Source organism: Pseudomonas putida (genome assembly GCA_029953615.1).
Taxonomy (GTDB): domain Bacteria; phylum Pseudomonadota; class Gammaproteobacteria; order Pseudomonadales; family Pseudomonadaceae; genus Aquipseudomonas.
The window spans coordinates 5095305-5151323 of the sequence record CP124529.1 but is presented as its reverse complement, the minus strand read 5'-3'; the positions used below and the strand labels follow the sequence as shown (position 1 = coordinate 5151323).

Here is a 56019-nt window from a genome sequence, read left to right as displayed (position 1 = left end):
CAGGGCGAAAGACAGCAGCACCATCAATACGCCCACCAGCATGCCGACGGTGGTGACGCCACCGCTGAGGGACTGGCCGAGGGTGCTGGGGGAGAACGCCACCAGCAGGACGAAGCCGTAGTAGATCACCAGCATGGCCAGGGTCAGGCTGCCGTTGAGGCGGCGTTTGCGCTGCACCAGGTGCTGGAAGTCGGGGTGGTTGGCGATGCTTTCGATGCGTTCGGGTGTCATGGGTTGCGATCTCTGGGTGTTGTAATTGTTTTGTTGAGGTCACGCGGGTGTTGCGGTGTTGCTCAGGGCCTCTTCGCGGGTATGCCCGCTCCCACAGGTGCGGCGGTGTGCCTGAGGCTTGTGCTATTCCTGTGGGAGCGGGCGCGCCCGCGAAAAAGGCGACGCGGTTTCAGAGTTGGTCGAAATCGAGGACCACCTTGTCGCTCACCGGGTAGCTCTGGCACGACAGCACATACCCGGCCGCTACTTCGTAGTCCTCCAGGGCATGGTTGCTGTCCATTTCCACTTCGCCCTCGATAACCCGGCACTTGCAGGTCGAGCACACGCCGGCTTTGCACGAATAAGGCAGTTCGGCGCCGATGGCGTTGCCGGCGTCCAGCACGTTCCGGGTGTTGCGTGGCAGGTCGAAGGTGAGGGCGCGGCCGTCGCTGATCACGGTGATGTGGCTGAGCGCCGAGTCCACCTGGCGCGCGGCCTCGCGGGCTTCACGACGGGCTTCATTACCGGCGGCGGCAAACAGCTCGAAATGGATGCGTTCCTTGGCCAGGCCATTGGCACGCAGGCTGTCGCGTACGGTCTCGGTCATTGCCTGCGGGCCGCAGATGAACGCTGCATCCAGGCTGGCAACGTCCAGCCAGCGCGAGAACAACTGCCCGCACTTGTCGGCATCGATGCGACCGTTGTACAGGTCAACATCCTGTTGTTCGCGGCTGAACACGAAAATCAGGTTCAGGCGGTCGAGGTAACGGTTTTTCAGGTCTTCCAGCTTGTCGCGGAACAGTGCGCCGGAGCTGGAGCGGTTGCCGTACAGCAAGGTGAAGCGGCTGTGTGGTTCACTGGCCAGCGTCGTGGCGATGATCGACAAAATCGGGGTAATGCCGCTGCCGGCAGCCACGCCGAGGTAGTTGCCCCGGCGGGCCGGATCGAGCGGCACGAAGAAGCTGCCCGACGGCGGCATCACGTCCAGCTGCTGGCCGGCCTTGAGCAGGTCATTGGCAAATGCCGAGAAACGCCCGCCAGGCACGCGCTTTACCGCCACACGCAGCTCGCCGTCCTGCACGGCGCTGCAAATGGAATAGGAACGGCGGACTTCTTCGTTGTCCAGTTGGGTACGCATGACCAGGTACTGGCCCTGGGTGAAACGGAACTGTGCCTTCAGGTGCTCGGGTACGTCGAAGGCAATCGACACCGCATCGCGGGTCTCGTTACGCACTTGCTTGATGGTAAGGCTGTGAAACTGGCTCATGGCATTCTCCACGGCTCAAATGCATTTGAAATAGTCGAACGGCTCCAGGCACTCGCGGCAGCGGTACAGCGCCTTGCAGGCCGTGGAGCCGAACTGGCTGAGCAATTCGGTATGGGCGCTGCCGCACTGCGGGCAGCACACCTGCGGCGCCTCGCCGAGCAGGCTGCGCTTGCTGGCGCTGCCCTGTGGCGGGGCGATGCCGTAGGCGCGCAGGCGCTCGCGGCCCAGTTCGCTGATCCAGTCGGTGCTCCAGGCCGGGGTCAGCCGGCGCTCAAGAACCGGCGCGGGAAAACCGGCCTGCTCCAGCGCCTGGCGGATATCGCCCTCGATCACCTCGGTGGCCGGGCAACCGGAGTAGGTCGGCGTGACGACCAGGTGCAGGTGGCCGCCGTGCCAGCCGAGGTCGCGCACGATCCCCAGATCGACCACGCTGACCACGGGCACTTCCGGGTCCATGACCTGGGCCAGTACCGCCCAGGCTCGGGCCAGGTCGTCGCCGCGTGGCGCGCGGGCGCCACGGTCGCCGGCAATCAGCTCACCAGGTTGCATCGGGGTACGCCCTCGGCAGGAACTGCATCTCGGCCAGCAGCAGGCCCAGGTGCTCGGTGTGCAGGCCTTTGCGACCGTCCAGGTAAAAGTGGCTGGCGGCCTTGGGCAGCGGCAGCTCGACCGAAGCGAAGGTCTCGCCAACCTGCTTGAGCCAGGCCGCGCCGACGGCGGCGGGGTCGGCAGCGACACCTGCTTGCGCCAGGAGCACTTCATTGTCGCTACCGGCGGCCAGTTCGACAGTGAAACGCCACAGCGCCGGAATGGCCGCGAGCATGCGTTGGCGGCTTTCTTCGGTGCCCCCGCCCAGCCGTTGTACCCACTCGCTGGAGCGGCGCAGGTGGTAGGTGACTTCCTTCAGGGCCTTGCCGGCGATACCGGCGATACGCTCGTCGTTCGAGCCGACCAGGCCCTGAAGCACGGCGAAATGCCAGGCGTCATAAAAGAACTGCTTGGTCATGGTCACGGCGAAATCGCCGTTGGGCTGTTCGACCAGCAGCAGGTTGCGATAGGCCCGCTCGTCACGGCGGAAGGCCAGGGCGTCGGCGTCACGGCCGTCATCGAGCAGCTCGGCGGCATAGTCCAGCCAGTTGCGCGCCTGGCCGACCAGGTCGAGACCGACGTTCATCAGGGCCAGTTCTTCTTCGATGGCCGGTGCGCGGCCGCACCATTCGCAAAGGCGCTGGCCCTGCACCAAGGCACTATCGCCGAGCAGCAGCAGGTAGGGGACAAGAGCTTCGTTGTGCATGGCCAACCTCACATGTGTCCGACTTCGTCGGGCAGTTCGTAGAAGCTGGCATGGCGGTAGACCTTGTCGTCTGCCGGGGCGAACAGCGGGTCTTTCTCGTCCGGGGAAGAGGCGGTGATCAGTACCGAAGGCACCACCCACAGGCTCACGCCTTCGCTGCGGCGGGTGTACAGCTCACGGGCGTTTTCGATGGCCATGGCGGCATCGGCGGCGTGCACGCTGCCGACATGCTTGTGGTTAAGTCCGTGCTTGCTGCGCACGAACACTTCGTAGAGGGTCCAGACAGACATTTTCGATCTCCGCATCAATCGCCGCTCAGGCGGCGTTCTTGTTCTGTTGCTTGCGCGCGTAGGCCACGGCGGCCTCGCGTACCCAGGCACCGTCCTCAATGGCCTTGCGCCGGGTGGCGACACGTTCCTGGTTGCATGGGCCATTGCCCTTGATCACTTCGTAGAACTCGTCCCACTGGATTTCGCCGAAGTCGTAGTGGCCGCGCTCGGCATTCCACTTCAGCTCGGGGTCGGGGGCGGTGCAGCCGAGCAGCTCGAGCTGCGGCACGGTCTGGTCGATGAAGCGCTGGCGCAGTTCATCGTTGGTCTGGCGCTTGATTTTCCAGGCCATGGACTGGGCGCTGTTGGGGGAATGCTCGTCGCTGGGGCCGAACATCATCAGGGCCGGCCACCACAGTCGGTTTATCGCGTCCTGGACCATGTCCCGCTGGGCTTGGGTGCCGTGGCGCATCATGGTCAGGAGGATTTCGTAGCCCTGGCGCTGGTGGAAGCTCTCTTCCTTGCAGATGCGGATCATGGCGCGCGAGTACGGGCCGTAGGAGGTGCGCTGCAGCACCACCTGGTTGACGATGGCGGCGCCATCCACCAGCCAGCCCACGGCGCCCATGTCGGCCCAGCTAAGGGTGGGGTAGTTGAAAATGCTCGAGTACTTGGCCTTGCCGCTGTGCAGCTTGGCGATTTCTTCGTCACGGTCGGCGCCCAGGGTTTCCATGGCGCTGTACAGGTACAGGCCGTGGCCGGCTTCGTCCTGGATCTTGGCCATCAGCTGCAGCTTGCGCTTGAGGCTGGGGGCGCGGGTGACCCAGTTGCCTTCGGGGAGCATGCCGACGATTTCCGAGTGGGCGTGCTGGGAGATCTGCCGGATCAAGGTCTGGCGATAGGCCTCGGGCATCCAGTTCTTGGCTTCGATCTTGATTTCGGCGTCGATCTTTTCCTGGAAGTTGCGCTCTTCGGGCGACATCTCTTCCAGTGACTTGACGCGCTTGACTCCGGTTTCCACTAGCTGTGCGTACATGTGCTGCGACTCCTGCTAAGGCATGAGTCATTTGTAAGCGATACAAAACATAACGTCAAACAGTTTTATGTGTATCAAATAAGATTTGTGTATCACATTCGGCCTCTTCGCGGACCTGCCCGCTCCCACAGAGACCGCGCGGGCCTAGGCTTCACTTCATTTCCTGTGGGAGCGGGCGAGCCCGCGAAGAGGCCAGCCGAAAAAACGCAAAAAAAAGCCCCGGACAATGCCGGGGCCGAAGAGGCAGCCGAATGAATCAGCTGGCCAACCGTTTGTCGAACACGTGGCAGGCCTTGCCCTCGGAACGCTTGAGCGCGCCGCAGGGCTGCAGGTGCACTTGGGTGCTGATGCCAATGTAGGTCTTGATCTGTTTGCTCAGTTCGCCAACCACAAGCTTGCGCTGGGCTTCATCGAGGTGCTGGCACTCGGCACGCAGTTCCACATGCACCTCGACACTGTCCAGGTTGCCATTGCGATACAAGTGAATCTCATAGAGTTCTGAAAGCTGTTTTATTTTCAGGACCTGTTCCTCGATCTGTGTCGGGAACACGTTGACCCCGCGAATGATCAGCATGTCATCGCTGCGGCCGGTGATCTTGCCGATCCGGCGCATCGGCCGTGCGGTGCCGGGTAGCAGGCGAGTGAGGTCACGCGTGCGGTAGCGCACCATTGGCAACGCTTCCTTGGTCAGCGAGGTGAACACCAGTTCGCCCAGTTGGCCGTCCGGCAGCACCGCGCCGGTAACTGGGTCGATGATCTCGGGGTAGAAGTGATCTTCCCAGATGGTCGGGCCATCCTTGGTTTCGATGCACTCCATCGCCACCCCAGGCCCCATGATTTCCGAAAGGCCATAAATGTCGAGGGCATCGATACCCAGCCGTTGCTCGATAGAACGGCGCAGCTCGTCGGTCCATGGCTCGGCACCGAATATACCCAGGCGCAGCTTGAGGTCTTGCGGGTCGATGCCCTGGCGCTCTATCTCGTCGGCAAGGTTGAGCATGTAGGAGGGGGTGACCATGATGATGTCGGGCTGGAAGTCGCGAATCAGCTGCACCTGCTTCTCGGTCTGGCCACCGGACATGGGGATTACCGTACAGCCCAGGCGCTCGGCCCCGTAATGCGCGCCAAGCCCGCCGGTGAACAGGCCGTAGCCGTAGGAAACATGCACCTTGTCACCCTTGCGCCCACCTGCGGCGCGGATCGAACGAGCGACCACATTGGCCCAGGTGTCGATGTCGTTCTGGGTGTAGCCGACCACGGTCGGCTTGCCGGTGGTGCCGCTGGAGGCGTGCAGGCGCACCACCTCCTGCTGGGGTACGGCGAACATCCCGTAGGGGTAGTTGTCGCGCAGGTCGTTCTTTCCGGTGAAGGGAAACTTCGCCAGGTCCTCGAGGCACTTTAGGTCGTCGGGGTGGGCGCCGCACTCGGCAAAGCGCTGGCGATACAGCGGCACGTTGTCATAGGCGTGCTTCAGGCTCCAGCGCAAGCGCTCCAGCTGGTGCTGGCGCAAGGCGTCGACACTGGCGGTTTCCATCGGGTCCAACAGGGCACGATCGGCATCATGGTACATGTTCATGGCTTCACTCGAATTGTTCTTGTACGCCGCGCGGTACCGGTTACGGGTCGCGTGGTGAGTGTCATGGAAGCAGCATATACGGCTGCGTTCGGTTCGGTAACACGCCGATGGTCCGAGCCGCTCAGAGGCGCTCGATGACCATCGCGATGCCTTGGCCGACGCCGATGCACATGGTGCACAGGGCGTAGCGTCCGGCAGTTTCTTCCAGCTCGTGCAACGCGGTGGTGACCAGGCGTGCGCCGCTCATGCCCAACGGATGGCCCAGGGCGATGGCACCGCCGTTGCGGTTGACCCGCTCGTCGTCGTCGGCCAGGCCTAGCTCGCGCAGTACCGCCAGGCCCTGGGCGGCAAATGCCTCGTTGAGTTCGATGACGTCCATGTTGGCCAGCGTCAGCCCGGTAAGCGCCAGCACCTTGCGGGTTGCCGGCACCGGGCCGATACCCATCAACCTGGGTTCGACCCCGGCCACGGCCATGCCGACGATGCGGCCGCGGGCCTTCAGGCCATGGCGGCGAGCGGCGGCGCTGCTGGCCAGCAGCAGGGCGCAGGCACCGTCGTTTACCCCGGAGGCATTGCCGGCGGTGACGCTGCCGCCTTCGCGGAATGGGGTGCCAAGCCTGGCCAACTGCTCCAGGGTGGTGTCCCCGCGGGGATGTTCGTCGTGCTCGACCACTTTGGCCGGGCCTTTGCGCTGCGCGATCTCGACCGGCACGATTTCCCGCGCCAGGCGGCCGCGTGCCTGGGCGGCGGCGGCCTTGTGCTGGCTGCGCAGGGCAAAGGCGTCCTGGTCGGCGCGGGAAATACCGAACTGTTGCGCAACGTTCTCGGCCGTTTCCGGCATCGAATCGGTGCCGAAGGCTTCCTTCATGCGTGGGTTGACGAAACGCCAGCCGATGGTGGTGTCAAACAGTTCGGCTGCGCGGCCGAACGCCTGCTCGGACTTGCCCATGACGAACGGCGCGCGCGACATCGACTCCACGCCGCCGGCCAGCATCAGCCCGGCTTCGCCGCAGCGCAGGGCGCGGGCCGCATTGCCGATGGCGTCCAGGCCGGAACCACACAGGCGGTTGATGGTGGTGCCCGGCACTTCGATCGGCAGCCCGGCCAGCAAGCTGGCCATGTGCGCGACGTTGCGGTTGTCCTCGCCAGCCTGGTTGGCACAGCCAAGGATGACGTCGTCGATGGCTTTCCAGTCCAGTTCAGGGTGGCGCTGGATCAGGGCCTTGAGCGGAATGGCGGCCAGGTCATCGGTGCGCACGCCGCTCAATGCGCCGGCATATCGACCAATGGGGGTGCGCACGGCGTCGATGATCAGGGCATCGGCCAGGGTGTGTTCAGTCATCTTGCGTCTCCTGCGCCAGCACGGTGCCGCGCACTTTGTAGGACTTGCCATGGAACATCGCCACCAGCTCGCCGCGCTGGTTCTCGATGCGGACGTGGTACAGGCCGGTGCGGCCCTTGCGGCTGACCTCGCTGGCGCGGGCGGTAAGCACGTCATCGCGCAGCGCCGGTGCCAGGTAGTCGATGCTGCAGCCCAGGGCGACGGTGGCCTGGTCGTAACTGTTGCAGGCGAAGGCAAACGCCGAGTCGGCCAGGGCGAACAGGAAGCCGCCATGGCAGGTGCCATGCCCCTGGATCATCTCGGCGCGTACCGGCATGCGCAGGCATGCCTGGCCCGGGCCGGCTTCCAGCAGGCGGATGCCCAGGCCCTGGGTGGCCTGGTCGCGGGCGTACATGGCCTCGGCACAGGCTTGTGCCAGTTCGACTTCAGTCATGCAAGGTGCCTCCTTTGGCTTCGCAGCGGCGTAACAGCAGGGAAGGGCGGTAGCGGCTCTCGCCGTAGCTGCGCTGCAGGTTGTCGAGCACACGCAGGGTGTGGGAGATGCCGATGCTCGCGGCCCAGGCCAGCGGGCCGCGGGGGTAATTGACACCGGCACGCATGGCCAGGTCGATGTCGGCGGCGCTGCCGACCCCTTGCAGCACGGCGTCGGCGGCCTCGTTGGCGAGCATCGCCACGGTACGCAGCACCACCAGCCCGGGCAGGTCAGCGACCGCCGTTACCTTCAGGCCGGCGCGCTGCAGCAGCGCAACCGCCTGGTTGCGGGCATTGTCGCTGGTGTCGGCCGACCAGCTGATGGCGAGGCGGGTGGCGGTGGCGTAGTCGAGGGCCAGGTCAAGCAGCACCAGGTTGCGCACGCCGTCTTCGCGGGCGCGCTGGCTGGCCAGGCGGCCATCGGACAGTGCCAGGGTGGCATCGCCCACCTGGATCAGGCCGCAGCCGGCGCGCCGGGTCACGGCGACGCCATTCTGGCGCAGGCGCTCCACCAGCGGCTGCATCACCCCCAGGTCGCCTTCGACGACGCACGCTTCGGCCACGGCGCAGCTTTGCAGTTCAGCTGGCTGTGGGCGTTCGGATCCTTCGGTATAGCTATAGAAGCCTTGGCCGGTCTTGCGCCCGAGCCGGCCCGCATCCACCAGCTCTTTTTGCAGCAGCGAAGGCTGGAAGCGGAAGTCACCATAGAACGCATCGAAAACCGAGCAGGTCACCGCGTAATTGACATCGTGGCCGATCAGGTCGGTAAGTTCGAACGCCCCCATGCGAAAACCGCCGGCATCACGCAGCAGCGCATCGAGGCTGGCGCAATCGGCTGCGCCTTCCTGCAGCAGGCGCAGGCTTTCGGCGTAGAACGGCCGTGCCACGCGGTTGACGATGAAGCCCGGCGTGGAGCGCGCGTGCACCGGCTGCTTGCCCCAGGCCTGGGCGGTGGCATGAATGCACGCGGCAACGGCCGGGGCAGTGGCCAGGCCTGAAACCACTTCGACCAGGGCCATCAGCGGCGCCGGGTTGAAGAAGTGCATGCCGACCACCTGGTGCGGGCGTTGCAGCCCGGCAGCCAGACCAGTGATGGACAGTGACGAGGTGTTGCTGGCGAGGATGCAGTCAGTGGCGCACAGGGCTTCAAGCTGGCTGAACAGCGCCTGTTTGACCTGTAGGTTCTCGACGATGGCCTCGATCACAAGCCCGGCATCGGCCAGGGCTTCGAGGGCGTCCACCGGGCACAGGCGGGCGCTGATCGCCTCTCGCTCGGCAGCCTGCAACTTGCCTTTTTCCACCAGGCGGGCCAGTTGCCGGTCAATACCGGCCACCGCCAGGGCAGCAGCGCCGGGACGGTTGTCGTAGAGCTTTACCGGGTGGCCAGCCTGCGCCGCGACCTGGGCGATGCCAGCGCCCATGGCGCCCGCACCGATCACCGCCACCTGCGCATTGCTTGTGAGTGCGCTCATGATCAACGCCCCTTGAATGCCGGTATGCGCTTGTTCATGAAGGCACTCACGCCTTCGCGGTAGTCCTCGCTGCGCCCGGCCAGGCGCTGCAGGTCGCGCTCCAGCTCCAGCTGCTGATCGAAACCGTTGTCGAAACTGGCGTTGAGGGCGCGCTTGATCAGGGCCAGGCCGTAGGTAGGCTGGGCGGCGAGCTGGCGGGCGAGGGTGAGGGCCTCGTCGCGCAGTGCGGCATCGTCCACTACACGGTGGATCAACCCCCATTGCTGGGCCTGTTCGGCGCCCAGGCGCTCGCCGAGCATGGCCAGGGCCTTGGCCCGCGCCATGCCGACCAGGCGTGGCAGCAGCCAGGTGCCGCCGGAGTCGGGTACCAGGCCGATCTTGCAGAAGGCCTGGATGAAGCTGGCCGAGCGGGCGGCCAGCACCAGGTCGCAGGCGAGCGGGATGTTGGCACCGGCGCCGGCAGCCACACCGTTGACCGCACAGACCACCGGCAGCGGCAGGTCGCGCAGAGTGCGTACCAGCGGGTTGTAGAACTTGTCGATCGATTCGCCCAGGTCCGGCATTTCGGCGCCCGGGGCGACGTTGCGATCGGACAGATCCTGGCCGGCGCAGAAACCACGGCCTTCGGCAGTCAGCAACAACACCCGCGCTTCGCCGCTCTGGCGCACGTGCTTGAGCGCCTCACGCACTTCCAGGTGCATGGCGGTATTGAAGCTGTTCAGCTGTTCGGGGCGATTCAACGAGAGGAGGGCGACGCCGTCCTCGATGGAAAAAAGAATGTGCTGGAAAGGCATGACAGACTCGCTCCGTCAGTCGAGGGAAAGATGATCAGCAGCCCTGGAAGCGGGCCTGGCGTTTTTCCTGGAAGGCACGGATGCCTTCGTCGCGGTCGGCGGTGCCGGCCAGCAAGGTGAATGCGTGGCGTTCGAAGCGCAGGCCGCTGGCCAGGTCGGTATCGCCGGCCTTGAGCAGTGCTTCCTTGGCCAGGCGCACCGCCAGCGGGGCCTTTGCGGCGATACTACGGGCGATGTGCAGGGCACGCTCTACGGTGAGTTCCGGCTGGGTGATTTCGCTGACCAGGCCCGCCTGCAAGGCGTGCCGGGCGGTGATGGCCTCGCCGGTCAGCACCATTTGCATGGCCAGCGGCTTGCCTACGGCCCGCACCAGACGCTGGGTGCCACCGGCGCCGGGAATGATGCCGAGGTTGATTTCCGGCTGGCCGAAACGGGCGTCGCTGCCGGCGATGACGATATCCGCGCACATCACCAGTTCGCAGCCGCCACCCAGGGCGTAGCCGTTGACCGCGGCGATCAGCGGCTTGGCGAAGGCGGCAATGCTTTGCCAGTGGGCCACACGAGGGTCGTTGAGGATGCCGACCAGGTCGCGCTCGGCCATCTCGCGGATGTCGGCGCCGGCGGCGAACGCCTTGCGGCTGCCGGTGATAACCACCGCGCAAGTCTGTTCGTCTTGCCCGGCCGCATACAGTGCAGCGGCCAGCTCTGCCAGTAACTCGGTACACAGGGCGTTGAGAGCCTCGGGCCGTTGCAGGGTAATGAGCTGGACGCCGTGTTCGGGCGCCTGCACATCGAGATATCGCGGCATGTCGGGTTCCTCTGGCTGCACGCACGGCACCTCGTGGGGCCGGCTTTTCTTGGAATTGTTTGCAGGGGCGCGATGCAGAAGCACGCCTAGGTGGAACCAGTATATGCGCAATACGATACACATATGCAACGACAAAAATTGGAAGGTGTATCTCATTCAGTGCCATTGGCGGTCTACGCCTAATGGAAACTATTGCTGTTGAAACGTTTCATCTATGATATTTGTCGAAATATACCGCAATTTAGGCGAAAGGATTCGCGTCATCAAAAGCGATACAAGCGCCTGGCGATTGACGATCAAATAATTTGTGATACAAGTTCTCCGTGCATTTCAAATCATTTCAGGAGCTTTGCCATGCCTTGCTACCGACTGGACGGCCTGACGCCCGTGGTCCACCCGACAGCCTATGTACACCCCAGCGCCGTGCTGATCGGTGATGTCATCGTCGGCCCTCGTTGCTACGTCGGCCCACTGGCATCGCTACGGGGGGACTTCGGCCGTATCGTGCTGGAGGAGGGCGCCAACCTGCAGGACACATGCGTGATGCATGGTTTCCCGGGGGGTGACACGGTTGTCGAACGCAACGGGCATATCGGGCATGGTGCCGTGCTGCATGGCTGCCGGGTGGGCGCTGACGCCTTGATCGGCATGAACGCGGTGGTGATGGATGGTGCTCATGTGGCGCCACGCTGCATCGTTGCCGCCACGGCATTCGTCAAGGCGGGCTTCGAATGCGCCGCGCAAAGCCTGGTGATGGGGTCGCCAGCCCAGGTCAAGCGCCCGCTGACCGAACACGAACTGGCCTGGAAGCAGCGCGGCACGGTGGAGTACCAGCACCTGGCGCGACGCTGCATGAACAGCATGGTTGAATGCCCGCCATTGGCCGAGGTCGAGCCCGAGCGCCCGCGCATGGAAGACACCGGCGTCAGGCCCAAAGGGCAGACATCGGCATGAGCCTGGCTGCGTCACGCAATGGCCAGGCGGCCCGCCGCGCAGGTATAGTCGGTGCTTTATCCCCGCACAGTTCGCCCATGAGCAATCTCGCCCCACTGAACAACCTGATCACCCGCTTCCAGGAACAGACGCCGATCCGCGCCAGCTCCCTGATCATCACTTTGTACGGTGACGCCATCGAACCTCACGGCGGAACCGTCTGGCTGGGTAGCCTGATCAACCTGCTGGAGCCGATCGGCATCAACGAGCGCCTGATCCGCACGTCGATCTTCCGCCTTACCAAGGAAGGCTGGCTCACCGCGGAAAAGGTTGGCCGTCGCAGCTACTACAGCCTGACCGGTACGGGCCGGCGGCGGTTCGAGAAAGCCTTCAAACGGGTCTATAGCCCCAGCCAGCCAGCGTGGGACGGTGCCTGGACGCTGGTGTTGCTCTCGCAACTGGAGGCCGGCAAGCGCAAGGTGTTGCGTGAGGAGCTGGAGTGGCAGGGGTTTGGCGCCATGGCACCGAACTTGTTGGGTTGCCCGCGGGCAGACCGCGCTGACCTGGCCGCCACCTTGCGGGACCTGGAGGCAAGTGACGACAGCATCGTCTTCGAAACCCATACCCAGGAGGTACTCGCCTCCAAGGCCATGCGCGCCCAGGTGCGGGAAAGCTGGCGTATCGACGAACTGGGGCAACAGTACAGCGAGTTCATCCAGTTGTTCAGGCCGCTATGGCAAGGTTTGAAAGAGCAGCCACAGCTCGATGCCCAGGACTGCTTCCTGGCGCGCACGCTGCTGATTCACGAATACCGCCGGCTACTGCTGCGCGACCCGCAACTACCAGACGAGCTGTTGCCTGGGGATTGGGAGGGAAGGGCTGCGCGGCAGTTGTGCCGCAACCTCTATCGCCTTGTGTTTGCCAAGGCGGAAGAATGGCTGAATGCCGCGCTGGAGACGGCTGATGGGCCTTTGCCGGATGTAAATGAGGGTTTCTATAGGCGTTTTGGCGGGCTTGTTTAAGGGTAGGGCGCAGAAACGGTCAGAGTGTTACGTGATGTTACCCATTACCCCAGTTCAGTTGCGACCTTCTGGCTGTAAAGCGCCTGGTTGAGGCAAGAAGGCAGGGCATGGTGTTTGCATTGCTCAGGGCTCGAACCTCAGCTGGTATAGACCATGAGCTCACCACTGCACTGCTGCACCCGCTCGCCAGTCGCGGGCAACCTCGGCGTCCTGTCGGCTGCTGCCAGTGGTCTGGAGGGTTTCGTCACAAGTGTCGGAGGCGACATTGACCTGATACTGGGGCGCGCCGGGGTCGATCCCGAGATTCTGCGACAACCCACGCTCAGCCTGCCGCTCACCAATTACTGCCAGGTGCTGGAAGAGGCGGCCCGCCAGTCACACTGCGACAACTTCGGTTTGCACTACGGTCTGCAGTTTCAGCCCCAGGCCCTTGGGCTACTGGGTTATGTGGGGTTGTTTTCCAACAGGCTGGAGGAGGCCCTGCGCAATTTCGCGGCGGCGTTTCCTTACCACCAGCACGATACCTTGATACGGCTGGTCGATTGCGGCAAGTGCTATCGCTTCGATTACCAGGTTCGGCACAGCGCCATTCTGGAGCGTCGACAGGATGCCGAACTGACCATGGGCATGGTGCTCAACCTGATACGCCACGTGCTGGGCAAGGACTGGGCACCGTTCGCGGTCAGTTTCGAGCATGCTCGCCCACACGACTGGCAGGTGCATCAGCAGGCGTTCGGCGCGCCTGTCTATTTTGGCCGCGGTTGCAACTCGATGCTCGTCCCCAAGGCTGATCTCAAAGACCAGTGGATGCCAGAGCGCGATGCCAATTTGCTGTTTCTGGTCCAGAACGTGCTCCAGCGCCTGGGCGCGCCCGATCAGCGGCGCAGCCTGCTGGATGAGGCTGACGCTCAGGTGCGCCTTGCCCTGAGCCGCGGAGAGCCTTGCCTGGAGACTATCGCGCAGGCACTGGAGCTCAGTGCGGCCGGGCTGCAGCGCCACCTGCGTGAGGCGGGCTTGAGCTTCAGCCAGCTGGTCGAAAGAGTCCGCCGGGAACTTGCAGTGCACTACCTGCGACAGCCGAAACGGCCGGTGTCCGACCTGGCCGGGTTGCTCGGGTACTCCGAGACCAGTGCGTTCTCCCGTGCTTTTCGCCGCTGGTTTGGCGTAAGCCCGCGGCAGTGGCGTAGCGAAGACTGCCGGACTGGAAATTGACTTTGCACGCAGAACACGCCTGCGCAGGGTCAAGTCTTGGTCTAGACCAGCCTATAAGATCAACTTCGCAAGCTCCGGAGATTTTCCGGCAGGCGCCTTGATCGAGCAGAGCAGGGGGCCAGACCTACGTCGCGGTAATCAACAGAGGACAACAACATGTACAAGAGTCCTGAGAACGTCCGCCATGAATGGAAATCGCTTCAACGCTGGCGCGTTCAGATATTCATCATCACGTGGCTGGCCTATGCCGCGTTCTATTTCACCCGCAAGGCCTTTTCGGTTGCCAAGCTGGGAATCGCCGAAGATCCCGGCTTCATGCTCGACAAAGCGGCCATGGCCAACCTCGACGCGCTGTATCTGGCTGCCTACGCCGTAGGCCAGTTCGCATGGGGTATCTTCGCTGACCGTTACGGCACCCGCGTCGTCGTGCTTGGCGGACTGGTGGTGTCGGCCCTGGCCGCACTGGCCATGGGCACTTTCGCGACTTTACCGATCTTCGCCAGCTGCATGGTGATCCAGGGCTTGGCGCAATCCACGGGTTGGTCTGGGCTGTGCAAGAACATCGGATGCTTCTTCGCCACCCGTGAGCGCGGTCGAGTGCTGGGCTACTGGAGCACCTGCTACGCGTTCGGCGGCCTGGTCGCAACGCCGTTCGCCGGCTGGTGGGCGTACCAGATCTCCCATGACTGGCGCATGGCGTTCATTTCCTCGGCGGGCGTCGTACTGATGGTGGCCGTGCTGTTCTTCCTGTTGCAACGCAATCGCCCGCAGGATGCAGGATTGCCCGCCGTCGAAGACGAGGGCGAGCCGGCCGGGCGCACTGACGCGCACCAGGAGAACTACTGGGCGGCGCTGCGCAAGGTGCTCGCCAACCGCACGGTCCTGGTACTGGGGATGGCGTATTTCCTGCTAAAGCCTGCTCGCTACGCAATCCTGATGTGGGGGCCGGTGATCGTTTACGAACGCATGCCAAGTATCGGCAAAGTCGCTTCGGCCATTGTGCCGTCTGCGTTCGAAGTCGCGGGGTTGGTCGGCCCGATTCTAATCGGAATCGCCTCCGACAAACTATTTGGCGCTCGGCGCATGCCGGCCTGCGTGATCAGCCTGATGGCGCTGACCGTGTGGCTGATACTGTTCGTGCCGACCATGCAGAGCGGCAACCTCTATCTGGTGGTCGGCTTGCTGTTCATGATGGGCGTCACGTTGTATGGCCCTGACTCAATGATCAGCGGCGCCGCCGCCATTGATTTCGGCACCAGCGAGTCCGCGGGCACCGCAACAGGCTTCGTCAACGGATGCGGTTCGGTGGGGGCGATCCTCGGCGGGCTGCTGCCTGGCTATTTCGACACCATCACGGTGTTCTTCGTCTTCACCGGTGCTGCGTTGCTCGCCAGTTTGCTGCTGGTGCCGTTCTGGAACAGCCGCCCAGCAAGTCAGGCGACTATCAGTGAACTCGAGACGACGCCTGGCGGTGTCGCGACACCCACGCAAACCACTCGCTGATGCCACTGTCATTCCACCCGGCGAAGGCAGAAAAGGCCATCGCCCTTCGACTTTGTACCCTGGAGGTGGCCGATGGCCCTCGCATTGTTTGATCTGGACGACACCCTTATCGATGGCGACTGTGCCAGCCTGTGGAGCAGCCATATGGCCGCGCTCGGCTGGGTCGACGGGCCGAGCTTCATCGAGCGCGACCGTGAACTGATGGCGCTCTATGCCCAAGGCAAGTTGGCCATGGAGGCGTACATGACCTTCAGCCTCTCGCCGTTGGTGGGCCGCACGATAGAGGAGGTGGCCGAGGCGGTGGCTCCCTTCGTGGAAGATGTCATCGTCCCGCGCATTCACGATGACGCCATTGCCTGCTTGGCGCGCCATCGCGAAGAGGGTGACCGCCTGCTGATCATTTCAGCGTCTGCGCACTTCCTGGTGAGCCGCATCGCCAGGCAACTGGGGGTAGAAGAAGTGCTGGCGATTGACCTGGAACACCAGCAGGGCGCCTATACCGGCAATACCAGCGGGATACTGACGTACCGGGACGGCAAGGTGACGCGGCTTCACAGTTGGCTGCAAGAGCAGGGCGCGGGGCTGGATGGTGCCTACTTCTACTCGGATTCACGCAATGACCTGCCACTGCTTTCACTGGTCGCCAAACCACATACCGTCAATCCTGATCCGGTGCTGCGGGCGCACGCTGACGCGGCGGGATGGCCGATTCTGCGGTGGCATTGAGAGGTGTGAAGAGGAAGACAGGGAGGGAAATTCATATAACTAAACAAAATGAGTATTTAGTTTAGTTATTACTTTAAGTCATTACAAAAACAGGGTAGCTCATCTGCTGATCCAGGGGTAGCTCATACGTGATTGCTAACGCTCAGGTTTTCCTGGCAGGATCATGATGCTTTACATTCAGCGCGTATGATAATAGGGTTCTAATCATACGCAATGTATGTAATCGTGCGCTGGCGCATGACTGCGCGAGGGCCTTTTCGATAAGGAGAATCGAGTATGTTCAGTACCTATCGCGAGTTGTTCCAGGCCAAGGGGGCCAAGGGCTTTGCCCTGGCAGGCCTGGTGGCCCGGCTACCTTTGCCGATGACCGGCATCGGGATCATCACCATGTTGTCGCAGATTTCCGGCAGTTACGGCTTGGCGGGTGCGGTGGCAGCCACCTTCGTGCTGACCTATGCGCTGATGTCGCCACAGATCTCGCGCTTGGTCGACCGCCACGGCCAGCGCCGGGTATTGCCAGCCGCCGCCGGGATCAGCGTACTGGGCATCCTCTTGCTGCTGGCTTGCAGCTATTGGCGGCTGGCGGAGTGGACGCTGTTCGTCGGCGCCGCGCTTGCCGGCTTCATGCCCAGCATGTCGGCGATGGTCCGCGCGCGCTGGACCGCGATCTACCGCGGCAAGGCGCAACTGCAAACCGCCTATTCGCTGGAAACCGTTCTCGACGAAGTTACCTTCATTGCCGGCCCGCCGATTTCGGTGGGTTTGAGCGTGGCGGTACTGCCACAGGCCGGGCCATTGGCTGCCGCCGTGCTCTTGGCCATCGGGGTGATCGCCCTGTCGGTGCAGGTCGGCAGCGAGCCGCCGGTGGAGGCCGAAGCCGTCACCGGTCAAGGCAGCAATTCCGTGTTCCGGCTGGCCGACGTGCGCCTGCTGACCTTGCTGATGGTCGCCATGGGCGTGATAGTCGGTACCGTCGACATCGTCAGCGTGGCATTCGCCGAGCAGATGGGCATGCCGGCGGCGGCTAGCGTAGTGCTGTCCTGCTATGCCATCGGCTCTTGCGTTGCCGGGCTGATGTTCGGTGCACTGAAACTCGATACACCGCTACACAAGCTGCTCCTGCTGGGCGGGCTGGCGACCGCGGCGACAACCTTGCCGCTGCTGCTGGCGGGAAACATTGTCGGATTGGCCGGCGCCGTGCTGGTCGCGGGCCTGTTCTTTGCCCCGACCATGATCGTGGCGATGTCGTTGGTAGAACGCATCGTCCCCGAAAGCAAGCTGACCGAAGGCATGACCTGGTTGCTCGCCGGCCTCAACGTTGGTGTGGCCGGCGGCGCAGCGGCCTCGGGGCAGGTGGTTGATGCATGGGGCGCCAAGACCGGATTCAACGTGGCCTTGGCCGCAGGGGCCGCAGTGTTGCTGGTCGCACTCTGGGGCTACCAGCGCGTGCGCGCCCGTGCCCAGCAGGCGTCATATTCGGTTTGACCGCTTTGAGACTGGCGGCTGGCTATTTGGCCTGGGCTCGATCGGGCACGACGAGGCAACAGGCTTGTCAGTGCGCCTCGTGCCCAAGACAATGCGCGCTAGAGGCATGCATACGTTGCCCCTACCGCATGCCATTGAAGACAAGGAATAACTGGATGGTTCGTCGCACCCGCGCCGCAATGCAAGAAACCCGAGCCCTGTTGCTGGCCACCGCCCGCCAGATGTTCAGCGAGTTGGGGTATGCGCACACTTCGATGGACGATCTGACCGCCCGGGCGGGTTTGACCCGAGGTGCGCTTTACCACCATTTTGGTGACAAGGAGGGGGTGCTTGCTGCGGTCGTCGAGCAGCTTGATGCGGAAATGGACGAGCGCCTGCGTGCTATCACCGATACCGCCGAGAATCCCTGGGACGGTTTTCGCCAGCGTTGTCGTGCCTATCTGGAAATGGCGCTGGAGCCAGAAATTCAGCGAATCGTGTTGCGTGATGCCAGAGCGGTGTTGGGTGGCGGATCGCCAGAGGCCCAGCGGCATTGTATAGAGTCGTTGCGCGAGTTGATTGAAAATCTGATGCTGCAGGGTGTACTTGTCAAGGCGCGGGCTCAAGCACTGGCCGCACTGATATACGGCAGCTTGGCGGAAGCGACAGTATGGATTGCAGAGGCCGATGACGGTGATGTGCGACTGGCGCAGGCAAGCCAGGCGTTCGAATTGCTTTTGCGCGGGGTACTGAAGCGGCCCACGGATGGGTGACCGCTATCGACCCAAGCGGCCCTTGGTGGAGACAGCATACGAACAGAGGCACACGCTGGACAGGACACCTACCCAACCTCTACACGATCTGGCAGACAAGCCACTCATCGCTTCGGCATTTGGCGATGAACTGATTGCCATACACCATGTTGGTAGTACCTCTGTTAAAGGGGCTCGCGGCGAAGCCCGAGATCGATGTGCTCATCGAAGTTCGCGATCATAGCAATGCCTCCCGTAGCATCCCCGACGCTCTAGGCATCTGCTTGTGACCTCAAAAGACCAAAGCACTGGCGACTTCGATTACTAGTGGTACGAACGTCGTCGTGGATAGTGAATTTTGGCATGTGCGGACGCGGTTTTGAACTCGGAGGAAAACACGGCAGTTCAGGGATTAGTTCCGGAAACGACCTAAGAATTGCTTCCGAGGACTTCTGTAGCGCAGCGATTGAGGCCAGGGGCCTGGTTTCAAATCTGTCCAACCACGGCCCCGGTAGCTTCACGCAAGGATGCGCATAATCGGTATTATGTTAAATGACGTATTTGTAAGTGCCCGTCTTCCTGACACCTGTAGTCGGTAATCATTAGAAATGAGATTGCGCCCTGCAATAGACTCCGGAAGCTGCTCGCACGCCTTCACGGCAGATTGACCGGGCTCATGGAATGCTGCTTGGGCTTTGATGCAGTTTTTCAGGTATTCCGCCAGCTGACTGAGCGTTTTCATCGTGCTTGCTCTTTAGCTCTTGGCACTTGGCTCGGAGATCATCGATGTTTCTTCGAGGTGGGCTTATAAACTAGCTCTTCACCTCTCGCCGCTGTGCCTGGCCCTGCACAGTGAGTGTCATCAGCAGCCTGCCGCACGCTGCGGTACAGCTGTTCGGCATTTCTACAATGTAGAATCAAGAAGGATCCCACAGCCGGCAGGAGCCCACGCTATCGAACAGGAAAAGGAATCACCCGTTCAGGGACAGAACCTCAGTACTCGCGAGCTAGACGTACTCTCCTGCATGTTACAAGCCATGGGCTGCAAACAGACTGCCCGGCGGCTTGGCATTGGCGAGCACACCGTTCGTAAACATCGGGGAAGCCTGCTGCGCAAGTTCGGCGCGCGAAACGCCGCGCAATTAGTTGCGCTCGCCCTGGCGGCAAAACCTGAGATGGCGAATGCCGCATCGGACTACGCACGCTGGCGCTGGCCACTCGGCTAACGAGCCGCGAGTTCACAGTCGCCCGCCTGGTCGCGCTAGGGTCGAGCAGCAAGCACATCGCTCGCGAGTTGGGCATCAGCGACCTGACGGTTCGCAAACATCGAGAAAATGTGTACCGGAAGCTGGAGCTGTGCGACGCGGCCCAGCTGGCGATCTGCTGGCCGTCGTTTGCACAAAGCCTTGAGAGCACTGCGGCTGACAACGTTGCTGATTGAAAAAGCCACACAGTCAATACGCTATCGGTGCCGTTGCGGGCGCGACGCCAGCTGTTCGATTCTTCATTTGCCTGCTCGCAACGTCCCGGTTATGGACTGAGCCAAATGGCAGGCTTACCCAAAACGAAGTATTGATCTACAAGGAGTGTTCATCATGTCTCGTACCCTCTACGTACCTGGTACCTGGATTGGCAACTGGCCTGGCGTACGCGTGTGGCAACGCAACCATGGCCAATATGCAGACATTACCGCCCACTGGAATTGGTCGTCCCAATACCACGAGCACTATGAAGTTCTGGCCCTGCAAAATGGCGCGTGGTGGGTGCCGGTGTCGACCAACCCGCCGCACTTCTGGGGCGGTTCAACACCGGTCATTGGCACTCAGCCTCCTGGTGTGCAGCCAGTCGATCCCAACCATGTAGAGTTCCGCCCCATTGGCACCTACATCTGGATACCAAACGGCAGCATTCCCGGGCACCTTGTGCCTGGCGTGACCACCAACACGGTAATCTGTCATGCGCCAACCGCCTATCCGCCTGCCCATGTGGGCGCAGCGTTGACGCTAGAGCAAGCTCAGTTGGCCAACCCGCACGAGTTGCTGGACTCTGTACTGGCGCTGTCGGACGATGACCAGTCGGCCTTCCAGGATTCGGATGGCCTGATCTCGTTCGTTAACCTGTCCAGCTCGTTCGTGACTTCGAACCCGGAGTTCACCACCGGCCGCGGGGTATGCGACAAGGTTTCCAACTTCTTCGCCACGCTGCGTATCAAAGTGTTCCAGTTCCTGAAGGCGAACCCAAGCAAGGTACTACCTGGGGACATCGCACCGACTTCTCAGTGGTCGGCATCTGTGACGCACTACATGCAGTTCTTGCTGGCACAAGCCGGCGGATTGACTAACTATCGCGTCACAACTGAAACCTACTCCGTGACGCAGGTAATCACCGAGTTCAACACTGCCTTCCTGAAACTTGTTTTTGACGCGGTAGTCGTGCCAGAGGCAGTAATCGCAGATGTGACAGCATTCATCCAGGGCGTGGGCAATAGCCTTCGTGCCAGCTGGGATGACCGCGAACGCAACTACGAGACCGCCATTCTCGCGCAGTGCCATGAAGCGGTGCCAACCGACAGTTCCGGTAGTACTACGGTCTATTTCCCCAAGATCAAGTACTACTACCTGTCCGTCGATTCGTCTCAGAAGGCGTTCACCTCCCCCTGCAGTTCAGTGGAGAAGATCACTTTCAACTTCAAGTACGAGTACTACGTTACCGGGCTGAAGGCATCTATCCTCGACCCGAATTCCGAGGACTATGCCAATTTTGTAGCCTTCCTCGACAAGGCCCAAGGCATCTCGTATCAGCAAGCGAACAACAACCTGGACGCGGTGCTGGAGGGCACTACCTCACCGGGCTCGTCGTCGGCGACAGCGACAGATGTTCAACTCGATGCCGGGCAAATGCTTGGCGTCAACCTGGTAGAGTACCCGCGCACCGTCGGCAAGCCGCCTCGTACCATCGAGACCTTGCTGAACACCCGCCAGGCAGTGAAGCCAGCTTACGCTAAGGCGTGATTGAGAGGGCCGGCTGCTGAAGCCATTGGCAACAGTGGCTGGCCCTTCACACCGCATAAGTACAGCAGAGGCACAGACTCTGCGGGAGCGAGGACGGATCGTGCTCGCATCAAAGGTTCGACTGTGATTTCCTGGCAGCCGAAGATGCTGCGTCCCCCTTCCCCCTCTGCCTACGTTGGTAAGCGGCGGTACCTAACTGGTACGCAGTCACCAAAAACACCACTACAGACGCGCAAAGCCAGCCAGTGGACGCCATAGCGGTAAAGAATCCGGCAAAAACAGGGGTTGGCCAGACTTTCATGACACCGAGGCTCAACCAAGGTGCAATGATGATGTACAGGATCGGCGTCCAGAACCCCCAGAAAAGAATAGGTAGCAGAGGTTCTGCCCAGGCCACTCCGCCACCAGGTGATAACTTTTCCTTTTTTGCCATGTTCGCTCCTGCTTCTGATTTGGGCGTAAAACACGCCATTCCGTTGAGTAGGTGAGATGTTCGGATGCCGTTGTCAGGTCACAGCCCACGAGGGCAGTTGGAATCAACCCAACAGATTGCTAGCACCATCGAGTCCCGCTCGCTACCCTAACCTCCCCCGTCGCCCAACAGTTTCCAGATCAAATCCCATTTCACCCAGACGAGCATGTCATGAAATCCCCCACAGGTTTGCTGCTGTCGGCAATCGAACTGGACCGCGCCAGTGCCATCCCCCTGTACCGCCAGCTGTATCTGCAGATTCGCAAACAGATACTCAACGGCAGAATCCAGGGGGGCGTGCGCCTGCCATCGACCCGGACCTTGAGCATTGAGTTGGGGCTGTCGCGGATCACCATACTCAACGCGTTCGATCAATTGATTGCCGAAGGCTTCCTGGCCTCGCGCACGGGTGCAGGTACGTATGTCGGTACTGAGTGGGAAAGCCGCAAATTCGAGGACGAGCCACCGCGCCAGCCACCGCGCCTGTCCGAACTGAGCCAGTCGATGCTGTCGCTGCGCAGCGATCATTTTCGCGGGGTGTCGTATACCGACTGGGATCCGGCGACGCCGACCTCCTTCCTGCCCAGTCACAGCACCTATGAAGCATTTCCGCAGGCAATCTGGCGGCGCCTGATGAACCGTCATCTACTCAAGCCAACCAAGGCGATTCTGGGTTATGGCGAGCTGCAAGGCTTGCAGGCGTTTCGCACCGCGATAGCCGAATACGTCTTCGATGCGCGAGGTATCGACTGCGACGCCGGGCAAGTAGTGATCGTTTCCGGCGCGCAGCAAGCGTTCAACCTGCTGGCCATGCTGCTACTCAATCCGCAGGACAGTGCCTGGATGGAAGACCCTGGGCACATCGCCGCGCGGATTGCGTTGCAAGCCCAGGGGGCTCGGATAATTCCATTGCGGGTTGATGAACAGGGGATCGATGTGCAGCAAGGCCTTGCCGAGTGCCCTGATGCGCGCCTGGTATTTTGTACACCTTCGCGTCAGCATCCTTTGGGTGTCACTCTGAGTTATGAGCGGCGCCAGGCACTCATCGACTGGGCCACCCAGCATCAGAGCTGGATCATCGAGGACGATTGCGACAGCGAGTTCCGCTACAGGGGTCGACTTCTCCCGGCACTGTATGCGTTGGACCAGATGGCCCGGGTGATCTACGTCGGCACGTTCAGCAAAGTGCTCTTCCCGTCACTGCGGCTGGGGTTACGTGATCCTGCCGCAGGCGCTGGTCGAGCCCTTTTGCACCCTGCGCGCGGTCATGGACCGCAGCCCGCCTACATTGCTTCAGGCCACAACGGCGGACTTCATGCGCGAAGGCCACTTCCTCGGGCACATCCGCCGCATGCGTGCACTGTACAAGGCGCGCCAGCAGGCATTGATCGAGCAACTTGAACAGCAGATCGGCAGCTTTTTCAGAATCACTCAGACCGATGCCGGCATGCACCTGATCGCCTGGCTGCCCCCCGAACTCAGTGACACGGACATCGCCCGGCAACTGGCCCGACACAACATTCACACCTATGCCTTGAGCGATTACCGCATCAAGCACGACTTGCCGCCGGCCCTGTTGATCGGCTTTGCCGGCACGCCTGAAAAGCAGGCCCGGGAGCGTGTCGAGGAGCTGGCCCGGGCCTTGCGCACGCTGGGTTATCTGCCACCGAACACTTGATGCGAGGCAAGTGGCCTTATCAATTAATTGATAATGGATCTATCGAGCGTTCCTGACTGGCGCGATAAAGGCTGCGCCGGTAGACCCGGTGTCTGAACCAGGAACGACGCCAATGAACAACAAGATCCAGGAACGATTCAACGCCTTGCTGAGCCATAAGGTGGTCGGGCACGAGACGGCTCCAGTGCTGACGGAGGCACTGGCCCAGCGGTTGCTCGAGCGTCTCGGGCAATTGCGCCTGTTTGCCCACGCCTACCCGCTACTCACCAACCTCACCCACGGTCGTGTCACCCCGGCCGACCTGCTGGACTTCGCCTATCGCCACGAGCTGCAAGGTCTGAGCCTGCACTTGCTCGACGGCGAGGAATACAGCCTGAGCCAGATGTCACCAGTGCAGCTCCAGGCGTTTGCCAGCAAGGCCAAGGCGCTGGGGCTGGATGTGCACCTGGAAATCAGCAGCACGCTGAAAAAGGATGTCGACCAGGTGATCGCCATCGCCAAGGCCCTGGGGGTGCGCAACATCCGTGTTTACTCACGTTACGAGGGCACGCTGTCGCGGGTCATGGACGTGATCGAGACCGACCTGCACTACCTCGCACAACAGGCCGACGCCAACGATCTGTACTTTGACTTCGAGCAGCATGAAGAGCTCAAGAGCAGCGAAATCGCGCAACTGCTCAACCGTCTGAACCACCCTCGCCTGCATGCCCTGTTCGACTTCGGCAACATGATCAATGCCTGCGAACAGCCCCTGCAGGCCCTGCACAACCTGGCGCCGCACATCCGCCAGGTTCACCTCAAGGGCGTGCGCATCGTCCCCGAACAAAAGGGCTTCGGCCACTACGGCGTATTGCAAGGCAGCGACGAAGATGATCTGCCCAGCGCCCGCATGCTGTTCGAGCTGTTGATGCTGGGCGAAGCCACCCCACAGGTGATCGCGTTCATTCTTGAGCAGGAAAACCACTACGTGGCCCCGGCCTTCCGCCAGCACGTTGAAGCGGCCGACCCCTTCATTGCTTACCGGGAGATGAGCGAAACGCCGCTCCCGAAAGGCTACTCGCTCGAGCGCATGCTGGCCGACGAACACCGCTGGGCGAACAACCAGGTGGCCTATGTCCGACGCGTGCTGGGCGAACTGCGCATCTTGGCTGAACTGACCCTGGCCACCCCTTCCAACGCCTGAAACTGACGACCCGATTACGCCCGGAGAACAATAATGACAACTCAAAACAAGGCCAAATGGCTCAGATTCCTGATCCTCATCCTCGGTGGCGGCACCATTTACAAGTTGGCGAACCTCAAGGATGCGTTCTATGTCCCCATGCAGGAATTCATGGGCCTGAACCACACTGAAATCGGCATGCTGTTGAGTGCCAACGCGATCATCGCGACTGCACTGTTTGTGGTTGGCGGCCTGCTCGCCGATCGCTACGACACCCGCAAACTGATCCCCCTCGGCCTGATCGGGACCGGAAGCCTTGGGTTGTACCTGGCAACCTTTCCGCCCTTCAGCAGCCTGCTGATCGTGTTCAGTCTGTTGGCCGTGTGTGCCGACTGCCTGTTCTGGCCATCGCTGCTCAAAGCCATCCGTAATCTGGGTGACGATCAGGAGCAAGGCCGGTTGTTCGGCCTGCTGGAAGGCGGGCGTGGCGTGGTTGATACGCTGGTGGCCTTTTCCGCACTGGGCGTGTTCGTCGCCATGGGTTCGGGGGAAACCGGCCTGAAGTCGGCGATCCTGTTCTACTCGGTCATCGACATTCTGGCGGGCACCCTGACCTGGCTGCTGCTCAAGGGCGGTAACGCGCAATCGGCCGCCAAGCCGAAAAACGGCCTGGCGAACCTGATGGAAGCGATCAAGGTACCCGGTATCTGGTTGGTCAGTCTCAACGTGTTCATGGTCTACATCGTCTACTGCGGCCTGACCTATTTCATTCCCTACCTCAAGGAAATGTATGGGTTGCCCGTGGCGTTGGTCGGCGCCTACGGCATCATCAACCAATACTTCCTGAAAATCTTCGGTGGGCCTGCCGGGGGTTTCATTGCCGACAAGCAGTTCAAGAGCACCAGCCGTTACCTGAAGTGGGCATTTCTGGCGCTATTGCCGCTGATGGGCGTGATCATGCTGATTCCTAAAAGCCCGGGCTTCATCTATGCGGGGATGGCGGCCACCCTCTCCTTCGCCCTGATTGTGTTCTCGATGCGCGGCGTGTTCTGGGCACCCATGGGCGAAGTCGGCATTCCCCAGCACATCACCGGCTCGGCCTTCGGCATCGGTTGCCTGATCGGTTATGCACCCGGCATGTTTGCCTACGTCATCTATGGCGCGATCCTGGACCACTTCCCTGGTCAACAGGGCTACAACTATGTGTTCATCCTGATGAGCATACTGGCCATTGCTGGCTTCATGGTGTCCAGCCTGCTCTATCAAGCGGTGCGCAAAAAAACCATGCCCACTGGCGGGGTCAGCGCGGTACAAGCCTGATCAAAGAACCGGAGAGCCTAGAACTCCACCTTGCCCCGCCCCGCCTTGACAGTGCTGCGCCTGGCTTTGCCTTCAAGGCGGCGGGTTTTCGAGCCGAGGGTCGGCTTGGTGGGGCGGCGTTTCTTCTCGGTCTTGCCGGCAGCGATGATCAACTCGGCAAGACGCGCCAGCGCGTCAGCGCGGTTCTGCTCCTGGGTGCGGTATTGTTGTGCCTTGATGATCAATACGCCTTCGCCGGTGATGCGACTGTCACGCAGCGCCAACAGCCGCTCCTTGTAAAACTCGGGCAGCGACGAGGCGGGAATGTCGAAGCGCAGGTGCACGGCGCTGGACACCTTGTTGACATTCTGCCCACCTGCGCCTTGCGCGCGGATGTAGCTCAGTTCGATGTCGGCATCTGGCAGATGCACGTTATTGGAGATGGTCAGCATGGCATGGCCCTTGTGATTCCCCTCCATTATCACAGCCTTCGCCGCTCGCCCACAGAACAAAATACGGTTGGGCCAACACTGATCGAGGCACCCCACTCCGCCATTGCCGTTAGCCTCGATATCTGCCGCCTTCTGGAGCCTTTTGCATAAATGCAACTATGCTAGGTCTGCTACCCGAACGGACTGAGCAGATCGAGCCTTCCGTCCATACGTCCTGGCAAAACAATGGTAATACAATTGATCCGCTTGTGTTGGATTGGCCTTTGAAGCATCTCAAGGCAAGGCTGCCGGAGGTCTAAAGTTGCGAATCGCTTTTCTGGTGAACCGGGACGTTGAGAGCAATCTCACCCTGAATTACCTGTTACCCGAGATTCACGAGAGCACAGTAGGCATATTCCTCTCGGAAAGAGTGGGGTCGGCCAGGAAGGTGCCACGCATGCTCGGACAACTGGCATTGATCGAGCAGGACTTCTTCAACGCCTTGCCCCCTGGGTTAGTCAGATCGAGCGACCAGGTCAGCAGCGGGCTTCGATTCGGTTTTGCTGAGCTGCAGCAACGCTTTGGGGTTCCTGTACAGGTATTGCCCAGCTTGAGGGATCCCGCGGGCCTGCAAATGCTGCAGGATGTGGGGGCGGATCTGTTCATCTCGATCCGCTTTGGTCAAATCCTGAATAATGAAGCGTTGGCAATTCCGTCACGTGGCGTCCTCAATCTTCACTCTGGCCTCTTGCCTCAGTATCGAGGTGTTCTCGCGACCTTCCGGGCGCTGTTGAACGGGGACCCGGAGATCGGCTGTACGCTCCATTGGATCGACAGTCCCGGCATTGATGTTGGTCGCATCATTGAGACTGCCCGGGTGGCAGTCGAAAAGGAGCACTCCCTCCTGTGGCACATCCTTTCACTTTATCAACCAGGCGCGCGTCTCATCATGAACGCAATCAGGCGCCTGGAGCGCGATGAGCCTATGACGGGGACGCCTCAGGATCCATCTGCCGGGGCCTACTACTCCTTTCCCGGCGAGGATGACCTGATGCAGTTCACGACATTGGGGTGGCGGCTCTTTGATCGCGAGGACGTTTGGGAGCTTTTCGAATCGTACGGATTTCCGTTGCGGACAAATATTCTCTAAGAACTCAACGGCCGCGCTTCGCGAACACTCCGGCATGCCAGGATGATGCATGCAGCGCCATCACATCAGGCAATAGAGTTCGGTAACCTGCGCCACAATCTCTCCCTTGGCATCATAGAGCCTCGCCTCTGGCGTCATGGCCATGGAGCGGGCCTCCAGTACATAGCGTTGCCCTGCCTTGAAATTCGCGTAGTCGATGGTCAGGTAGCATTGCCTTACCGTGCTGCCCCCCATCAGGCTGATGCCACCACCGCCATTGACTTCGTAGTCGAACCTGACGACCAATTGATGGCTGCCGGGGCTGACCTCAAAGAAGCGACCGTCGCGCAGGCGCTGCTTATCCAGGCGTTCGGCCAACAGTACACGGTCATTAGGGAATGGTATGGAAAGATCGACCCAGGCCATCTGTGGGTTGGCAGCGGGCATCGGTGCCTGGCAACCCGCAAATGCGGCGATCGCGAACAACAGTGTCAGCTTGCGCATGGTAGTTCCCCAAAGCCTACTGGGCTAACTATTGAGGATAACCCCTACAATTACTGATGTGCCCATGAAGGGACGACCGAAGCCCCTCGTTCGGCTTCATGCGCATGCTTGGTTCACGCCGCCCCTTCTCGTATGATCGTTGCAATCTGATTTGGAACGGATTTCGTGAAGTCGTTACCTGGAAATGTCCCAACTGCCCCCGCTGCCCCCAAGGACGTGAAATGGAGCGCGAGTGAGGCTGCAAACCAGCTCTCATGGGACGACCTGCGGATCATCAAAACGCTCAGTGAGTGTGGCAATCGCGCTGCCACGGCCAAGAAGCTCGGCATCAACGTTTCCACCGTTTCCCGCAGGGTCTCCCAGGTTGAAAAGACACTTGGCGTAGCCTTGTTCGACCACCGCAAATCAGGCTATCTGCTCACCCTCGAGGGTGCGGAATTACGTGCCCTCGCCGAGCGCGTGGAGCTGGACATCGTCAGCGTGACGCGGCGTGTCTCACGTGCCGGCCAAGGGCCACTCGGCAAGCTTCGTATCACCACCAGCGATTCACTGCTGCTTTACTTCCTCACCCCCATCATCGCGGATTTCAAGGCCCTCAATGAAGGCATCACGATTGAGGTGCTGGTGGGCAACGAATCACTGAGCCTTGCGCGAGACGAATCGGATATTGCGGTTCGCGCGACCAGGAAACCCGCCGAAAGCCTGGTGGGTCGCAAACTGGCCACGATCGCCTGGGCGCCCTACGGCAGTAGCAACCATATAACGCCTGCTCCTCTGTTCACTGAAGGCCAGGCATGGGTTTCCTATTCCGCAGCGCTACGCGGGCTCAAGGCAACGAGCTATGTCGAAAACCGGGTCGCTGCCGAGTGCATCTCGTACCGCACCGACTCGGTTGCCGCCGCGAGTGCTGCAATCGCGGCAGGCCTGGGGGTGGGTTTTTTACCCTGCATGTTGGGTGATATCACGCCTGGGCTTGAAAGGGTCGGCCCGGTAATACCGGAGCTGCAGGATGAACTATGGCTGCTGACGCACCAGGACATCCGCAGATCGTGGCGGGTCAAAGCCTTCATGACGTTCTGTGCAGCTGCCGTTGCCAACCAGAAGCCGTTGATCGAGGGCCAATGGGTACTCCCGGTCACGTAGCGCGAAACCGGGAGTGCAGGTCACTCAGCGCGTGAGCCAAGTACCGCTTTGCAGGCGATTTCGATCAACTGTGGGCGCTGGGCAAGCCTCGAGACGCCGATGATGTTACTGGCGCATTGAGGCCGCTCCGTGCCGTACGCGGCCTTGCGCACCGTCCCGACCACGGCGAAGGCCGCGTCCATGTCCAGTACGTAAAGCGTCTCTTCCACGACATCTTCAAGCGTCGCGCCATACAGCGCCAGCAGCTTGGCGATATTGTCGTAGCAGGCGCGCATCTGGTCCCCCATTGAAGCGAAATCACAGGGCCTGCCGTCACGGTCCAACGGGGCCGGCGCGACCAGGTTCCCTTCTTCGTCGTGATTGAACCTGGCCCGAAACGTAGATCTCGTTCCCTACCCGCCGTGCCTGCGTATACCCGTAAGTCTTCTCCCACGGAACGCCCCAATAGGCGGTTTGTTTGTTGAGTGGTTGTGAAGCTGCCATCGCTTTCTCCTGGCGCAAACCGGATCAGGTAGACCCGCGTTTGCGTGCGAATGCTAGCAGCAGGATGAACAAGCAAAGGGCGCATTATTGCGCCTCCAAGAGCGCAAAAGTGCGCCACCGGTTCGCGCTGCGATTGGCTATCTTGTGCTCGGACGCAAGCAACGGGCATCGCTGAGGACGTCATCCAGTGCCTCAGCACAGTCTGCAAAAGGCAGGCGCCGTGACTTGTGCGATGACCATCATCCAGCTGACAGGGAACAAACATGAACAACCCAAAAACTGAAGTGCTGACCCCGTTCAACAGCCAACTGATCTTCATCGATCAGCAGCCACAGATGGCCTTCGGCGTTCAGAGCATTGATCGCCAGACACTGAAAAACAACACTGTGGGCCTGGCCAAGGCAGCCAGGATCTTCAATGTGCCTACCACCATCACGACGGTCGAGACCGAAAGCTTCTCTGGGCACACCTACCCCGAGCTGCTCGCCGTCTTCCCCGACGCTCCGTTGCTGGAGCGAACCTCCATGAACTCCTGGGATGACCAGAAGGTTCGAGATGCACTGAAGAAAAACGGTCGCAACAAGATCATCGTATCCGGCCTGTGGACGGAAGTGTGCAATACCACCTTCGCGCTGTCGGCGATGAACGATGCCGGCTATGAAATCTACATGGTTGCTGACGCCTCCGGTGGCACCACCAAGGAAGCCCACGATTACGCCATGCAGCGCATGATCCAGGCTGGCGTTGTTCCGGTGACCTGGCAGCAAGTGCTGCTGGAGTGGCAGCGCGACTGGAAAAACCGCGACACCTACGATGCCGTCATGGAGCTGGTGAAAGAACACTCCGGCGCCTACGGTATGGGTGTCGACTATGCCTACACCATGGTGCACAAAGCGCCAGAGCGCGTTCAGCACGGCCCAACCCTGGCCCCGGTTGCTGCCGCTGTCTGAGCATTGCCAGCCCCTGCATCCAGGGGCTGTTCATTGACCCGCTGATGGGTACGCCGGCTGGCTGAGCCAGGCCATCGAATCGAGCGTTATCGTCTGTAGCCCGCGCCGAGGCTGCAGTGGCCTGCTCTGCCCAGTCGAAATGTGCGTGCCCACTTGATTGATAAATGGATTTGTATGAACAGTGATCACTGCACTGTGCTGGCGACTGTCGCACTGAAAACAACCGGCCTGCTCAAGCCCTGGCAAGTCACGACTGCCAAGAGGTTGATGCTGGAGAACCTGGATACCGGCATAACGGTTACGGAACTCGCCCAAGCCTGCTCGCTGTCGCGCAGCCATTTCACACGAATGTTCAGGGATACCCTGCAGGTGCCCCCGCAGCAGTGGATGCGTGAACAACGGTTGCGCAAAAGCAAAGAACTGCTGGGGGGCTCGGGAATGATGCTCGCCGAGATCGCACTGGAGTGCGGCTTCTGCGATCAGTCCCACTTCTGTCGAGCATTCGTGAAGGCCGAGGGAATGTCGCCGCAGGCCTGGCAGCGACAAGCGTCTGTTTAAACTGAGCCTATACCTGATCAGTGAGCACATTTGTACTCTTCTGCATCAAGCTTCTGGCCCATAGCAAAGCAGGAGGTTGGAGACACGGCGTCAGAGATCGAAAGCCCGGTGCAGCCCACCTTCCAGCGGCAACTCATAGGACTTTTTCACCGTCCGCACCACCAGCGTGGAGGAATAAGTGCGAATCGGAATATCCCGGTACGTGTCGAGAAACCGATAGATATAGTCGGTGTACTCGGTGGCATCGCGAAACTTGGCAACCATCACGAAATCGAACTCGCCCGTCATCAGGTAACAGTCCTGAATCTCCGGGTGGCTGGCCAGGATGTGCTGCATCTTGCGGTCGATGTCGTTGCTGTCGCGGTCCAGTTTGACCAGAAAGAAGGCGGTCACCTGAATGCCCAGCTTGCGCTCGTCCAGTATCGCGACCTTGGCCTTGATGATGCCTGCGCTCTCCAGGCGCCTGATACGCCGGTAACAACTGGTTGAAGACAGCCCGACGCTGTCGCTCAGCAACTCCAGGTTCTGGCTGCAATCCTTTTGCAGCTTGCCCAGAATCTTCAGATCCATGGCGTCTGTCATTTTTCCCGTGTCTTCCCTGAAAAACTGCAATGAATCCGCCGCAAGGGCGGGCCAAATTGCACGATTCCCTGCGTGCCATCTCTTTACCATCAACTCAGCTTAGCAGCCCGGCCAGAGATGGCCTGCGGGGCGCATGGAGGGACCTTATGATCATCGCGAAACCGACATGGGCCGCGGACATCCACGGCCTTTTTACCGCACCTTACTGGATCCCCGCCGCGCAGCGTGCCGCCGTGGCGGCCTCCTGGACCGGGTGCATGAACGCCTATTTCGTGTACCTGGACGACCCGGAGTCGGTCAAAGCCTGGTCAGAAACCATCTACCAGCACCTGGCCTCGCGCAACATGCCGCTGACCCTCGACCAGCAGCAGTTCTGGCCGATCGACGCGCTGGAAACCTTCAGGTTATGGGTCAATCAGGGCTGGCGCCTGGACGCCAGTTCTCCCTTCGACCTGGCCGAACGCATTCCGCCACCGGACCTGCCCCAACCGGTCAAGCGGGTGAGAAAGGACATCCGCGCCCTCAGCCTTGAGGAGTTGAACCTGTACCGCGCCCGCCTGGACGACGTGATGCAGGTGGGCGACCCCGACAGCGGTTCACCCTGGCAACGTTACGCCTACATCCACACCAACTGGTGCCTGCATTACCAGGAGGCATTTGCCCTCTGGCACCGGGCCTACCTGCTGTACCTGGAACAACTGATCGACTGCGCCATTCCCTACTGGGACTGGATGGCCGAGGATGCCAGCGTCGACGGCAGCCCACAGGCCGGCCTGCCCCAGGCGTTTCTCGATGAAACCTATGTGCATCCGCACACCGGCGAAACCCGGCCCAATCCCCTGCGTTACGCGGCCGCCAAGGATGGTTGTTCCAAGGTGTGCGCCGGTGGTGCGGTCAACGGGGTAGACTGCCGGTATGTGCAACGCGACCGGTTGTTCTACACCCACGGCGACGACTCGCGCGCGGATCGCACCCGCTTGTACGGCATGAGCCGCATTTTCCAGCAACAGGTGGTGGATGCCCTGAAGTTCACCACCTTCAGCCAACCACAGGGTGTGCCCGGTTATCCGTGGGCCAACATTCCGGTGTTCGACCCGCCCCAGAAGGACAGCCTGTACCCCAATCGTGCCCTCAACTTCGACGGCCTGTACGAGCAACCCCACGACAACTATCACGGCTGGATCGGCGGCGATATGGCCGACAACGCCTACACCGCCTTCGACCCGGTGTTCTGCTCCTACCACGCCAACATCGACCGCATGCTCGAGGTCTGGATCAGGGCCAACCCGGCGGCACAGTTCACCACCCAGTGCCTGCTGCAGCCGTTCGCCGGCCGCGACGCCACACAGGTAACGTTCACCAGCGCCGACGCCTGGCGCTACACCACCCTCGGCGACATGGCGCAGGACAGCCGGCACATCGGCTACGACTACGGTGTGCCGGTGGCGCCGCAGTTTGGTGCGCCGAAGGGTGCCACCGGCGCCTGCTGCAAGCACAGCGCAAAAGCCGGTCCTGTCGCGGGCAACGCCGCAGGGCCCGGGCCGTGGGTGGTGTTCGATCACGTACGTTGCACCCACGACACTTATCTGATCGACGTCTTTCTTGACCAGCCCGACGCCACGGCGCAGCACGTCAGCGCCGACAACCCGCATTACGTGGGGCGCTTCAGCCGCATCGGCATGGGCCTGGTCGATGACAAGGGCCGGTGCATCACCCATGGCGTGTCGCGGGCACTGAATGCCGCCCGCAACGCCGCTGCACTAGGCCTTGGCCGCGGCGATGCGGTGCCCCTGTCGCTGGTGGTGACCCACCTCGACAGTGGCCGCGTGCTGACGCCTGACGAATACGCAACCCTGCCCGGTTTCACCGCCCAACTGGTGTGGGAAGACCCGCGCCAGACCCTCGCCGGCCCGCCCCCGGTCGCCGGCTGCTGCTCTGCTTCCACCTCACGCACACCAGGAGAACCGACATGAGCACGCCCTTCAAGCAGTTCACCTCGCCCGCCGGCCAAGCCCCCAAGGACTACAACAAGCTGGGCCTGGAAGACCAGCTGCCGCAGTTCGAAACCGACTGGAACAACAACCTCACCGGCTGGACCGAGTCGTCGATCATCGGCAACCCCTGGTCGGGCCTGAACGATGCGCCCCGCTCGGGTTACTACAACCCGCTGGTGGAAGGCTTCGGCGACGTGACCCCGCCGGCAATCACCTGGGCGCCTTTCCCCAACCGACTGTGGACGTTCTTCTACAACAATGGCACGGCGGTCATTCCGCAGCTGGGTGGCAAGGCCATGACCCTGGACCAGGTGATGGAGTTGGCCGACCATGGCCAGATCAGCCTCGACAACACCGTCTACAGGCTCTATGACCCGAACAAGCAAGGCAACCTGCTGCAACTGCCGGCCAAGCGCTGCCCGAGCATCGCCTGGAACGGCCCGTACAAGGATTTCTCGCCTTCCGGCCCACGGGGCTGGCTCGACGAATACTGCGAGTGGTCCATCGTGCGCGATGGCAACGGCAAAATGCGCAAGATCACCTTCACCTGTGAAAACCCGGCGTATTTCCTGACCATGTGGCGCATCGACCCGAATGCGGTGCTGGGCCTGTACCGCGAATACATCGACCCGAACGTGCAGCTCGAAGACCTGTACCTGCGCTATACCGAAGACGGCCCGACCGGCAAGGCCGGTGAGCCGGTCATCGATCCCACCACCGGCAAGCCGGCGTACGACACCGTCAACAAATGGAATGCCGGCACGGTCAGTGTGCCCGGCCAGTATGGCGGGGCAATGCACCTGACCTCCGGCCCCAATACCCTCAGTGCCGAGGTTTACCTCGCCGCCGCCGCCACCATCCTGCGGCCGATCAGCAGCAGCCAGAACGCCCAGTCGCTGATCTGCTGCGCGCAGTACGGGCAGAACTACCGCAACTCCGACCCGCACATCGGTTTCATGGCCAACAGCACGGCGGTGAACAACCGCCTGTCGCTGACCAACCCGATTGGCCTGTACTTGCAACAACCCACCGACTTCAGTACCTGGAAGGGCCCGCAAGGCCAGGATGTGAGCCAGTACTGGCATATCACGCGCGGCGCGGCCAGGTCCGCGGCCAACGGTTCCGACCAGATCCTTCAGGCGGTGTTCGAAATACCGGAAAGCGCCGGTTTCTCGATCAACGAGGTCACCATCAACAAACAACCGGTCAACCATGTGTGGGTCATCGCCCAACAGTTGCTGGTGGGCCTGAGCGTCACCGTCAAGCCACTCGCCGCCACGCCTGCTTCCTACCCCTGCGTGCAGGACCGGGTGGCAGGCCTGCAACCCTGGCCGGTGCAGCTGCTGCCGTTGGACCTGTTCTACGGCAACTCACCCACCGACCTGCCCGCCTGGCTTGCCCCGGGCAGCAGCAACCAATTCGTGCTGGTGGTGCAAGGCGCCGACGAGAACACCACCGCAGAGAACGCCCGGGTGCAATTCTCCAACCCCGGGGTTACCGCGCAGGTCACCCAGTACCTGCCCGACGCAACGGCCATACCCGGCCAGACCAATACCGGCGGCACCCAGGCTTACATCCTGACGATCACGGTCAGCCCCACTGCCGCACCCGGCCTGGTGACGGTACGTGCGCTCAACCCGGACGAAGACGCCAACGTGAGCGCGGCAGACCACCCTTGGGAATCCGGCCTGGCGCTGGTGCCTGGCGCCTGAACCGCGCCACTCGCGCGACGCTACCGCCGCACCTTCGGGTGCGGCTTCCCAGCTTGCAAGGAGCGCAATGATGTCCAGCCTACGCTTGAGTCTTCTGTCGCTGCTAAGCGGCATTCTCCTGTGCCTGTCTGCCCAGCAAACAGCCACGGCGGCCACGCAGTCCGACGCCGATAGCTGTGTGCAGCAGCAACTGGTGTTCAACCCGGCCAGTGGCGGGTTCCTGCCGGTCAACAACTTCAATGCCACCAGCCAGGCGTTCATGAACTGTTTTGCCTGGCAGTTGTTCATTGCCCTGAACTGGCCGGTGAACCCCGGTTGGCCAGGCACTGCCAGCCTGGCCGGGGAACCCGACCTGAACAGCAGCCTGGCGCAGTTCGGGGTACCTGCCACACCGGGTCAACCCATGAGCGTGGCGCCGGTGTGGGCCAGCTACAAGGACGCCAACGACATCTTCCTGCCCGGCGCACCCACGCCCAGCGGCTGGGGGGTGCAAACCCTGGTACCGGCCAATTGCAGCACCCAGGGCAGCCTCAAGGCGCTCAAGGTCGGCGCGCGCAAGTTCATGAACGCAACCTCCAAGAGCGCGATCAACGTCTTGCACGGTTTCCACCTGTCCAGCGGGACGCTGGCGTCCAGCCCCGACCCGTTCATGGAGGCGTCTGGCGGCTGGCTGACAGACCAGTCGGGCAACCTGGTGTTTTTCGAACGCAAGGTGGGCAAGGCTGAATTTGACTACATCGTCGACAACGGCCTCTACGACGCGGCCAACCAGCTGAAGGTCGCGCAAAACCAGGACGGCAAGTCCCCGGCGGGGCTGTCGCTGCCCGCCGGCGAACCGATGCGCTCCCTGCCTGCCGCCCCGGTCCCGCAGGAGCAACTGGGGGCGATCGAAGTCAAAGCCGCCTGGCGGGTGCTGACCGGCAAACCCGAGCTGTTCGGGCGCTACCTGACCACCGTCGCCTGGCTCAAACGCCCCGACACGCTGGCCTGCACCCAGGAAGTGGTTGGCCTGGTGGGCCTGCATATCATCAACAAGACCCAGGCTTCGCCCAACTTCATCTGGACCACCTTCGAGCAGGTGGACAACGTGCCCGAACCGGCCCAGGCCCCGCCGCAACAAACCCCGCCGAACGGGTTTGCCTTCAACAACCCCGACTGTGGCAGCGGCCCCGAGTGCACACCGAACCAGGCCCGTATCCAGTGCAAGCAACACCACCCCGACAAGGACTGCACCGATCGCTTCCCACGCGACCAGCCGGTACAGACCACCCGCGAACACCCCGTGCCCGGCGACCTGCAAGCGCTCAACAGCGCGGTACAAGCCAACTTCGCGCAGCACAGCCAAGGCCAGTCGGTGTTCCAGTACTACAAGCTGATCAACGTACTCTGGACCCTCGCCCCCAATCCGCCCAGCCCGGAACCGGGCGCCAACGCGCAAGTGCCGCTGTCATACGGGCCGTTCATAAGCCAGGGCAACGTGCCGGTGGCCAATACCACCCTGGAGACCTATGTACAGGGTGATGACTGCAACCAGTGCCACCAGTACGCGACGATTGCCGGCAGCCCGTCGTTGGCCTCGGACTTCTCTTTCCTGTTCAACAGTGCCGATTCCGCCAGCAACAAAAGCCTGATCAAAAGCGTCAAAGCCTTCGAAACCCTCAAGGACCTCCCCTGAACCGCGAAAGGGGCGATCACCGATCGCCCCGCACAGGGCCTTGTCAGCCGCCAGCTCCAGTGCCGTTCAGCTACGTTCCTGCCCGCACACCAGAATTTCGTATCCCCGAAATTAATGCGTTTGGTCAGCTTGCCAGATGTTCCGTGCATACCGCACGGACAGGTGCGGGTCATAACAGTACACACAGAGCTTCCTGTGTCTGACCCGAGGTAAGCGATCATGGCTAACAATCAGGACAAGGGCGGCAACCAAGGCAATGCTGACACCGGCATGGGTAACAAAGCCGGTACTGGCCAGCAAGGCGGCCAGGGTTCGGGCGGTCGGATGCCCGGTCAACAGCAGCAAGGCGGCAGCCAGTCCGGGCAAAAGCCTGAGGACAAGATGAACAAGGACTGGGAACGTTCCCGTGACAGCGGCAGCCAAGGCGGCCAACCTGCAACTGACAAGCAGGACCGGAACCTTGCAGACAAGGAGCGCATGGGCGGTCAGCAGAACCGGACAGATGATCAGCAGTAGGACAAAGATCGCTGATCAGCAGCACGGGCATCAGGGTGAGTTCTGCCCTGGTGCCACCTCCATCGTACGGGAGGCTCCTCATGAACAGTTCAAGAGAGCGTCATTCGACGGTCATTTGCCTGCAAGCAGGACGCATCCTTTTCGTGCGCAAGCAAAGCGCTGAATGGTCGTTGCCAGGTGGGAAAATCGACCCGGGCGAGCATCACCTGGATACAGCGCAGCGCGAGCTGATGGAGGAAACGTGTCTACCCTTCAATGGTGCTCGATTCCTCAACCATTATGTGATCGCAGGCGAAGAGCACTACCTCTATCAGTTGCCTGTTGAACCTGGAGCAGAACCTGCTGCAGCTCACGAGATCGTGGAGTGTCGCTGGTTTACGGCGCCTGAACTGCACAAAGTTCACGTAAAGCCGTCCAACCTCGAGCTGCTTGAACGTGAGCAACTGCTGCCTGTGTAGTGGATCAAACCCGCCTGGCATCCCTTCGCACGGCTTGAGGCGGGACGCCGAATCCACGCATGAACACCTCGCGCATATGCCGACGGTCCCTGAACCCGGTTTCCTTCGCCACCACGTCCAGGCTGTGGCGGCTCTGCTCGATCATCAAACGGGCGGCCTCAAGACGCAGGCCTTCCACCGCCTTGGCCGGTGACTGACCTGTCTCGGCAGTGAACACGCGGGTAAATTGCCGAGGGCTCAGATGCACGGACTCTGCAAGCTCTTCGACAGTCAATGGACGATTCAAATGCTTGCGCGCGTAATCCAAGGCGTTCTGAATCCGATCAGACTTTGGCGAAAGCGTCAGCAACTCGGAATGCTGCGATTGCCCACCAGAGCGGCGCTGATGCATCACCAGCTTACGCGCCACTGACCTGGCCATGTCGGTCCCCAGATCCTTTTCCACCATGCCCAGCGCCATGTCCAGTGCGGCCGTCATTCCGGCGGACGTCCAGATCTGGCCGTCCACAATGAAGATTCGGTCCTCTTCCACTTCGATCTTCGGGTGCAGTTCACGCAGCTTTTTCGCGTAGGCCCAGTGTGTCGTGGCCCGCCGGTTATCCAGCACGCCGGCCTGGGCTAGCACGAAACAGCCGGTACACAGGCCTGCGATGCGGCGTGCGCCGTCGACAAAGCCTCGAACGCTGGCCAGTACCTCCTCGCTTGGCGGAGTCAGCGGGGTCAGGGTCCCCGTGATCATCCAGGTATCAGCCAAACCAGGCGCTCCCAACGGCAGCGTGTCCATGTACATGCCCAGGGAAGAACGCACCGTGCCACCGCCGACGGAAAAATTCTGGATCTTGTAAACCGTTTCGCCCGCGACAATATTTGCGAACTCGAACACGGCCTGCGTCGCCAGGGACATGATCTGGAACCCTTCGGTGATGAGGTAGCCGACCCGGTGCATGGTTTGTGCTCCACAATTCGATGTCCGGAAAACGTACCATATGTGTCATTTAAGACAAGCACGACCTTCTGCATCATGGGCTGCACAACCAAACAACGGAGCATGACCATGAAACAGCAATTCAAAGGCACAGCGCTCATCACCGGTGCCTCTACCGGCATCGGTTCGATCTACGCAGAACGCTTGGCACATCGGGGTTACGACCTGGTGCTGGTCGCCCGCAACCGGGAACGCCTCAACACCTTGGCCAGCCGGCTGACAACCGAAACCCGACAGAACGTGGAGGTGTTTCCGGCAGACCTGGCAAACACCGATGACCTGGCCAAGGTAGAACGCAAATTGCGCGAGGATGCCAGTATCAGCCTGCTGGTGAACAACGCAGGCATAGGCACTCACACCAGCCTGCTGGAAAGTGATGTCGAACGCATGGCTGAAATGATCACCCTCAACGTCACCGCCCTCACCCGCCTCACCTACGCGGCCATCCCAGGCTTTGTCACCCGCAAGCAAGGCGCCCTGATCAACATCTCGTCCATTGTCAGCCTGGCGCCGGAACTGCTCAACGGTGTGTACGGTGGCAGCAAGGCGTTTGTCACCGCCTTTACCCAGTCCCTGCACAAAGAGCTTGCGGACAAAGGCATCAGGATCCAGGCCGTGCTGCCAGGGGCTACCGCCACCGATTTCTGGCAGATCGGCGGCTTGCCAGTCGAAAACCTCGATCCGGGCATCGTGATGTCGGCCCAGGACCTGGTCGACGGTGCCCTGCAGGACTTTGACGACGAGGTGCTGATCTCGATCCCTTCGATGCACGACCTGGAGTCCTTCGAACGCTACGAAGCCAGCCGACACGCGTTGTTCGGCCAACTGTCCAGCAATCGGCTGGCCCCGCGTTACCGGGCCAGTTGATCAGGATCGCTAACGCCAGCATGGGTAAAGCTGTGGGCCTTTCAACCAGGGCCACAGCCACCCGATCATCAGCAAAAGGCCGAAACTGTTCCGGCATCTACCTGGCTTTTCAGGAATCTCGACGCGACCAGGCAAAAAGGATTTCAGCGCTCCGCTGTGGTCAGAACAGTAGATCGCAGTGGAGATAACACCATGAAATTCGCACTGTTCTGCCAGTGGCTCGCCAAGCACGCCGGTAAACCCACTACTTTTCTGATCGCCGTGGTGCTCATTACCCTGTGGGCTGCCTCCGGGCCCTGGTTTCACTACAACGATACCTGGCAACTGATCGTCAACACGTCTACGACCATCATCACTTTCCTGATGGTTTTCCTGATTCAGAACACCCAGAACCGGGACAATGACATCATCCACGTGAAGCTCGACGAACTGATTCGCGCCACAAAGTCTGCAGAACAATCAGTACTGGATCTCGAATCACTCGACAACCGGGAGATCCACCAACTGCGCAAGGCGTATCAGGCGATGGGCACAGACTGCGAAAAGCCCCAACAGCCGCCTCGCGCGCAGCAGGCCGACGATGCCGCTCGGGACAACCTGCAGCGCTAGAGGCTTGTAGGGTCGTTGGCTTCGTGACATTCGTCCTGGCGGCCCAGCAGAAACTCGGTCAACGTTTCAGCACAGGCTGAGATGCCATCCAGCAGTACCATCTCGAAGCCATGGGTATTCTCTGTCGGGATCGCAATGCAGCCCGCCCGGGCAGCGATCCCGGCGCTCAATACCGCACTCGCATCCGATGCGAAGTCGACGAGCAATGCCGCCTGCGGCGCATAACCTGCCCTGCGGCCAGCGGCGATCAGGCCTTGTACCACGGTGCGGCTGTAGTAGCCCTTCTGGTCACCGGTATTGATGATCGGGTCGACCGATAGCTCCGTACCATACTCATCCAGCACCGGGCCGACCTCGACGGCAATGGTGGTGTCGCCGGGCAACCGGGACGCGGCGTACATGGCACCGGCATTCGACTCCTCTTCCAGCGTGGTGAGCACGAACCAGACATCCTGCTTCAACGCCGCTCGCCTTTCACTCAGCAGCTGCGCGCAGAGGATGACAGCGCTGATGGGCGCACGGTCATCGAGAAAGTGAGCGGCAACACAGTCCTGTACCTTGAATGGCCGGCGCCAGTGCTGGCTGAGCACGACCCGGGTGCCCGGTCGAACCCCCGACTTCTGAAGCTCCTGCCTGGTCCTGCGCGTAACGACATGCACGTCCTTCCACTGGACATTTCCCGCCAGCACATCGCTCCCGTTGGCAGTCCGACCACTACTGTGCATCGAGCCATAGGACAGCACGCCAGGCAGGATCTGTTCATCGCCCAGGATATCGACAGGGCAGACGCCAAAGCTGATCGGTTGCGCTCCCCCGAGGGCAAGAACCTCCAGTGTGCCGTTCTCGTGAACGTTCTTCACGATCATGGCGATTTCATCGAGATGGGCCATTACACGTATGGCTGCCTGAGGATTGCATGCAAGCCCGGCGCGGATGACACCCACCACGTTGCCGGCAGCATCTATGTGCGTGTCATCGCAGAGCCTGCCGAGCTCGCGCAGGCAAATGGCGCGCACCTCATCCTCTTGTCCCCCTGGCCCCCGGGCATTGAGGAGTTCGGTCAACAATGCGTCGATCTTCAAAACAGAGCCTCCCTTGTTCAAGCTGCAAGCGGTTGACCTGCACACATGCCAGCCCACTGCCTGGCAGAGGGCTGGCAACGCGCATTCCGCGGATCAGGAGTTGAAGCCCAACCCTGAGGAAAGGTCGGCCTCTCCAGGCCTGCGCTCTGCCTGTGTCGACGCCGTATCACTTGCCTGATCGAGCGACGCTTCAACCGACGCCTTCACCTCTTGCCCCTTGGCCTTGAGCGTGTCGGTCAAACGGTCACTGCTGGCCCCCATCAATTGGTCTTCCTTGTGGGTACTGGGCAGCGATGCCCCCAATGCCGCACCCAGTGCGATCCCCAAAGCGGCCAATACCAGAGGTTGCTCCTGAAGCAGGTGGTCGAACTGGCCCTTCAGTGCCGTGGCCTGATCGGTAGCCTTGTGTGCCGAATGGCGCAGGGTGTCCGCGGAAGCTCCCATGGAGTCGCGGGCGCCGCTGCCCAGTTCACTGGCCCGATCGCGCATGTCATGGGCTTTCATGCGCACCTTCTGGCTGGCGTCGTGCACTGCCTCCCCCGCCTGCGCGAAAGCGCCTTTTACCGTGTCCACCGCGTCGCCGAGCTTTTCGCCCAACCCCGGCCCAGGGTGCGCAGGCCCGGGGTTGAAGGGGCGGTTCTGGTTCAGGCCCAGCCATGCCAGGCCCAGCACCGTCAGGGTGGCGGGTACCGGGTTGTTCTTCAGGGTAGTGCCCAGGTTCTGGAAGAACTCGCCGCCATTGCCTTTGGCATACGCCAGGACTCGGTCGACCATCTGGCCCGGACTCAGGCGCTGCTCGAGGGCGTCCACCAGGTCGCTGATGTGCTCGCGCTTGGCGTTGATTTCCTGTTCGAGCAGGTCGGGGTCTTTATGCGCTTCGTGTTCGAAGGAGGTGGTCATGGCAGTTTCCTCTTCAGCGTGTCCTTGTCCTGCTGCATGGCATGCAAGGTACGGTCAGGTGCCAGATGCGTGGGTTCGAACTGCTTCTTGCCCGACTGCAGCATGATGAACCCGATCACCACGGTGATCGCGCCCACGATCAAGGCTGCGAGCCAGGGTTCGACCACCAGCGCCAGGGCATAGACCGCCGCCAGCAGGAGCATGACGAAGCCTGCCAGGATGACTATCGCGCCGGCTGCAACCGCCGCCGTGCCGGCCTTGAGGGTGGCGAGGTTGTGCTGCAGCTCGGCCTTGGCCAGCGCCAGCTCCTTGCTGAACAGTTCGGGGACTTCACGCATCAGCTGGCGCAACAGCCCGCCAACACCTACGGCTTCCTCTTCCGTGGTGTGCATGCCTGGAGTGGTATGCAAGGGGTCTCTGTTCATCATTCACCTCCTTTGAGTGGATCGTGCCCGAACGGGCTGCCGCTGACCGGCGTGCCAGCACCAGGGCCGATAGGGTCGACGGGGGTATAAGGTTCGCGGGTGGATACATCGCTGCCACGATCGGGCTTCACCGCCTGCGATGGTTGGGGCTGGTGCGAATTACTGGAAGAGGCGGCGGCACCGGGCTCATGGCTGGCGCTGGCGCGCATGAAGCGCGACACGGCGAACCCGACGGCCACACTACCGGCCAGGAACAGCGCCGGGTTGCTCCGCGCCAACCGGGCACCGCGTTGCAACAGGCTCTCGGCGCTTTCGTGGCGTACCTGCTCGGCGAACTCGCCCACGCACTCTGCAGCCTGGTTCAGGTAATGCGACAGCCCCAGGCTGTCATTACCCTGCAGCGCAGCGGCGGCCGAGCGTGCACCTTCCTCGATTGAGTCAAGCTGATCGGCTGCGCTATCGCGGTACTGCTCGAACTGCTCACTGCCTTTCTGCCTGGCCTCGCCAAGCAGCGCAGCGGCTTCATCGCCCATGGCATGATCTCGGGTGCTGCCGGGTGGAGACGTCGAGCTTTGATTGGTCTTGTCCATCGTTACGCCCTCGAAGCTGATTGATGAGCGAATGCGCCTTTCAACGGCATTCATTCGAGGGACGCAGGTGAGGCGCCGGGAGTTCAGCGTTTGTGATCTATGACATTTGCCTGGGGGACCAAACAAACCGGCGCAATCAACCATCAGCACTGCAACCGGAGCAATGGCTTTGAATGCGAGGCCAATCCAAGGCGGCAGCCAGTTACCACTGGATAACTTCACCTGAACTTTGCCCCATCGCATGGCTTCCCCTGCATAGATCATCACGGCCCATCCGCCTTTGCAGGAGTTGAATTCATGAGAGCACTGACTTATCACGGGGCACAGGACGTGCGCGTCGACAATGTTCCGGATCCGATCATCCAGGACGAGGACGACATCATTCTGCGGGTTACCGCCACGGCCATCTGCGGCTCTGACCTGCACCTCTACCACGGCAAGATTCCGCAGACCGAACCCGGCGACATCTTCGGCCATGAGTTCATGGGCATCGTCGAAGAGACCGGGCGCGCTGTTACCCATTTGCAGGTCGGTGATCGGGTGGTGATCCCTTTCGTGATCGCCTGTGGCAGCTGTTTCTTCTGCCAGCTCGAGCAGTTCGCCGCCTGCGAAACCACCAACACCGGCCGTGGCGCCATCCTCAACAAGAAGGGCATCCCGCCCGGCGCTGCATTGTTCGGCTACAGCCACCTGTACGGTGGCGTGCCCGGCGGGCAGGCCGATTATGTACGGGTCCCCAAAGCCAATGTTGGCCCATTCAAGGTGCCCTCCGCCCTGCCGGACGACAAGGTACTGTTTCTCTCGGATATCCTGCCCACAGCCTGGCAGGCCGTCACCAATGCGCAGATCGGCCAGGGCTCGACCGTGGCCATCTATGGCGCCGGGCCGGTCGGGCTGCTGAGCGCTGCCTGCGCGCGCATGCTGGGCGCCCAGACCATCTTCATGGTCGATGACAATGCCTACCGCCTGGCTTTCGCGCGCGATTCCTATGGCGTGGTCCCGATCAATTTCGAGCAGGACGACGACCCGGCCGACAGCATCATCCGCCTCACGCCCGGCATGCGTGGCGTGGATGCGGTAATCGATGCAGTAGGCTTCGAAGCCAAGGGCAGCACCACCGAAACGGTACTCACCGCACTCAAGATCGAAGGCAGCAGCGGCAAGGCACTGCGTCAGAGTATCGCGGCTGTGCGTCGCGGGGGCATCGTCAGTGTGCCCGGGGTGTATGCAGGCTTCATTCACGGCTTCCTGTTTGGAGATGCCTTCGACAAAGGCCTGACCTTCAGGATGGGCCAGACCCATGTGCAGAAATTCCTCCCGGAGTTGCTTGAACACATCGAGGCCGGGCGCCTGCAACCGGAGCTGATCGTCACCCACCGCCTGGCACTGGAAGAGGCGGCCATGGGCTACAAACTGTTCGACCAGAAGCAGGACGACTGCCGCAAGGTGATCCTGGTGCCGGGCGCTGCGGCCGGCACGCTGGGTACGGGCTTTACAACAGGAGTAACCAGCCATGATTGACCCGGCTACCGGCATGAAGCCGGGCGAACGCTACCGCGTGGAAAACCTTGAGCGAGCACATCAGTTTCCGGGGTTTTTCCTCGACGGCAAATACTACCTGGGGCCTGAACTGCTCACCGCCATTGGCTGGCTCGAGGGGCAACGGTTCATCTATGACGAGCTCGACGCCACCGGCGAGCCGGTTTTCCCCGGCCGCGCTGCAGGAGACATCGCTGACCTGACCCTCACCCTGGTCGACGGTACACGCCTGAAGATTTCAGCCATCGAACACTGGCCGCCCGAGTACAAGGCCAGACGCATCGAACAACCTGGCTCAGCCCCGGCTGAACCGAAACCCGGCCGCTCGCAACAGCCCGTGCGCGGCATGCTCGTGGCAACCGCGCTGCTAGCCTTGGCGGGTTGTGTGTTGACAATGCTGCGCCGTAGACGGCGCTGAGCCATGCAGCGCGTGGCCCGGCGGCGTCATGCCGGGCCACGGTGCTCACGCCAGCTGGATGAACACAGCGTAGGTACCGAGGATTACCCAGAACACCAGGAATATCCACGGCGTACGCAGCGAGAACAGCAACGACTTGCGGTGCCCGGCCAGTGAGGTTTCCGCCTCACTGAACAGGGGCGATTCGTCATATGCCAGCCCCATCAATGGCTCGCTGCGCAGCAAGTGGCTCTGCTTCAGTTGCCAGTGCTCGATGATCTTGTAGGCTGCTCGAATACCCGGCCAGGCATTGAGAGAACTCAAAACGCCCAGCAAGGCGAGAAACGGCGGAACGACCAGGGTGAACATCTCGCCCCAGCTCTGGTTCAGGTTACCCATCGATGACACGAAGGCGATGACCAGAAAAGACTGCGCAGCGAGATAGGCGTCGGTGCGGTTGGCGAGGATGCTGGTCTCATACTGTATTTCGCAGCGGTAGAAATCCAGGCGCTCCTTTGGCGAACCGAACATGCGGGCGTTCTGCTCGCTGATTTCGTGTTCAGGGGTAGCTGGAGTGATGATTCGCGGCACGCGCTGGCTCCTGAAAGTGAGGATGATCGTGTCTCGAAACCTGAGCAGCGAATCCATGAGCGCAGGCCTGCCTGAAAACTGCAGACAGGCCTACTGCGCCTCCCGCTCAGCTACTGCCCGTACCGCTATTCGAGAATTTCTTTACATCAATGGGCGGAGCGACGAACTCGGGCCCTTCTCCTGACGCACGCCAGCGCACATTGTTGATGCCATAGCGCTCAGCCATCGGCCGGCTGACCTTCTTTATCGTGTGCTGGCCAAACCGCGGAATGATGCCTACCCCCGCGTCGCAACTTGCCCAGTGCCATGCCTCGGCGTTGTTCATACGCTCGAGCCGGATGATGAAGGTGCGATATTCCCCATGAAGCTCATACTCGATCACATACAACTGCTGTCCTGCCATTGGACTCTCCTTCGTCGATTCAGACTAATGGAGCGAGCCATGCGGAAAAAGATTCATTAATTTTGACCAATTGGTCACCGCTCTTTTCCGTCCCCTGGTGTGCACGCCCTGCTCAGCGCAGACGCTGCTCCAGGGCCAACGCGTTTACCGTCGCGGCACCGGAGGCGGTGTTGTCGAAAATACACCAGGCGCAAGCTCCGGCGGCATGGCTTTGCTGCAGGCGTTCAGCCAGTTGCTGGAGGTATTCGCTGGCGTACTCGCTGTGATAGATCCGCGGCTCGCCATGCAGGCGCCAGTAAACCAGCCCGGGCCATCCACCCGGCTGCCCATCGGTAACGAAACGCGCTGGGCTCGCCGCCACCTGGGCGATGCGCAGGTCGGCCAGCATCTGCTGTGCCGACTGCCAGCTTGCGTGCCTGGGCTCCAGCGCCACCGGTCCGGCATACCGTTGCCGCAGGCTTTCAAAGAAGCGGCGTGCCTGTTGAGGGTGATGTTGGAGGGATGGCGGCAGCTGCACCAACAGGCAACCCAGGCGGTCGCCCAACTGCCCGCATTGAGCGAGAAACGTGTCAAGCGCGTATTCGCATCCCTGAAGTTGCTGCTCATGGGTAATGGCCTTTGGCAGCTTCACTGCGAAGCGGAAACCCTCAGGCACCGAAGAGGCCCAACGGGCATAGGTTTCCGGGCGATGAGGGCGGTAGAACGAACTGTTGATTTCTACTGCATTGAAGCGGGTGGCGTAGCGTTGCAGATGGCTGCCAGGCTGCGCAAATGCCTCGGCATCACGACTGGACAGACTCCATCCCGCACACCCCAGATAAATCATGACAGCCCCTGTCGTAAACCGCGGCTGCAACGGCAGAACATCATTCACCAAGCCTCGACCTTGCCGGTTCGGCTACTGGCCGGTTCATCACCGCACGCCTCGTCCTCATCCTCCCGCGCAACACGCCTGGCATACCCCACTCCCCACACCAGTGCCCGGCTCATGGTTTCCCCGGCGCGCTGGTCATAGGCTTGTTCGCACACCACCGAACCGTCGGGGCGATAGACCCCGATGAACAACTGGGTCGCCCCCGTGCGTGACAGGCGCGTCTGCACTTCGATGCAGGTGCCGGTGTCGAGCACTTCGTCATGGGTTTGATGGTGCAGAATCGGGTCGCACCACTGCCTGTAGGTTTCACCTCTTCTTTTCATGTGCCAGCCCTCATCTTTTCATGGCTGCTGATAATGCCCCGGCGATGTGCCTGGCTCATGATCATGTTGCAGACGCTGCACCTGTACGTCGGTGAACGATGACGCCTCGCTGCGGTGCAGGCCTTGCAGGTAGTCACGCGCCGCTTCGCGGCTAAGGTCTTCCTGGTCGCTGCGCAATTCGCAGGTTCCGGGTTGGTTGTCGAGGATGTAGCTGATCAGGTACAGATACTTGGCCATCGCTGTAACTCCTGGCGGGCTGAATGAACACGGGCGACTCAGCTCGATTGATCCTGGCTTGCGTGCAGCCGTTCAGCAGCGACGACGACCGGCTCTGGCGCATGAAAAGGAATCGCCGGGGCGTCTGCAGCCGCCCCGGTCGGTTCAACGGTGATCAGCGGTTGTCATCGCTGTTGCGGCCGCCGCCGTGGCTTTGTTGGCCGCCCTTGCGGCCAGCCTCGGAGGCCCGCTCCGGATCGTTCTTGAAGTTGCCACCGGAGGCCTGCCCCCCCTTGTGCCCCGCTTCCGACGCCTTCTCGCGATCGTTGGCAAAGTTACCTGGATTGCTGTTGGCGGTGCCGCCCTGCTTGCCGCGGCTCTGGTCTTGGTTATTGGCCATGATCTTTACCTCAGGTTGTTGACACAGGATGTTCTGTGTTCACAAGTGACCCGCCGCAAACCGCACGTGGTGAAAATGTTTTTGCAGACGCTGACGAAATGCCTTAAGGAACTGGACGCCAGACATTCAGGCAACACAAGAAGGGGTCGCGCCTTTCGGCGCTCTTTTGGCAAAAGCAGTCCAGTCAGTAGAGCAAAGCGCACACGCTTGAAACTTTCCTGAGCCCGGCCAAGTCCAGACACCTATCGACCAGGCACGGGAGAAGGCAATGACCAGCACGGTAGGTGACTTTCTGGTAGAGCGCTTGTATCAATGGGGTGTACGGCGCATCTTTGGCTACCCCGGCGACGGCATCAACGGCGTATTCGGAGCCCTCAGCCGGGCCGAGGGCAAGATCCAGTTCATTCAGGCCCGCCATGAGGAAATGGCAGCCTTCATGGCCAGTGCCCATGCCAAGTTCACCGGTGAGCTGGGCGTATGCATCGCCACCTCTGGCCCGGGCGCTTCCCATTTGCTTACCGGCCTGTACGACGCGCGCATGGATCACCAGCCGGTGCTGGCCATCGTTGGCCAACAGGCGCGAGCAGCGCTGGGCGGGCATTACCAGCAGGAACTGGACCTGCTGTCGATGTTCAAGGACGTCGCAGGTGCCTTCGTTCAGCAGGCCTCGACCCCGGAACAGGTGCGCCACTTGCTCGATCGCGCCATACGTACTGCCGTTGGCGAACGCCGGGTCACCGCTCTGATCCTGCCCAACGACCTGCAGGATCTGCCCTACCACGAACCACCGAAAGCCCATGGCACGGTGCATTCCGGTATCGGCTACAGCAAGCCCCGGGTGGTGCCCTTCGAGGACGACTTGCAACGGGCCGCCGCGGTACTCAACGCTGGGCGGAAAGTGGCGATTCTGGTCGGGGCCGGTGCCCTGCACGCCACCGAACAGGTGATCGCGGTAGCTGAAACGCTTGGCGCAGGCGTGGCCAAGGCGCTGCTGGGCAAGGCCGTAGTGCCAGACGACCTGCCTTGGGTCACGGGCGCCATCGGGCTTCTCGGTACCGAACCGAGTTATCAGCTGATGAGCGAATGCGACACCTTGCTGATGATCGGCTCCGGCTTCCCCTATGCCGAGTTCCTGCCCCAGGAAGGCCAGGCGCGCGGCGTGCAGATCGATTTGCAGCCAGACATGCTCAGCCTGCGCTACCCCATGGAAGTCAACCTGGTCGGCGATGCCAGCGAAACGCTGCGGGCACTGCTGCCATTGCTCGAACACAAGACCGAGCGGCGATGGCGCGACAAGGTCGAAAGCTGGCGCGCGCACTGGGACAAGACCCTGCACAATCGCGCACTGGTCAAGGCCGACCCGATCAACCCGCAACGTGTGGTACACGAACTCTCCCCGCGCCTGCCCGACCACGCCATCGTCACCAGCGACTCGGGGTCGTGCGCCAACTGGTTTGCCCGCGACCTGCAGATACGCCAGGGCATGCAGTGTTCGTTGTCCGGCGGCCTGGCCAGCATGGGCGCGGCAGTCCCCTATGCCATCGCCGCCAAGTTCGCGCACCCGCAGCGCAGCGTGGTGGCACTGGTGGGCGACGGCGCCATGCAGATGAACAATCTGGCCGAGCTCATCACCGTTGCCAAGTACTGGCAGCTTTGGGAAAACCCGCAGTGGATCTGCGCGGTGTTCAACAATGAAGACCTCAACCAGGTGACCTGGGAACAACGGGTAATGGAGGGCGACCCCAAATTCGAGGCCTCACAGGCGATCCCTGATGTGCCCTATCACCTGTTCGCCATCTCCATCGGGTTGCAGGGCATCTACGTGGAGCGCGAAGAAGAAGTTGCCGACGCATGGGAACGAGCCCTGGCGGCTGACCGGCCGGTGTTGATCGAATTCAAGACCGATCCGGACGTACCGCCACTGCCGCCCCACATCAAGCTGGAGCAAGCGAAGAAATTCGCCAGCAGCCTGTTCAAGGGCGACCCGGATAAGGCCGGGGTCATCGTCCAGACGGCCAGGCAGGTACTCGGCTCTGTATTGCCGGGCAAAAAACTGTAGCGGAGATCAAATGATGAATACCCAACTGAATGGCAAACGCGTGGCGTTCCTGGTTACCGATGGTTTTGAACAGGTAGAGCTGACCGGCCCTCGGGATGCCTTGGTGAAAAACGGTGCCGTGGTCGATATCCTGGCTGACAAGGAAGGCGCTGTGCGTGGCTGGAATCACGACAAGCCAGCCGACGCGTTTGCCGTGGATGCTACCTTCGAAAGCGCCCACCTCGATCTTTACGATGCCATCGTGCTGCCTGGCGGCGTACAGAATTCCGATAACATTCGCCTGATACCCGGTGCTCAAAAGCTGGTGAAAAGTCACAACGCTGCAAACAGGCCGCTGGCGGTGATCTGTCATGGCGCCTGGCTGCTGGTGTCGGCAGGCCTGGCCAACGGCAAGCGGATGACCAGCTACAAGACATTGCAGGACGATATTCGCAACGCTGGCGGCACCTGGGTGGATGAACAAGTGGTGGTGGACGGCAACCTGATCAGCAGCCGCAAGCCGGACGATATCCCGGCCTTCAACGAGCAGCTGATCAAGGCGCTGGCTGGCTGAGCCTGTACTATCCGCGACCGTGCTCCCGACGCTGCGCAGGCACCATGCCGGGGGCCGTGCTTCCGCCCGGGGCTTCGGCCCGGGGCTTTACGAAGCGGCTCGACGAAAGACCAGTACGCGTGAAACAGTGGTCTGGCATACGGCATCGTCCTGATTGAGTGTGGTGCTTTCAAGGACAGCGAAGCCCCGATCAGGCTTCGACTTCGACGCGGCAAGTTCCCTTATGGTTGTGGTGACTCGCAACAGGTCACCTGGTCGCACCGCCCTTGGCCAGGTGATCTCGCTGCCGGCACCAATGAGCCCTCCAGCCACTGGAACACTCTCCACCAACAATCGCATGGTAACCGCGCAGGTATGCCAGCCGCTGGCAGCCAATCCAGCAAAAAAGGTGTCCTTTGCAGCATCGACGTCCGTATGGAATGGCTGAGGGTCGAACTCCGAGGCGAAGTCCACGATCCGCTCCCGGGTCATTTCATACGCACCGCTGATGAAGGACTGGCCTACTTGCAAGTCCTCGAAACAGAGCCTGTCAGTTGCAGAAGCCATGGGTTACCTCCGGCGGTATACAAGGTAGCAACGGCATAGCGTAACGCCTGGAGCTGGCGCCAGTTAAGCCCTTCCTTGCGCTCACAGGTTTCTTCAGGCCGACCGGAATGAAGCGCCATATGCGCTCGCTGGCAAACGGTTGGCGCCGTCCGCTCTCAATCGGGAGCGGAAAGTCCCGGTCTGCGGCTCGCTCCGGTAAAGCCCGCGCTTCTGGAGCTCCGGTACTATCAGCTCGACAAAGTCCTCCAGTGTGCCGGGGCTGGTCAATGGATTGAGCATGTAGCCACTGGTGCCCGAGAGACGCGCATGGTGTTCGATCCGGTCGGCTACCTGCTGCGGCGTGCCCACCAGGATCAGGTCGGTACCCCGTGTCACGTTGGCAAAGCGCTGCCTGACGTCCCCCGCGGTCAACGGCTTGCCGCTGCCATCCGGGCGCATCATGTAGGAGGTCAGGCCTTCGGTATGATTCGACAAGGCATCACTGTCGGCATAGCGGCTCAGGTCGAAGCCGGTGTCGCCGGCATAGCTGACGAGCTGGGCCTCCAGATGGTAGTTGCTCTGCAGTTCGTCGTACTTGCGCTGGGCCTCTATCTCGGTTTTGGCGGTGACGATCCGCAGCACCGTCAACGATTGCACATCCCCCCGGCTGCGGCCACGGGCCTCGGCCATCGCCCAGATTTCTTCCAGGCCTTGGCGGATTTCCTGGGGGTTGGACTTGGCGATGAATATCAGCTCGGCATGTTTGGCTGCGAACTCGCGCCCTCTTCCTGACCACCCCGCCTGAATCAGCAACGGCGTGCGCTGTGGCGACGGCGCACAGAGATGTGGCCCGGCCACCCGATAACGCTCGCCAACGTGATCGACAGGCTTGACCCGTTCCCCTTGGGCATACACCCGGGCTGCCTTGTCGGCGACTACCGCATCATCCGCCCAGCTCCCTTCCCAAAGCTTGTAGACCACATCCATGAATTCCTCGGCACGCTCGTAGCGATCGCCATGCCTGATCATCTCTTCCAGGCCGAAATTGCGCGCGGCGCTGGAAAGATAGGATGTGACGATGTTCCAGCCGATCCTGCCTTGGGTCATGTGGTCAAGCGTGCTGAATCGCCGGGCGTGAGTGAACGGATGCTCGTAGGTCGTGCTGACGGTCGCGCCGAACGCCAGTTGCCGCGTGATGGCAGCCAGCCCAGGAATGATCATCAGCGGGTCGTTGGCAGGCGCCTCGACGGCCCATTTCACAGCCGCATCCGCGTTGCCGCCGTACACATCGTAGAAGCCCAGTACATCGGCGAAGAACAACATGTCGAGATTGGCCTGGTCGGCGATACGGGCCTGATTGGACCAGAACTCGAAGGTGTTGGCCGACAGGCGCTCGTCAGCAGGATGAGTCCAGAGACTCGGTGCGCCACCGCAGCCGACACTGGCCTGTTCGTAGAGCGCAAACAATAGGGGCTTCGGATCGGACATCGGCGGTTACTCACAGGCAATGGTTTCTAAATAGTTAATAGCAATATAAAAACTATTTAAACAACCATTATGGAATATGCATGTGCCGCCGGGCTATAGCCGTCCCGCCCTGCGCGTGCTGCCCGGGCCAAGCCGTTGGTTACCTGGGCCAGAGCAGCAGGACCAACGCCAGCGGATCAGTTTTCACCGTTCAAGCCAGATGATCGACGCACGCTGTCGATTTCGGCCACGATCTGCCTCGTTGCCTCCTCGATCGGCCCTTCATTGCGGCACAGTACCCAGCCATGATCCACAACCGCACGTTCGAACGCCTCGGTACACGCCACCTGCTCGTCCAGGCTATGGATTACCGTACTGCCCAGCCCGCGCGTTCGTGCCGCCGCCCTCGCCCATGAGGTAACAGGGGCCGTTACAACCCCGACGTGCAGGTCCGGCACTTGCACACGCCGCTCGATGTTCAACCGCAAGATCTCGTCGAACGGTACCGTGCGGCGAAATGCGGCATCAGACGGGTACCAGCGATCGATCAGAATGATGCTGCCCGGTGGCTGCGCTGGCAGAACCTGCCGGGAAATCCAGGCACGGCTCTCGGCAAAACGCTCGCATACCCTGAACTCCAGGTCCTGGGAGGGATGCCTGGCCAGCTGGTTGACGAGGGCCATGGTTGCTTCCCTGCAGGGGTCGTTTTTTTTCTCGCTAAGCCGGATGACTTTCTGGCCGGCAGCCCTCAAGGCTTTGGTAACCGCCTCAAGAAGCGTGGTTTTACCTGTGCCCTTGGGCCCATCGAGGGAAACGAACAGCGGGAGGTTCATTATTCAATACCAGTCGGTCCGGGCACGGGATGAGACCATTGATCGTGGCCTGGCTTCAAGAAGTCCTGCACGATCCGCTGACCGCTGTGTGCGCTCATGTACCGAATGAATGTCGCGAAAGGGCCGCAGAGCGGCCCCGGCGATTGTTGCGGTAATGCTGAAATCCGGGGGCCGCTTTGCGGCCCATCGCGACACAAGGCCGCTCCTGCAGAGGATTGGCGCCAGCCCTGAGGTGGCGCCGTACCTGTCAAGCCTTACACCGCCAGCGCGCGCTCACGCAGCTCGCTGTTGAGGATGCGGTCGTTCTCGCTGTAATCGACCGGGCAGTCGATCACGTGCACGCCCGGGGTCTTGATGCAGTGCTCGAGCAGCGGCAGCAAGCCTTCGGCGCTTTCCACGCGGTGGCCGTTGGCACCGTAGGCTTCGGCGTACTTGACGAAGTCCGGGTTGCCGTAGTCCAGGCCGAAATCGGTGAAGCCCATGTTGGCCTGCTTCCAGCGGATCATGCCGTAGCCGTCGTCACGCAGGATCACCACGGTGATGTGCATCCCTAAGCGTACTGCGGTTTCCAGCTCCTGGCTGTTCATCATGAAGCCGCCGTCGCCGCACACCGAAATCACCGGGCGGTCCGGGTGCACCAGGTGCGCGGCCATGGCCGATGGCAGGCCGGCGCCCATGGTCGCCAGGGCGTTGTCCAGCAGCACGGTGTTCGGCCTGTGAGCCTTGTAGTTGCGGGCGAACCAGATCTTGTAGATGCCGTTGTCCAGGGCAACGATGCCTTCGGACGGCAGCACGCGACGGATGTCGGCAACCAGGCGCTGCGGGTAGACCGGGAAGCGGTTGTCGTCGGCACCTTCGGCGATCTGCGCTTCGTTGGCTTCACGAATGGCCATCAGGCGGGTGAAGTCCCAGTGCGAAGTGTCGTTCAGCGCTTCGCTGATCTGCCATACGGCGTTGGCGATATCGCCGATCACTTCCACCTGCGGGAAGTACACGGCATCGACTTCGGCGGAGCGGAAGTTGATGTGAATGACCTCGGTGCCACCACGGACCATGAAGAACGGCGGCTTCTCGATTACGTCGTGGCCGATGTTGATGATCAGGTCGGCGGCTTCGACGGCGCGGTGCACGAAGTCACCGGACGACAGTGCAGCGTTACCCAGGAAGCGCGGATGGCGCTCGTCGACCACACCTTTACCCATCTGCGTGGTGATGAACGGGATGCCGGTCTTGTCGATCAGTTGCTTGAGGACCTTGGCGGTCATCTTGCGGTTGGCGCCGGCGCCGATCACCAGAATCGGGCTGCGCGCGTTCTGCAGCTTTTCAACGGCAGCTTCGATGGCCACGTGCTCGGCCAGCGGGCGACGGTGCAGGCTGCGCGGGATCGGCAGGGCGTCGGTCTGCTCGGCGGCGATGTCTTCCGGCAGCTCCAGGTGCACGGCACCCGGCTTCTCTTCTTCAGCCAGGCGGAAGGCTTCGCGCATGCGGGCCGGGATGTTGTCGGCCGAGGCGAACTGGTGGGTGTACTTGGTGATGGGGTCCATCATGCCGCACACGTCGATGATCTGGAAGCGGCCCTGCTTGGACTTCTTGATCGGCTTCTGGCCGGTGATCATCATCATCGGCATGCCGCCCAGGTAGGCGTAGGCGCTGGCAGTAACCAGGTTGGTGGCGCCAGGGCCGAGGGTGGACAGGCTGACGCCGGTCTTGCCGGTCAGGCGGCCATAGGTGGCAGCCATGAAACCTGCGGACTGCTCGTGACGGGTCAGTACCAGCTTGATCTTCGACTTGCGCAGGGATTCGAGCAGGTCGAGGTTTTCCTCACCGGGAATGCCGAACACATACTCGACACCTTCGTTTTCCAGGCATTGCACAACGACATCGGCGGCCTTGGCCATTTGGGGTACTACCTCAAAATCTTTGTGGGATTGCAGTTTTATTAAGCTGCGTGACTGAGTTGTTGCAGGATGTCTCAGTGGCGCGCATCGTAGGCCCTCTGGTTAATAATAATAAATATATTGTTATGATGCTTGGCATCACAATTTGTTATGAACGGTAAGCCCCTTCAATGAACCTCAAGGCATTGCGCTGCTGCGTCGAGATCGTACGCCAAGGCAGCTTCACCAAAGCCGCGCAGCACCTGCATATCGCCCAGCCGGCACTGAGCATGGCAGTTACCCGTCTGGAAGAAGAACTGGGCGTGACCCTGTTCAACCGCACCACGCGCAAAGTCATCCTGACGGCCGAGGGCGAACGGTTCCTGCCCCGTATCGAATCGGCCCTGCGCGAAATGGATGTGGCCCGGCAAGAGCTGCGCGACATGGCCGACCTGAAGCGCGGCGAAGTGCGCCTCGGTATCCCGCCGATGTTCGGCCTGCACTATGTGCCCGGTTTGATGAACGCCTTCCGCAAGCTGTATCCGGGCATTGCCATGACCGTGTTCGAAGGCAGCGCCGAGGACATTGGCCAGCGC

58 protein-coding genes and 3 pseudogenes (2 of these 61 running past the window's edge) are annotated in these 56019 nt (G+C 61.4%); 29 read left to right on the top strand and 32 right to left on the bottom strand.

The features are described 5' to 3' along the window. The 12 genes from QIY50_23585 to QIY50_23530 form a co-directional block, all read right to left on the bottom strand. Positions 1-231: the 5' portion of a DUF485 domain-containing protein gene (locus QIY50_23585; GenBank protein WGV20236.1), read on the bottom strand. 78 nt of this gene lie to the left of the window's left edge; only the first 231 of its 309 coding nucleotides appear in the window; the start codon lies at positions 229-231; its stop codon lies beyond the left edge, outside the window. 169 nt (positions 232-400) lie between these two features. Continuing rightward, positions 401-1477 (bottom strand): phenylacetate-CoA oxygenase/reductase subunit PaaK, encoded by a 1077-nt coding sequence (gene paaK, locus QIY50_23580; GenBank protein WGV20235.1) that lies wholly within the window; start codon positions 1475-1477, stop codon positions 401-403. Positions 1478-1492: 15 nt separating this feature from the next. Continuing rightward, positions 1493-2026 (bottom strand): phenylacetate-CoA oxygenase subunit PaaJ, encoded by a 534-nt coding sequence (paaJ, locus tag QIY50_23575; GenBank protein WGV20234.1) that lies wholly within the window; start codon positions 2024-2026, stop codon positions 1493-1495. Next, entirely contained in the window at positions 2013-2771 is a 759-nt protein-coding gene (paaC, locus tag QIY50_23570; GenBank protein ID WGV20233.1) for a phenylacetate-CoA oxygenase subunit PaaC, read from the bottom strand. Before paaC (QIY50_23570) ends, paaJ begins: the two co-directional genes overlap by 14 nt. Before the next feature lie 8 nt (positions 2772-2779). Further along, positions 2780-3061, bottom strand: a complete 282-nt coding sequence (gene paaB, locus QIY50_23565) for a 1,2-phenylacetyl-CoA epoxidase subunit B (protein WGV20232.1) — start codon at positions 3059-3061, stop codon at positions 2780-2782. A 25-nt stretch (positions 3062-3086) separates the two neighbouring features. Continuing rightward, positions 3087-4076 carry a 1,2-phenylacetyl-CoA epoxidase subunit A gene (gene paaA, locus QIY50_23560; protein WGV20231.1) on the bottom strand — a complete coding sequence of 330 codons (990 nt, stop codon included), beginning with the start codon at positions 4074-4076 and terminating at the stop codon, positions 3087-3089. Positions 4077-4332: 256 nt separating this feature from the next. Then, complete coding sequence (paaF, locus tag QIY50_23555) at positions 4333-5652, bottom strand: phenylacetate--CoA ligase (protein ID WGV20230.1); 1320 nt, start codon at positions 5650-5652, stop codon at positions 4333-4335. 121 nt (positions 5653-5773) lie between these two features. Continuing rightward, positions 5774-6994 (bottom strand): 3-oxoadipyl-CoA thiolase, encoded by a 1221-nt coding sequence (pcaF, locus tag QIY50_23550; GenBank protein WGV20229.1) that lies wholly within the window; start codon positions 6992-6994, stop codon positions 5774-5776. Beyond that, complete coding sequence (gene paaI / locus QIY50_23545) at positions 6987-7427, bottom strand: hydroxyphenylacetyl-CoA thioesterase PaaI (GenBank protein WGV20228.1); 441 nt, start codon at positions 7425-7427, stop codon at positions 6987-6989. The genes pcaF and paaI overlap by 8 nt, the downstream gene beginning before the upstream one ends. Beyond that, positions 7420-8937, bottom strand: coding sequence for a 3-hydroxyacyl-CoA dehydrogenase PaaC (gene paaC, locus QIY50_23540; GenBank protein WGV20227.1), 1518 nt, complete (start codon positions 8935-8937; stop codon positions 7420-7422). The genes paaI and paaC (QIY50_23540) overlap by 8 nt, the downstream gene beginning before the upstream one ends. 2 nt (positions 8938-8939) lie before the next feature. Further along, on the bottom strand, positions 8940-9731 hold the full coding sequence (paaG, locus tag QIY50_23535; protein WGV20226.1) for a 2-(1,2-epoxy-1,2-dihydrophenyl)acetyl-CoA isomerase PaaG: 792 nt from the start codon (positions 9729-9731) through the stop codon (positions 8940-8942). A 34-nt stretch (positions 9732-9765) separates the two neighbouring features. Then, on the bottom strand, positions 9766-10539 hold the full coding sequence (locus QIY50_23530; GenBank protein ID WGV20225.1) for a 2,3-dehydroadipyl-CoA hydratase: 774 nt from the start codon (positions 10537-10539) through the stop codon (positions 9766-9768). A 354-nt stretch (positions 10540-10893) separates the two neighbouring features. Between QIY50_23530 and paaY the strand changes: the two genes are divergently transcribed. The 8 genes and pseudogenes from paaY to QIY50_23490 all read left to right on the top strand — a co-directional run bounded on the left by paaY (position 10894) and on the right by QIY50_23490 (position 18384). Next, positions 10894-11493 carry a phenylacetic acid degradation protein PaaY gene (gene paaY, locus QIY50_23525; protein WGV20224.1) on the top strand — a complete coding sequence of 200 codons (600 nt, stop codon included), beginning with the start codon at positions 10894-10896 and terminating at the stop codon, positions 11491-11493. Between the two features lie 77 nt (positions 11494-11570). After that, positions 11571-12494 (top strand): phenylacetic acid degradation operon negative regulatory protein PaaX, encoded by a 924-nt coding sequence (paaX, locus tag QIY50_23520; GenBank protein ID WGV20223.1) that lies wholly within the window; start codon positions 11571-11573, stop codon positions 12492-12494. Between the two features lie 153 nt (positions 12495-12647). Then, positions 12648-13706 (top strand): AraC family transcriptional regulator, encoded by a 1059-nt coding sequence (locus QIY50_23515; protein ID WGV20222.1) that lies wholly within the window; start codon positions 12648-12650, stop codon positions 13704-13706. A 156-nt stretch (positions 13707-13862) separates the two neighbouring features. Beyond that, positions 13863-15209 (top strand): MFS transporter, encoded by a 1347-nt coding sequence (locus QIY50_23510; GenBank protein ID WGV20221.1) that lies wholly within the window; start codon positions 13863-13865, stop codon positions 15207-15209. 72 nt (positions 15210-15281) lie between these two features. Continuing rightward, a complete protein-coding gene (locus tag QIY50_23505; protein ID WGV20220.1) occupies positions 15282-15935 on the top strand; it encodes an HAD family hydrolase in 654 nt (217 codons plus the stop codon). A gap of 276 nt (positions 15936-16211) precedes the next feature. Beyond that, on the top strand, positions 16212-17420 hold the full coding sequence (locus QIY50_23500; protein WGV20219.1) for an MFS transporter: 1209 nt from the start codon (positions 16212-16214) through the stop codon (positions 17418-17420). Positions 17421-17575: 155 nt separating this feature from the next. Continuing rightward, positions 17576-18172 carry a TetR family transcriptional regulator gene (locus QIY50_23495; protein WGV20218.1) on the top strand — a complete coding sequence of 199 codons (597 nt, stop codon included), beginning with the start codon at positions 17576-17578 and terminating at the stop codon, positions 18170-18172. 55 nt (positions 18173-18227) lie between these two features. Continuing rightward, positions 18228-18384: pseudogene (locus tag QIY50_23490) on the top strand (GrpB family protein). A 284-nt stretch (positions 18385-18668) separates the two neighbouring features. Here QIY50_23490 and QIY50_23485 read toward each other — a convergent pair. Then, on the bottom strand, positions 18669-18893 hold the full coding sequence (locus QIY50_23485) for a hypothetical protein (GenBank protein WGV20217.1): 225 nt from the start codon (positions 18891-18893) through the stop codon (positions 18669-18671). A gap of 283 nt (positions 18894-19176) precedes the next feature. Between QIY50_23485 and QIY50_23480 the strand changes: the two genes are divergently transcribed. From QIY50_23480 to QIY50_23460, 5 genes and pseudogenes are all read left to right on the top strand, one after another. Further along, positions 19177-19377: a LuxR C-terminal-related transcriptional regulator gene (locus tag QIY50_23480; protein WGV20216.1), complete on the top strand. Its 201-nt coding sequence runs from the start codon at positions 19177-19179 to the stop codon at positions 19375-19377. 369 nt (positions 19378-19746) lie between these two features. Next, complete coding sequence (locus QIY50_23475; GenBank protein WGV20215.1) at positions 19747-21162, top strand: hypothetical protein; 1416 nt, start codon at positions 19747-19749, stop codon at positions 21160-21162. A 643-nt stretch (positions 21163-21805) separates the two neighbouring features. Further along, a pseudogene (locus tag QIY50_23470) lies at positions 21806-23312 on the top strand (PLP-dependent aminotransferase family protein). A gap of 112 nt (positions 23313-23424) precedes the next feature. Beyond that, positions 23425-24495, top strand: coding sequence for a TIM barrel protein (locus QIY50_23465; protein ID WGV20214.1), 1071 nt, complete (start codon positions 23425-23427; stop codon positions 24493-24495). Between the two features lie 33 nt (positions 24496-24528). Further along, a complete protein-coding gene (locus tag QIY50_23460; protein WGV20213.1) occupies positions 24529-25794 on the top strand; it encodes an MFS transporter in 1266 nt (421 codons plus the stop codon). Positions 25795-25811: 17 nt separating this feature from the next. On the opposite strand, the gene arfB is transcribed toward QIY50_23460, so the two are convergent. Continuing rightward, the gene (arfB, locus tag QIY50_23455) at positions 25812-26225 is read right to left on the bottom strand and encodes an alternative ribosome rescue aminoacyl-tRNA hydrolase ArfB (GenBank protein WGV20212.1); all 414 of its coding nucleotides are present in this window, start codon (positions 26223-26225) and stop codon (positions 25812-25814) included. Between the two features lie 436 nt (positions 26226-26661). On the opposite strand from arfB, the gene QIY50_23450 reads away from it, so the two are divergent. Continuing rightward, positions 26662-27354: a formyl transferase gene (locus tag QIY50_23450; protein ID WGV20211.1), complete on the top strand. Its 693-nt coding sequence runs from the start codon at positions 26662-26664 to the stop codon at positions 27352-27354. Between the two features lie 60 nt (positions 27355-27414). On the opposite strand, the gene QIY50_23445 is transcribed toward QIY50_23450, so the two are convergent. Then, a complete protein-coding gene (locus QIY50_23445) occupies positions 27415-27837 on the bottom strand; it encodes a hypothetical protein (protein WGV20210.1) in 423 nt (140 codons plus the stop codon). A 216-nt stretch (positions 27838-28053) separates the two neighbouring features. On the opposite strand from QIY50_23445, the gene QIY50_23440 reads away from it, so the two are divergent. Next, a complete protein-coding gene (locus QIY50_23440; GenBank protein WGV23107.1) occupies positions 28054-28980 on the top strand; it encodes a LysR family transcriptional regulator in 927 nt (308 codons plus the stop codon). Positions 28981-29000: 20 nt separating this feature from the next. Here the strand turns inward: QIY50_23440 and QIY50_23435 are convergent. Continuing rightward, positions 29001-29463 (bottom strand): annotated as a pseudogene (locus QIY50_23435) (Rid family hydrolase). 263 nt (positions 29464-29726) lie between these two features. Here QIY50_23435 and QIY50_23430 point away from each other — a divergent pair. Both QIY50_23430 and QIY50_23425 read left to right on the top strand, forming a co-directional pair. Continuing rightward, the gene (locus QIY50_23430) at positions 29727-30413 is read left to right on the top strand and encodes a hydrolase (GenBank protein ID WGV20209.1); all 687 of its coding nucleotides are present in this window, start codon (positions 29727-29729) and stop codon (positions 30411-30413) included. Positions 30414-30587: 174 nt separating this feature from the next. After that, positions 30588-30971 (top strand): AraC family transcriptional regulator, encoded by a 384-nt coding sequence (locus tag QIY50_23425; protein ID WGV20208.1) that lies wholly within the window; start codon positions 30588-30590, stop codon positions 30969-30971. 90 nt (positions 30972-31061) lie between these two features. Here the strand turns inward: QIY50_23425 and QIY50_23420 are convergent, their stop codons facing one another. Beyond that, the gene (locus QIY50_23420; protein ID WGV20207.1) at positions 31062-31541 is read right to left on the bottom strand and encodes an Lrp/AsnC family transcriptional regulator; all 480 of its coding nucleotides are present in this window, start codon (positions 31539-31541) and stop codon (positions 31062-31064) included. 158 nt (positions 31542-31699) lie between these two features. On the opposite strand from QIY50_23420, the gene QIY50_23415 reads away from it, so the two are divergent. The 5 genes from QIY50_23415 (at position 31700) to QIY50_23395 (ending at position 37908) form a co-directional block, all read left to right on the top strand. Then, positions 31700-33526 carry a tyrosinase family protein gene (locus QIY50_23415; protein WGV20206.1) on the top strand — a complete coding sequence of 609 codons (1827 nt, stop codon included), beginning with the start codon at positions 31700-31702 and terminating at the stop codon, positions 33524-33526. Further along, on the top strand, positions 33523-35259 hold the full coding sequence (locus tag QIY50_23410; GenBank protein ID WGV20205.1) for a hypothetical protein: 1737 nt from the start codon (positions 33523-33525) through the stop codon (positions 35257-35259). Before QIY50_23415 ends, QIY50_23410 begins: the two co-directional genes overlap by 4 nt. A gap of 70 nt (positions 35260-35329) precedes the next feature. Continuing rightward, the gene (locus tag QIY50_23405; protein WGV20204.1) at positions 35330-36934 is read left to right on the top strand and encodes a hypothetical protein; all 1605 of its coding nucleotides are present in this window, start codon (positions 35330-35332) and stop codon (positions 36932-36934) included. 219 nt (positions 36935-37153) lie between these two features. After that, positions 37154-37450: a hypothetical protein gene (locus tag QIY50_23400; GenBank protein WGV20203.1), complete on the top strand. Its 297-nt coding sequence runs from the start codon at positions 37154-37156 to the stop codon at positions 37448-37450. Between the two features lie 80 nt (positions 37451-37530). Further along, positions 37531-37908, top strand: coding sequence for an NUDIX domain-containing protein (locus QIY50_23395; protein WGV20202.1), 378 nt, complete (start codon positions 37531-37533; stop codon positions 37906-37908). 4 nt (positions 37909-37912) lie between these two features. On the opposite strand, the gene QIY50_23390 is transcribed toward QIY50_23395, so the two are convergent. Then, positions 37913-38854, bottom strand: coding sequence for a GlxA family transcriptional regulator (locus tag QIY50_23390; protein WGV20201.1), 942 nt, complete (start codon positions 38852-38854; stop codon positions 37913-37915). A 108-nt stretch (positions 38855-38962) separates the two neighbouring features. On the opposite strand from QIY50_23390, the gene QIY50_23385 reads away from it, so the two are divergent. Next, on the top strand, positions 38963-39760 hold the full coding sequence (locus QIY50_23385; protein ID WGV20200.1) for an SDR family oxidoreductase: 798 nt from the start codon (positions 38963-38965) through the stop codon (positions 39758-39760). Between the two features lie 192 nt (positions 39761-39952). Then, positions 39953-40369 (top strand): low affinity iron permease family protein, encoded by a 417-nt coding sequence (locus tag QIY50_23380; GenBank protein WGV20199.1) that lies wholly within the window; start codon positions 39953-39955, stop codon positions 40367-40369. On the opposite strand, the gene QIY50_23375 is transcribed toward QIY50_23380, so the two are convergent. The 4 genes from QIY50_23375 to QIY50_23360 form a co-directional block, all read right to left on the bottom strand. After that, positions 40366-41451 (bottom strand): M42 family peptidase, encoded by a 1086-nt coding sequence (locus tag QIY50_23375; protein ID WGV20198.1) that lies wholly within the window; start codon positions 41449-41451, stop codon positions 40366-40368. The genes QIY50_23380 and QIY50_23375 overlap by 4 nt on opposite strands. Before the next feature lie 93 nt (positions 41452-41544). Further along, positions 41545-42351 carry a DUF3618 domain-containing protein gene (locus QIY50_23370; GenBank protein WGV20197.1) on the bottom strand — a complete coding sequence of 269 codons (807 nt, stop codon included), beginning with the start codon at positions 42349-42351 and terminating at the stop codon, positions 41545-41547. Continuing rightward, positions 42348-42776: a phage holin family protein gene (locus QIY50_23365; protein ID WGV20196.1), complete on the bottom strand. Its 429-nt coding sequence runs from the start codon at positions 42774-42776 to the stop codon at positions 42348-42350. The genes QIY50_23370 and QIY50_23365 overlap by 4 nt, the downstream gene beginning before the upstream one ends. Then, on the bottom strand, positions 42776-43366 hold the full coding sequence (locus QIY50_23360; protein WGV20195.1) for a hypothetical protein: 591 nt from the start codon (positions 43364-43366) through the stop codon (positions 42776-42778). Before QIY50_23360 ends, QIY50_23365 begins: the two co-directional genes overlap by 1 nt. Positions 43367-43663: 297 nt before the next feature. Here QIY50_23360 and QIY50_23355 point away from each other — a divergent pair, with 297 nt between their 5' ends. Both QIY50_23355 and QIY50_23350 read left to right on the top strand, forming a co-directional pair. Then, on the top strand, positions 43664-44887 hold the full coding sequence (locus QIY50_23355; protein WGV20194.1) for a zinc-dependent alcohol dehydrogenase: 1224 nt from the start codon (positions 43664-43666) through the stop codon (positions 44885-44887). Continuing rightward, positions 44880-45323 carry a short chain dehydrogenase gene (locus tag QIY50_23350; protein WGV20193.1) on the top strand — a complete coding sequence of 148 codons (444 nt, stop codon included), beginning with the start codon at positions 44880-44882 and terminating at the stop codon, positions 45321-45323. Before QIY50_23355 ends, QIY50_23350 begins: the two co-directional genes overlap by 8 nt. A gap of 45 nt (positions 45324-45368) precedes the next feature. Here the strand turns inward: QIY50_23350 and QIY50_23345 are convergent, their stop codons facing one another. The 6 genes from QIY50_23345 to QIY50_23320 form a co-directional block, all read right to left on the bottom strand. Continuing rightward, positions 45369-45893 (bottom strand): hypothetical protein, encoded by a 525-nt coding sequence (locus QIY50_23345; protein WGV20192.1) that lies wholly within the window; start codon positions 45891-45893, stop codon positions 45369-45371. Positions 45894-45999: 106 nt separating this feature from the next. Beyond that, positions 46000-46296 (bottom strand): hypothetical protein, encoded by a 297-nt coding sequence (locus QIY50_23340; GenBank protein WGV20191.1) that lies wholly within the window; start codon positions 46294-46296, stop codon positions 46000-46002. A 112-nt stretch (positions 46297-46408) separates the two neighbouring features. Further along, the gene (locus QIY50_23335; protein ID WGV20190.1) at positions 46409-47122 is read right to left on the bottom strand and encodes a DUF72 domain-containing protein; all 714 of its coding nucleotides are present in this window, start codon (positions 47120-47122) and stop codon (positions 46409-46411) included. A gap of 44 nt (positions 47123-47166) precedes the next feature. Further along, the gene (locus QIY50_23330) at positions 47167-47493 is read right to left on the bottom strand and encodes a hypothetical protein (protein WGV20189.1); all 327 of its coding nucleotides are present in this window, start codon (positions 47491-47493) and stop codon (positions 47167-47169) included. A gap of 18 nt (positions 47494-47511) precedes the next feature. Then, positions 47512-47730: a hypothetical protein gene (locus QIY50_23325; protein ID WGV20188.1), complete on the bottom strand. Its 219-nt coding sequence runs from the start codon at positions 47728-47730 to the stop codon at positions 47512-47514. Between the two features lie 154 nt (positions 47731-47884). Next, the gene (locus QIY50_23320; protein WGV20187.1) at positions 47885-48109 is read right to left on the bottom strand and encodes a general stress protein; all 225 of its coding nucleotides are present in this window, start codon (positions 48107-48109) and stop codon (positions 47885-47887) included. Between the two features lie 268 nt (positions 48110-48377). Here QIY50_23320 and QIY50_23315 point away from each other — a divergent pair, with 268 nt between their 5' ends. Together QIY50_23315 and QIY50_23310 are read left to right on the top strand one after the other, a co-directional pair. Further along, a complete protein-coding gene (locus QIY50_23315; protein WGV20186.1) occupies positions 48378-50168 on the top strand; it encodes a thiamine pyrophosphate-requiring protein in 1791 nt (596 codons plus the stop codon). Between the two features lie 13 nt (positions 50169-50181). After that, complete coding sequence (locus QIY50_23310) at positions 50182-50721, top strand: type 1 glutamine amidotransferase domain-containing protein (GenBank protein WGV20185.1); 540 nt, start codon at positions 50182-50184, stop codon at positions 50719-50721. Positions 50722-50808: 87 nt separating this feature from the next. On the opposite strand, the gene QIY50_23305 is transcribed toward QIY50_23310, so the two are convergent. The 4 genes from QIY50_23305 to QIY50_23290 all read right to left on the bottom strand — a co-directional run bounded on the left by QIY50_23305 (position 50809) and on the right by QIY50_23290 (position 55444). Further along, positions 50809-51267: a MaoC family dehydratase gene (locus QIY50_23305; GenBank protein ID WGV20184.1), complete on the bottom strand. Its 459-nt coding sequence runs from the start codon at positions 51265-51267 to the stop codon at positions 50809-50811. 93 nt (positions 51268-51360) lie between these two features. Continuing rightward, positions 51361-52734 (bottom strand): LLM class flavin-dependent oxidoreductase, encoded by a 1374-nt coding sequence (locus QIY50_23300; protein ID WGV20183.1) that lies wholly within the window; start codon positions 52732-52734, stop codon positions 51361-51363. A 176-nt stretch (positions 52735-52910) separates the two neighbouring features. After that, complete coding sequence (locus QIY50_23295) at positions 52911-53546, bottom strand: dTMP kinase (GenBank protein WGV20182.1); 636 nt, start codon at positions 53544-53546, stop codon at positions 52911-52913. A 254-nt stretch (positions 53547-53800) separates the two neighbouring features. After that, positions 53801-55444, bottom strand: coding sequence for an acetolactate synthase large subunit (locus QIY50_23290; protein WGV20181.1), 1644 nt, complete (start codon positions 55442-55444; stop codon positions 53801-53803). Between the two features lie 170 nt (positions 55445-55614). Between QIY50_23290 and QIY50_23285 the strand changes: the two genes are divergently transcribed. Beyond that, positions 55615-56019: the 5' portion of a LysR family transcriptional regulator gene (locus tag QIY50_23285; protein ID WGV20180.1), read on the top strand. 477 nt of this gene lie beyond the right edge of the window; only the first 405 of its 882 coding nucleotides appear in the window; its start codon is at positions 55615-55617; the stop codon falls past the right edge of the window.

Coding starts and splice junctions, on each gene's coding strand:
- QIY50_23480 (WGV20216.1), top strand. CDS start 19,177: ATGTTACAAGCCATGGGCTGCAAACAGACTGCCCGGCGGCTTGGCATT.
- paaX (WGV20223.1), top strand. CDS start 11,571: ATGAGCAATCTCGCCCCACTGAACAACCTGATCACCCGCTTCCAGGAA.
- QIY50_23370 (WGV20197.1), bottom strand. CDS start 42,351: ATGACCACCTCCTTCGAACACGAAGCGCATAAAGACCCCGACCTGCTC.
- QIY50_23290 (WGV20181.1), bottom strand. CDS start 55,444: ATGGCCAAGGCCGCCGATGTCGTTGTGCAATGCCTGGAAAACGAAGGT.
- QIY50_23320 (WGV20187.1), bottom strand. CDS start 48,109: ATGGCCAATAACCAAGACCAGAGCCGCGGCAAGCAGGGCGGCACCGCC.
- QIY50_23500 (WGV20219.1), top strand. CDS start 16,212: ATGTTCAGTACCTATCGCGAGTTGTTCCAGGCCAAGGGGGCCAAGGGC.
- QIY50_23315 (WGV20186.1), top strand. CDS start 48,378: ATGACCAGCACGGTAGGTGACTTTCTGGTAGAGCGCTTGTATCAATGG.
- QIY50_23445 (WGV20210.1), bottom strand. CDS start 27,837: ATGCGCAAGCTGACACTGTTGTTCGCGATCGCCGCATTTGCGGGTTGC.
- paaK (WGV20235.1), bottom strand. CDS start 1,477: ATGAGCCAGTTTCACAGCCTTACCATCAAGCAAGTGCGTAACGAGACC.
- QIY50_23460 (WGV20213.1), top strand. CDS start 24,529: ATGACAACTCAAAACAAGGCCAAATGGCTCAGATTCCTGATCCTCATC.
- QIY50_23505 (WGV20220.1), top strand. CDS start 15,282: ATGGCCCTCGCATTGTTTGATCTGGACGACACCCTTATCGATGGCGAC.
- QIY50_23340 (WGV20191.1), bottom strand. CDS start 46,296: ATGGCAGGACAGCAGTTGTATGTGATCGAGTATGAGCTTCATGGGGAA.
- paaB (WGV20232.1), bottom strand. CDS start 3,061: ATGTCTGTCTGGACCCTCTACGAAGTGTTCGTGCGCAGCAAGCACGGA.
- QIY50_23395 (WGV20202.1), top strand. CDS start 37,531: ATGAACAGTTCAAGAGAGCGTCATTCGACGGTCATTTGCCTGCAAGCA.
- QIY50_23400 (WGV20203.1), top strand. CDS start 37,154: ATGGCTAACAATCAGGACAAGGGCGGCAACCAAGGCAATGCTGACACC.
- QIY50_23325 (WGV20188.1), bottom strand. CDS start 47,730: ATGGCCAAGTATCTGTACCTGATCAGCTACATCCTCGACAACCAACCC.
- paaJ (WGV20234.1), bottom strand. CDS start 2,026: ATGCAACCTGGTGAGCTGATTGCCGGCGACCGTGGCGCCCGCGCGCCA.
- QIY50_23380 (WGV20199.1), top strand. CDS start 39,953: ATGAAATTCGCACTGTTCTGCCAGTGGCTCGCCAAGCACGCCGGTAAA.
- pcaF (WGV20229.1), bottom strand. CDS start 6,994: ATGACTGAACACACCCTGGCCGATGCCCTGATCATCGACGCCGTGCGC.
- QIY50_23310 (WGV20185.1), top strand. CDS start 50,182: ATGAATACCCAACTGAATGGCAAACGCGTGGCGTTCCTGGTTACCGAT.
- paaC (WGV20233.1), bottom strand. CDS start 2,771: ATGCACAACGAAGCTCTTGTCCCCTACCTGCTGCTGCTCGGCGATAGT.
- QIY50_23330 (WGV20189.1), bottom strand. CDS start 47,493: ATGAAAAGAAGAGGTGAAACCTACAGGCAGTGGTGCGACCCGATTCTG.
- QIY50_23405 (WGV20204.1), top strand. CDS start 35,330: ATGTCCAGCCTACGCTTGAGTCTTCTGTCGCTGCTAAGCGGCATTCTC.
- paaY (WGV20224.1), top strand. CDS start 10,894: ATGCCTTGCTACCGACTGGACGGCCTGACGCCCGTGGTCCACCCGACA.
- paaI (WGV20228.1), bottom strand. CDS start 7,427: ATGACTGAAGTCGAACTGGCACAAGCCTGTGCCGAGGCCATGTACGCC.
- QIY50_23485 (WGV20217.1), bottom strand. CDS start 18,893: ATGAAAACGCTCAGTCAGCTGGCGGAATACCTGAAAAACTGCATCAAA.
- QIY50_23360 (WGV20195.1), bottom strand. CDS start 43,366: ATGGACAAGACCAATCAAAGCTCGACGTCTCCACCCGGCAGCACCCGA.
- arfB (WGV20212.1), bottom strand. CDS start 26,225: ATGCTGACCATCTCCAATAACGTGCATCTGCCAGATGCCGACATCGAA.
- QIY50_23415 (WGV20206.1), top strand. CDS start 31,700: ATGATCATCGCGAAACCGACATGGGCCGCGGACATCCACGGCCTTTTT.
- QIY50_23530 (WGV20225.1), bottom strand. CDS start 10,539: ATGCCGCGATATCTCGATGTGCAGGCGCCCGAACACGGCGTCCAGCTC.
- QIY50_23465 (WGV20214.1), top strand. CDS start 23,425: ATGAACAACAAGATCCAGGAACGATTCAACGCCTTGCTGAGCCATAAG.
- paaG (WGV20226.1), bottom strand. CDS start 9,731: ATGCCTTTCCAGCACATTCTTTTTTCCATCGAGGACGGCGTCGCCCTC.
- QIY50_23420 (WGV20207.1), bottom strand. CDS start 31,541: ATGGATCTGAAGATTCTGGGCAAGCTGCAAAAGGATTGCAGCCAGAAC.
- QIY50_23300 (WGV20183.1), bottom strand. CDS start 52,734: ATGTCCGATCCGAAGCCCCTATTGTTTGCGCTCTACGAACAGGCCAGT.
- QIY50_23295 (WGV20182.1), bottom strand. CDS start 53,546: ATGAACCTCCCGCTGTTCGTTTCCCTCGATGGGCCCAAGGGCACAGGT.
- QIY50_23430 (WGV20209.1), top strand. CDS start 29,727: ATGAACAACCCAAAAACTGAAGTGCTGACCCCGTTCAACAGCCAACTG.
- QIY50_23305 (WGV20184.1), bottom strand. CDS start 51,267: ATGGCTTCTGCAACTGACAGGCTCTGTTTCGAGGACTTGCAAGTAGGC.
- QIY50_23365 (WGV20196.1), bottom strand. CDS start 42,776: ATGAACAGAGACCCCTTGCATACCACTCCAGGCATGCACACCACGGAA.
- QIY50_23425 (WGV20208.1), top strand. CDS start 30,588: ATGAACAGTGATCACTGCACTGTGCTGGCGACTGTCGCACTGAAAACA.
- QIY50_23475 (WGV20215.1), top strand. CDS start 19,747: ATGTCTCGTACCCTCTACGTACCTGGTACCTGGATTGGCAACTGGCCT.
- QIY50_23350 (WGV20193.1), top strand. CDS start 44,880: ATGATTGACCCGGCTACCGGCATGAAGCCGGGCGAACGCTACCGCGTG.
- QIY50_23450 (WGV20211.1), top strand. CDS start 26,662: ATGCTCGGACAACTGGCATTGATCGAGCAGGACTTCTTCAACGCCTTG.
- QIY50_23385 (WGV20200.1), top strand. CDS start 38,963: ATGAAACAGCAATTCAAAGGCACAGCGCTCATCACCGGTGCCTCTACC.
- paaC (WGV20227.1), bottom strand. CDS start 8,937: ATGAGCGCACTCACAAGCAATGCGCAGGTGGCGGTGATCGGTGCGGGC.
- QIY50_23335 (WGV20190.1), bottom strand. CDS start 47,122: ATGATTTATCTGGGGTGTGCGGGATGGAGTCTGTCCAGTCGTGATGCC.
- QIY50_23390 (WGV20201.1), bottom strand. CDS start 38,854: ATGCACCGGGTCGGCTACCTCATCACCGAAGGGTTCCAGATCATGTCC.
- QIY50_23515 (WGV20222.1), top strand. CDS start 12,648: ATGAGCTCACCACTGCACTGCTGCACCCGCTCGCCAGTCGCGGGCAAC.
- QIY50_23510 (WGV20221.1), top strand. CDS start 13,863: ATGTACAAGAGTCCTGAGAACGTCCGCCATGAATGGAAATCGCTTCAA.
- QIY50_23355 (WGV20194.1), top strand. CDS start 43,664: ATGAGAGCACTGACTTATCACGGGGCACAGGACGTGCGCGTCGACAAT.
- QIY50_23495 (WGV20218.1), top strand. CDS start 17,576: ATGGTTCGTCGCACCCGCGCCGCAATGCAAGAAACCCGAGCCCTGTTG.
- paaF (WGV20230.1), bottom strand. CDS start 5,652: ATGAACATGTACCATGATGCCGATCGTGCCCTGTTGGACCCGATGGAA.
- QIY50_23410 (WGV20205.1), top strand. CDS start 33,523: ATGAGCACGCCCTTCAAGCAGTTCACCTCGCCCGCCGGCCAAGCCCCC.
- paaA (WGV20231.1), bottom strand. CDS start 4,076: ATGTACGCACAGCTAGTGGAAACCGGAGTCAAGCGCGTCAAGTCACTG.